Consider the following 56,642-nt stretch of genomic DNA (forward strand, 5'->3'; position numbering starts at 1 on the left):
CTGGCACCCGTGCTGGCTCCGCTGGTGGGCGGCGCGCTCACCACGTTCCTGTCCTGGCACTGGATCTTCCTGCTCAACCTACCGCTGGGACTTGCGGCCTTCCTCGCGGCCCTGCGGCTGGTCCCGGACACCGCGGGTGACCGCAACCGGCGTCTGGACTGGCTGGGCCTGACGCTCACGACGCTGGGCGTGGGGGCCGTGGTGGTGGGCCTGGAACTGGCCGGCGGCCGCGAGTCCGGCGGTCTGGCGGCCATCGGCATCACCGCCGGGCTGCTGTTCGTCGGTATAGCCGTCTGGTGGATGCGGCGGGCCCGCTCCCCCTTGTTCGACCTCGGGGTCTTTTCCGCCCGGACGTTCCGTGCCACGGCCACCGGCGGCTTCATCTACCGCCTGACCATCAGTGCCGTGCCCTTCCTGCTGCCGCTGATGTTCCAGAACGGCTTCGGCTGGGATCCGCTGCACGCCGGCGTCCTCGTGGCGGCGGTGTTTGTTGGCAACATCGGGATCAAACCGGCCACCACCCCGCTGATCCGGCGCTTCGGCTTCAAACCGGTGCTGGTCTTCGCGTCCCTCGCCTCGGCGGCCACTTTCGCGCTGTGCGCCCTGCTCGACGCCGGCACCCCGGAGCCGGTGATCTTCGCGTTGCTGGTGGCCAGCGGAGCCTTCCGGTCCATCGGGTTCTCGGCCTACGCCTCGGTGCAGTACGCCGACGTCGTGCCGGCCCAGCTTCCGTCCGCCAACGCCGTTTCAGCCACCCTCGTGCAACTTGCGGCGGCGGCCGGGATCGCTATCGGGGCGCTGCTGATCCGGGTTGCCGAGGCCGGGGGCCCGCTGCTGGGCGGGGCGGGTGCTGCCGTGGATCCGGCGGCACCCTACCGGGCCGCGTTCCTGGTGATTGCGGTGGTCATGCTGTTGAGCACTTTGGACAGCCTGACGCTGCCGCGCCATGCGGGAGCCGAGGTCAGCCGGCCTGGCCCAGCACCAGCGGCAGCACCGCGCCGGCGCCCGCGAGCCTGAGGGCCCGGCCGGCGACAGTCACGGTCCAGCGGCTGTCCACCAAGTCGTCAATCAGCATCACGCTCTGGCCCTGGATCCCGGCCAGGGCTGCTTCCAGCTCCGGTCCCACAACGAGGTGTTCCCAGACACCGGCCAGGCGGTAGGCGCTGTTGCCGCCCCGCCCGCCCGTCGGTCCGCCGTGCTCGAGCTGCAGCTGCCCCAGGTACGGGATCCGGCCGATCTCCGAGATGCCCCGGGCCAGCGAGTCCACCAGGGCCGGCTTCCCGCGGGACGGGATGCTGATGATGGCGGCGGGCCGGCCGGCCCCGCTCCAGCCAGGGGTGCGGGCGTCACCGGTGCCCCACTCGCGCAACACCTGGACACAGGCCTGCATCATGCCCGGGTCCACCGTGCGGTCAGGGGCGCCTGCGGCGAAGGCTTCGCGCAGCGCGCCGCCCCAGCCCAGGTCGGTGAGCCGTGCCAGCGCCCGGCCATGGGCGACGCTTTCTTCGGGTTTGATCTTGCCCTTCACGGGCACGCCCAGCCGGTCCATGCCGCTGGGCCACTGCAGCCGGGGTTCCAGAGGGACACCGGCGCGGCTCAGGGTCTGGCCCGCGGCTTCCGTGGCGGAGGCGGCAATGTCGGCCGGGAACCACTGTCCGGCGCAGTTGTCACAGCGGCCGCAGGCGTGGGCGGTCTCGTCGTCGAGGACCGAGGTGATGTATTCCATCCGGCAGCCGGCGGTGTCCTGATAGATCACCATGGAGTCCTGCTCGTCCACGCGGGCCTCCGCGATCCGGCTGTAGCGCTCGGCGTCGTAGGTCCACGGCTGGCCGGTGGCCCGCCAGCCGCCGCCCACACGCTCCACCGCGCCGTCGACCGCCAGTACCTTCAGCAGCAGCTCCAGCGGCGTCCGGCGCAGGTCCACCCGCGCTTCCAGCGCCACGGTGGACACGGCGGTCCCCGCTTCGGCGAGGGCGGTCAGCACGGCGCCGGCCTTTTGCTCCGAAGGCATCGAGGCGGTGGCGAAGTACTGCCAGATATCGCGGTCCTCGGCACCGGGCAGCAGCAGCACGTCGGCATTGGCGGCGCCACGGCCGGCTCGGCCGACCTGCTGGTAGTAGGCCACGGGCGAGGACGGCGCCCCGAGGTGCACGACGAAGCCGAGGTCCGGCTTGTCGAAGCCCATGCCGAGGGCGGACGTGGCGACCAGGGCCTTGACCTGGTTGTCCTTGAGGAGCTGCTCGGCGCGTTCCCGGTCGGCGGGGTCAGTGCGTCCGGTGTAGGCGAGCACCTCGTGCCCCGCTTCGGCCAGGAGCCGGGCCGTGTCTTCGGCGGCGGAGACCGTCAGGGTGTAGATGATTCCGCTGCCGGGGAGGTCTGCCAGGTGCGTGAGCAGCCAGCCGAGCCGTTCCCGGGAGTCCGGCAGGCTCAGCACGCCCAGCCGGAGCGATTCACGGCCCAGGGCCCCGCGGATGGTCAGCACCCCGTCGCCCAGCTGTTCCTCAATGTCGTGGACCACCCGGGAGTTGGCGGTGGCGGTGGTGGCCAGCACCGGAACGGACTCCGGCAGCTGGGTGATCAGGTCCGCGATGCGCCGGTAGTCGGGCCGGAAATCGTGGCCCCAGTCCGAGATGCAGTGCGCCTCGTCGATGACCAGGAGCCCGGTGCGGCGGATCAGTTCGGGCAGCTGGTTCTCGCGGAAGGAGGGGTTGGTGAGGCGCTCCGGGGAGACCAGCAGGACGTCGACCTCATCCGCAGCGAGTTGTTCGCGGACGGTGTCCCACTCCAGCTGGTTGGCGGAGTTGATGGCCACCGCACGGACCCCGGCCCGCGCCGCGGCGGCCACCTGGTCACGCATGAGTGCCAATAGCGGGGAAACAATCAGAGTGGGTCCGGCGCCGCGGCGGCGCAGCAGCAGGGACGAGACAAAGTACACGGCCGATTTTCCCCAGCCGGTGCGCTGCACCACGAGGGCCCGCCGGCCGCCGTCGACGAGTGCCTCGATGGCCTCAAACTGCCCGTCATGGAACTCCGCCGCCGGGTGCCCCACCAGGACGCGCAGCACTTCCTGGGCCTGCTCCCGGGTCCCGGAAACTCCGTCGGAACCGGCGGCATCGGCGGGAAGGGAAGCGGACAGGACTGCAGCGTTCTGGTTATTGGCCATTGCTTCAGTATCCCAGCCCCCTCCGACAGCCGCGAAGCCACGGAGCACCGCTATGTGGACAATCACAGCGGAGGCGCCGGTGATCTGCCGGCGGGACGACACCTCCGGCGCCCCTCCACGTCCGTGTTCGGCTGCAACGTAAGATAAGACGCGTGACTATGGACCAGACAAAAACTTTTGACCTCTCGGCCTCCTTCAAGGCCTACGACGTGCGCGGCATTGTCGGCGAATCGATCACCGCCGAGATCGTCGAGGCTGTGGGTGCGGCGTTCGTCGACGTCCTGCAGTTGGAGGGCAAAACGGTGCTCGTCGGCGGCGACATGCGCCCGTCGTCCCCCGAGTTCAGCAAGGCGTTCGCCAACGGCGCCGCCCGGCGCGGGGCCAACGTCCAGTTGCTCGACCTCATTTCCACCGACGAGCTCTACTACGCCTGCGGCGCACTGAACGCGGCCGGGGCCACTTTCACCGCGAGCCATAACCCCGCGGAGTACAACGGCATCAAGATGGCCAAAGCCGGTGCCGAACCGATCTCCTCCGAATCCGGGCTCAAGGAGATCCAGGCCCGCGCCGAGGAATACCTCAACGCCGGCTCCATCACGGCCGCCCCGGTCCGCGGCCTGATCGGCGTCCACGACGTCCTCAAGGGCTACTCCGAATACCTCCGCAGCCTGGTGGACCTCCGCGGCTCCCGCCCGCTCAAGGTCGTCGTCGACGCCGGCAACGGCATGGCCGGCCTCACCACGCCCGCGGTCCTCGGCGATGCCCTGCTGCCCAAGCTCCCGCTCGAGATCATCCCGCTGTACTTCGAGCTCGACGGGTCCTTCCCGAACCACCCCGCCAACCCGCTGGAGCCGGAGAACCTGCGAGACCTGCAGGCCGCCGTCGTCGAGCACGGGGCGGACATCGGACTGGCGTTCGACGGCGACGCCGACCGCTGCTTCGTCATCGATGAGATGGGCGAACCCGTCTCGCCGTCCGCGATCACCGGAATGGTGGCCCGCCGCGAGATCGCCCGCGCGCAGGGGCTCGGCGAGGCGAACCCGACCGTCATCCACAACCTGCTCACCTCGCGCGCGGTTCCCGAACTGGTCGAGCGCCACGGCGGCCGTGCCGTCCGCACCCGTGTGGGCCACTCCTTCATCAAGGCTGTGATGGCCGCCGAGGGCGCCATTTTCGGCGGCGAACACTCCGCCCACTTCTACTTCCGCGACTTCTGGAACGCAGACACCGGCATGCTGGCGGCCATGCATGTCCTGGCCGCCCTCGGCGAACAGGACGGGCCGCTGTCCGAGCTGGGCCGCGAATACGAGCCGTACATGTCCTCCGGCGAGATCAACTCGGAAATCGAGGACAAGGCCGGCGCCGTGGAGCGGGTCCGGCTCGATTTCCACACCGAGGACGTGGAGGTGGACTACCTCGACGGGAGTACCTTCATCGCCACGGACGGCAGCTACTGGTTCAACCTGCGCCCCTCCAACACGGAGCCGTTCCTCCGCCTGAACGTCGAGGCCACGGACAAAGCCACCATGGAGCGCGTCCGGGACCGCGTCTTGGCGCTGGTCCGGGGCTAGGACTATGTCGGAACGGCCGGCGGAAACCGCAACAGAGCGCGCTGCAGACGACCCTAGAGACTCCTGGCGCGGCAGCGTCCCGGAGGCGAGCGCCACGGATCTGGAAAACCTGCTCGGCACCGGCGTCGGAGCGGCCCAGGAGCAGCTCGAACGCAACGGCGGGTTTCTGCCGTTCGCCCTCGTGGTCGAGAACGACGGCGAGGTGCGGCTGGTGGCGGTCACCCCCGCCGACGCGGCCGAGGGAACCGACGCCGATTTTGATGCGGACTCGATGATCGGCGACCTCACGGAACTGCTGCGGCAGCACCGGGACGAGTTCCGGGCCGCCGCCATCGTGTGTGACATCACCCTGCTCGAAGAGGCCTCGGACGCCATCCACGTGGCTGCGGAGCACCGGGACGGATCGCTCTTCGCCGCGGTCCTGCCGTACGCCGCGAACCCGGAGACGCACGACCTGGAATTCGGCGAGCTCTCCGCCGATACCAACGAGCCCGGTGTCTGGGTGGACTAGACCGCCGGTAAACTGGCGTCATGAAGATCAACGCCTTCGCGGATGTGAGCCTGCGCGCCATGATGGTGCTCGCGGCGGCTCCCGACGGCGGACTCCTCACCACCCAGAGCATCGCCGACGCCGTCGCCACGCCGTACAACCACGTCGGCAAGGCGATGGTAAAGCTGCGTGAACTCGGAATGATCGACGTCGAGCGCGGCCGGCACGGCGGGTCCCGGCTCAGCAGCGCCGGCCGCGTCGCCACCGTAGGCCAGCTCCTGCGCCAACTGGACACCCGCACGGACCCGGCCGACTGCGTCGCAGCCACCGGGGCCTGTCCGCTGATCAACGAATGCCGGCTCCGCGGCGCCCTGTCCCGCGCCCGCGAGGCGTTCTACCGCGAACTGGATGACATCGTCGTCGCGTCCCTGCCGACCTCCCGGCAGATGGCGCCGGTGTTCCAGGCGATCGGCCTGCGCCCCGGCCTCTGAGCCGGCCCTGCCAGGCCGCCGCCATGCCCACCCCGCCACGCACGGAAAAACCCTCGATTTGAACATGTTTTCTACACCCTGTAGAACAGAGTTATAAATACTTGCATTTCAAATACGGGTATTTTTCATCGGGCCGGTTGAAGACCCCGGCCACTATCTCAGGAGTCCATATGCTCTCGGACAAGTCCTTCCCCGTCATCGAGGCCACCCTCCCGCTGGTCGGGTCCCGGATCGGTGAAATCACCCCCAAGTTCTACGCCCGGCTCTTCGCGGCGCATCCCGAACTGCTGGACGGGCTCTTCAGCCGCTCAAACCAGCGCAACGGCAACCAGCAGCAGGCCCTGGCCGGAAGCATCGCCGCTTTCGCCACCCACCTGGTGAACAACCCGGGAACCCTGCCGGAGACCGTACTCGCCCGCATCGCCCACCGCCACGCCTCCCTGGGCATCACCGAACCGCAGTACCAGGTGGTCTACGAGCACCTGTTCGCGGCCATCGCCGAGGACCTGGCCGAGGTCATCACGCCGGAAATCGCCGAGGCCTGGACCGAGGTCTACTGGCTGATGGCGGACGCGCTGATCAAGCTCGAAAAGGGCCTCTACGCCGCGCAGGCCAACGGCAAGATGTGGAGCCCGTGGAAGGTCGCCGCCAAGGCCCCCGCCGGCACCGGTTCCATGACCTTCACCCTGGAACCGGCCGACGACACCCCCATCACCCCCGCCCTCCCGGGCCAGTACGTCAGCGTCAAGGTCCAGCTCCCGGACGGCCTGCGCCAGGTCCGCCAGTACTCGCTGTCCGGCGAAGCCGGCACCAGCCGCAGCTTCACCACCAAGATGGACGACGGCGGCGAAGTCTCCCCCGTGCTGCACAACAGCGTCCAGATCGGCGACATCCTGGAAATCTCCAACCCCTATGGTGAAATCACCCTCAAGGAAGGCGACGGACCGGTTGTCCTGGCCTCCGCGGGCATCGGCTGCACACCGACCGCGTCCATCCTGCGCTCCCTCGCAGACTCCGGCTCGGACCGCCAGGTCCTGGTCCTGCACGCGGAAAGCGACCTGGACAGCTGGGCGCTGCGCAGCCAGATGACCGACGACGTCGAACGCCTCGACGGCGCCGACCTCCAGGTCTGGCTGGAGCGGCCGGTCGCCGGAACCAAGGAGGGCTTCATGTCACTGCGCGAGGTGGACCTCCCGGCCAACGCCTCGCTCTACCTGTGCGGTCCGCTGCCGTTCATGAAGAGCATCCGCAACGAGGCCATCAACGCCGGCATCCCGGCCACCAAGATCCACTACGAGGTCTTCGGCCCGGACATCTGGCTGGCCAGCTAGTCTCCCCGGCCACGCGGCGCACCACCGGGCTACGCAGCACGCACGACGGCGGCCCCGCACCTTTGCGCAAGGTGCGGGGCCGCCGTCGACGTTATTCATCACGCGCCGCGCCACCCCGTGACGGCACGGCGCCTCACCCCCACCGGCTTCGCTTCACCGCCAGACGGGGCCTCATCCGCCCCGGCTCCGATTCACCCCGCGGATGGCACCCAGACCAGCCCCTGTTCAGCCCGCGGACGGCGCTCCGGTGATCGCGTGGCCGAAGCGCAGCAGGTTTCCCGGGTCGTAACTGGACTTCGCGGCCCGCATCCGTTCGTAGACGGCGGGCGACCATGCCCGCGCCCGGTCAACTTCATCGCCGGGTGCGCCATGGAAGTTGACCAGCGTGTGTCCGGTGGAGTGGGGGGCCATCGCCGCCAGGACGCCGCGGATGGATGCGGCGACGGCCTCGGCAACCGTCGGCATCTTGAACCCGAGGACGAAAAGCAGGAACGCCGCGTCCCGCCCCGAGACCGCGTCCGGCACGGCCCCGCCCCGGGCCAGGGCCCCGCCGAGCGGCCGGATCTCAACGAGAAGCAGCGGACAGTCCGAGCCCTCGCCGGTGAGCTCCAGTAAGTCCGCAAGGGTGTCTTCTCTAAGGTCCTTCAGGAGCGCCCCGCCAGCCGTGAAGGGGAGCGGATCCGACGGGTCCATGTGGATCTGGTCCACGTCGAGGTAGCTCATGGGACCGGCGGTGTCCATCAGCGGCCTGGAGACCGCGCGCATCGGGGCCAGCAAGCGGTCGCCGTCCTCGCGGCTGCCAAGGAAGGAAAAGCGGAGATGCACCACGAACTTTCCCCTCAGCGGCTCGGGGACGAACTCCATCTCCGGTGGCCGCAGCAGGGAGATGGACGGCGAGGCGTTGTCCGGCAGCGTGGGCAGCCACTCGCGGAACGCCGCCAGGACCACGGCGGCATCCGCTCCGGGATAGATGATCCCGCCGCCGTAAAAGTCCCCCAGCGGGAAGAGGCTGAATTCGAGTTCCGTGACGATTGCGAGGTTTCCCTTGCCTCCGCGCATCAGCGCGAACAGTTCGGCTTCGGCCTCGGCGTCGATCCGGCGTAACGCGCCGTCCGCGGTGACGACCTCCATGCTGCGGACGTGGTCCGCCGCAAAACCGTAGGCGCGGCCCAGCAGGGGCAGCCCGCCGCCGAGGGTGTAGCCGACGACGCCAACGTCGGTACTGGAGCCGTGCAGCCCGACCAGCAGGTGCGGCACGCTGGCTTCCAGGACGTTGCGCCACTTCACGCCCGCCCCCACCCGCGCGGTGCGTTCGACCGGATCAATCCGCAGCTCCTGCAGGCGCCGGGTGTTGATGAGCAGGCCGCCGTCAACCACCGAGTCGGCGCCGTGCCCGGTGGACTGGACCGCCACCGGGACCCGGCGTTCCGCCGCCCATTTCACCCCGGCCGCGACATCCTGGGCGTTCTCGGCGCCCAGGACGACGTCGGGCCGGTGCACGGTCGCGGCGTTGAAGGCGAGCGTCTCGGCCGCGAATTCGGGGCTGTCCGGCAGGGCCACCGGGCCGCTGACAGCCGTGGACAGGGCCTGGATGTCGTCGCTGACAAGCATGATGAACTCCTGGGCACTCGCGTGCTGCGAGCGGGTCGGGGGCACGGCAGCGCACGCGTGGAATGCCCCCAGCATCTTTCCCAGTCGGCGGACGGCCCGGCTGATGATGGGTCCGAGCCTAGGATCTCCGTCGAACTGCGGTCTAGGGCCCTAAGTCCCTCACGCTCCCCGGGGCCGCACTGGGCACCGCAGCACGCACGACGGCGGCCCCGCACCTTTCACAGGGTGCGGGGCCGCCGTCGTGCCCAGCTGGGGGCTGCCGGCTGCTAGTGCGCCGCCATGCGTTCCTTCAGGCTTTCGAGCTCTGAGCGCAGCTCCTCGGGCAGGGAGTCGCCGAACTTGGCGTACCACTCCTCGATAGAGGCCAGCTCGGTGTCCCATTCCGCGCGGTCCACGCGGACGGCATCTTCCACGTGGGCGTGGGTCAGGTCCAGGCCGGTGAGGTCCAGCGAGTGCCCGGCCGGCACGAAGCCGATGGGGGTCTCCACGGCGTCCGCCTTGCCTTCGATGCGCTCGATGGCCCACTTGAGGACCCGTGCGTTGTCGCCGAAGCCGGGCCACGCGAAGTCACCGTCGGCCGTGCGCCGGAACCAGTTCACCAGGAAAATGTGCGGCAGGCGCTCCGGATTGGCCTTGCCGGAGACGCTGATCCAGTGCTTCAGGTAGTCGCCGGCGTCGTAGCCGATGAACGGCAGCATGGCCATCGGGTCGCGTCGGAGAACGCCGACCTGGCCGGCGGCAGCGGCCGTCGTCTCGGAGGAGAGAGTGGAGCCCATGAAGATGCCGTTGGTCCAGCTGCGGGCCTGGGTCACGAGCGGAACCGTGGTCTTGCGGCGGCCGCCGAAGAGGATCGCGGAGAGCTCCACACCCTCGGGGCTGAAGTATTCCTCGGCCAGCATGTCGACCTGCGAAATAGGGGTACAGAAGCGTGAGTTCGGGTGGGCGGCGGGCTTGTCCGAATCAGGCGTCCAGTCGTTACCCTGCCAGTCGGTAAGGTGCGCCGGGACTTCGTCGGTCATGCCCTCCCACCACACGCCGCCGTCGTCCGTGAGGGCCACGTTGGTGAAGATGCTGTGGCCCTTGGCGATGGCGCGCATGGCGTTGGGGTTGGTACCCCAGCCGGTGCCCGGGGCGACGCCGAACAGGCCGGCCTCCGGGTTGGTGGCGCGCAGTTCGCCTTCCTTGCCAATCCGCATCCAGGTGATGTCGTCACCGAGGGTTTCGACTTCCCAGCCCTCGATGGCCGGATCCAGCAGGGCGAGGTTGGTCTTGCCGCAGGCCGACGGGAACGCCGCCGAAATGTAGTAGTTCTTCTTCTCCGGTGAGGTCAGCTTGAGGATGAGCATGTGCTCCGCAAGCCAGCCTTCGTCCCGGGCCATCACCGAGGCGATGCGCAGGGCATAGCACTTCTTGCCCAGCAGGGCGTTGCCGCCATAGCCGGAGCCGAAGGACCAGATGGAGCGCTCTTCGGGGAAGTGCACAATCCACTTGTCCGGGTTGCAGGGCCACACGACGTCGGCCTGGCCGGGGGCCAGGGGTGCGCCCAGCGAGTGCAGCGCCGGGACGAAGAACGCGTTCGTGGCGGTGATCTTGTCCAGGACCTCGGTGCCGATGGTGGCCATGATGCGCATGGAGGCGACAACGTAGGCGCTGTCCGTGATCTCCACGCCAAACTTGGGGTCCTCGGCGTCCAGGTGGCCCATGACGAACGGGATGACGTACAGCGTGCGGCCGCGCATGGAGCCGCTGAAGAGCCCGCGGAGCTTCTCCTTCATCTCCGCCGGAGCCATCCAGTTGTTGGTGAAGCCTGCATCGCGTTCGTTCTCGGAGCAGATGAACGTCTGCTCTTCCACGCGTGCCACGTCGGCGGGGTCGGAGAAGGCCGCGAAGGACTTGGGGAACAGCTTCTCGTTCAGGCGGGTCAGCGTGCCCGCGGCGACGAGCTCGTCCGTGAGCCGGGTGTTCTCTTCCTCAGTGCCGTCTACCCAGTGGATCCGGTCCGGCTGGGTCAGTTCAGCTACCTCTTCGACCCATGCCAGCAGGCCAGCATGTGTGGTGGGTGCTTTTTCAAGCAACGGCAGTCGCGCCAAATCTCCCATTACGGTTCCCTTCCTCGGGTTCAGTCGTGTTCCCTAAATGTAGGGCTAGATCACCCCCCAAAACCGGCCTCAAATGCGGGACGCCCGGTGGCCCGGAAATCAAAAACCCCGGAAATACACGGAATCCGCTGCGCCGACGGACCCTATTTTGTGACTAAGGTCACGTAGACCGGTCTAGTCGGCCAGATTACACCTGTTTCGATTTGTAACTACGGCCCCACCTCGCGTAAAGTAATTCGAGGTTCGGGGAGCGAGAAACTCCAAGAACCGAGAATGCGCCCATAGCTCAGCTGGATAGAGCGTCTGTCTACGGAACAGAAGGTCAGGGGTTCGAATCCCTTTGGGCGCACAGAGAAAAAGATCCGCACCGGTCCGCTGGTGCGGATCTTTTGTTTAAGCGCCCGACGGCGGCAGCCCACCGTTACGGGGTCAGCCCGTTACGGGGTTGCCCGTTACGGCTCGACGGCCTGGCCGATCCGGTGCCTGAGGGCCCGGGCGTAGGCTTTTGCCATGACGGCACAGCTTGAACGCGAATTCGATGTCATTGTGATCGGCGCGGGCGCCGTGGGCGAGAATGTGGCGGACCGCGTGGTGCGGGGCGGACTGACCGCGGTTCTGATCGAGGCGGAATTGGTCGGCGGTGAGTGCTCCTATTGGGCCTGCATGCCCTCCAAGGCGCTGCTGCGCCCGGGAACTGCGCTCCACGGCGCACAGTCCGTGCCCGGCGCCGCGGAGGCCGTCACCCGGACCCTGGACGCAGCCGCGGTGCTCAAACGCCGCGACCATTTCACGTCCAACTGGCAGGACGACAGCCAGGTCAAGTGGGTCGAGGACACCGGGATCGAACTGATCAGGGGCCACGGGTGGATCACCGACACCCGAAAGGTCGAAGTCGCGGGACTGGACGGCAGCAGCTACGCGCTCACGGCACGGCACGCCGTCGTGGTGGCCACCGGGTCCTCCCCGACCGCGCCGCCGATCGAAGGGCTGGGCGACGTGGACTACTGGACCACGAGGGAAGCGACGTCCGCGCGCGAAATCCCTGACCGGCTGGCGGTTCTGGGCGGCGGGGTGGCCGGCACCGAACTGGCCCAGGCGTTCGCCCGGCTCGGCGCTTCGGTCACCCTGGTGGCGCGGGGCGCCCTGCTGGGTGCCTTCCCGGAGGAGGCAGCCACACTGGTCGCCGCCGGGCTGCGCGCGGACGGCGTCGGTCTCCGGCTCCGCACCGGAACCAAGCGCGTCCGGGAGAACGACGACGGCTCCCTCACGGTCGAACTGGCGGACGGCGGCACCGTAACGGCGGACAAGCTCCTGGTTACCACCGGCCGGCATCCCGCCCTTGAAGGAATCGGGCTGGAAAACGTCGGCCTCGCCGCCGCGGACGGGAAGGAAATCCGGCTCAGCACCGACTCCACGGGCCTGGTCGTAGGCGGCACCGGGAACGACGCCGAGCCGTGGCTGTACGCCGCCGGCGACGCCGCCGGGAAGGTCATGCTGACCCATCAGGGCAAGTACGAGGCGCGGACCACCGGTGACGCTATTGCCGCGCGTGCCAAGGGCGGGCTGACCGGCGACCCCGCCCCCTGGAGCCGGTACGCCCGGACCGCCAACGACCACGCGATTCCCAATGTCGTGTTCACCGATCCGGAACTGGCCAATGTCGGCCGGACGGTGCAGCAGGCGGAACGCGACGGCCTCCGGGCGTCCTCGGTGGAACTGCCCATCCAGGTGGCCGGATCCTCGCTGCACGCGGAACGGTACGAAGGCTGGGCCCAGCTGGTCGTCGACGAGGACCGCAGGGTGCTGCTCGGCGCCACTTTCGCCGGACCGGATGTGGCCGAGCTGCTGCATGCCGCTACCATCGCCATCGTCGGAGAAGTGACCCTGGACCGGCTCTGGCACGCCGTGCCGTCCTACCCCACAATCAGCGAGGTCTGGCTCCGGCTGCTTGAGGAGTACGGGCTCTGACCGTCTCCTTGCTCACAATCAGCTCACATTCGGACCCTCCTATTTGAACTGACCAGTCAGTTCAGTTAGTTTTGTCGTAGACATTAGTTCTGCGAAAGGCTTTCCTTGCTCCGCGTCCAACAACTCTCCGTGAACGGCAGGCGGGACCATTTGCTGCCGGCCACCTCCCTTCAGGTCCGGCGCGGCGAACTTCTGCTGGTCTCCGGCAAACGCCCGGACCAGCGCACCGCCCTGGCCCTGGCCTTGAGCGGGCGCCTCAAGCCCTCTGCCGGACACTTTGACTGGGACGGCACAGAGTGGGACGGGTGCACGAGGACCAGGACCCTGCGGCAGGCGAGCGCCGTCGTGGACTCCCCCGGGGTGAACGAACCCGAACAGCACCTCAGCGTCCGCGACCTCGTCACCGAGGACCTGGCCCTGGTCCCCCGCCGCTACCGGGGCCCGCTGCTCAGCAAGCCCTGGCTCAAGGGCAACCGCTTTGAGGACATCGCCGGGCTGTGGACCGAACAGCTGCCGGCCTCCCGCCGGATCGGGCTGCTCACTGCGCTTGCCCTGGCGAACCCCCACACAGATCTGCTGGTGCTGGACTCCCCCGACCGCCACGGCGATCCGGCCGACTGGCTGCCGAGGCTTCAGGAGTTGGCGTACGACGCCGGGCGTCCGCTCGCCGTCGTCGCCGTCGTCGTGAGCGTACCGGCGGGCTGGACCGGCCCGACCGCCGCGATCGGGAACGCAAGTGCACCTGCCCCCGGAGCGCCCCGCGCCGAACTACGGGAAGCCTCCATCGCTCTCGACTCCGCACTCGAAACTGAGGACGCAAAGTGACTGTTCTGCGGTTGGCCCGTTCCGAACTCAAGCGCATGACCGGCGGCCTGCTGCCCAAGCTGACCATTCTGGCGCTGGCCCTGGTGCCCCTGCTCTATGGGGCCGTCTACCTCTACGCCAACTGGGATCCCTACGGAAACCTGAACCAGATCGACGCGGCACTCGTCGTGGAGGACACCGGCGCCACCTCCGCCGACGGCACGCGGCTCGACGCCGGCCGGAAAGTCGCCGACAGTCTCGTGGACGGTCATGTCTTCAACTGGCAAACGGTCACCGGGACGGCGGAAGCGGACCAGGGCGTCAGCACGGGCAAATACGCCTTCGCCCTGAAGATCCCCCAGGACTTCTCGGCGAACCTCGTCTCCCCCGGCAGCTTCGACGCCGCCAACAAGGCCATGCTCAACGTCACCACCAACGACGCGAACAACTACCTGCTGAGCACCATCGTGGATAAGCTCACCACCGCCGTGCACACCACGGTGGCCACCGAAGTCGGCGAGGAAACCGCCAACCAGCTCCTCACCGGGTTTGGGACCATCCACACCCAGATGATCCAGGCTTCCGACGGCGCCGGGCAACTCGCCGACGGCGTCACCAGCCTGCACGACGGGACCATCACCCTCCAGCAGGGCACGGTCGACCTAAAGAACGGCGCCGCCGAACTCTACAAAGGCCAGCTCAAACTCCGGGACGGCGCCAACACGCTCAGTACCGGGGCAGCCGGGCTCAGCGGCGGACTGACACAGCTCAAGGACAAAACCTCCACCCTGCCCGCCGATACCCGGACGCTCGCGGACGGCGCCGCGCAGGTGGCGGCCGGCAACGCCGCGCTCAACTCCCAGGTCAAGGCGCTTGCCGGCCAGCAGGCCGCCGCCGAACAGGCATCCGCCCAGGCATCCGCCCAGGCAGAACATAGCCGGGTGGCCGCGTCCAACAGCCGGCTCGTCGCCGCCGGGACCATCACCGCGGCCCAGGCGGAGGCCATCCTGGCAGACTTCGACGCCCACCCTGCCGCGCCGGCATCCGCCGGTCGGGGTGCGTCCCTGATGGCCGCGGCGGCGCAGATCCAGCAGCTGGCGGACGGGTCCGCCGCCGTCAGCGCCGGGGCGGCCCGGCTGGCGGGGGCCACGCCCACGCTCAGCGGCGCCATCACCCAGGCGTCCACCGGCGCGGACCGGCTGGCCGGCGGCGCCGCCACCCTCGCCGCCGGGCAGCAGCGCGCCCTGGACGGCGCCGCACAATTGGCAGCGGGCGCGCAAGAACTCGACGACGGCGCGGCCCGGCTCGAAGGCGGCGCGGCCACAGCTGCCAGCGGCGCCGGAACGCTCGCAGCGGAACTTAACAAGGGCGCCGGCCAGGTTCCTAATCCCGACGACAGCCAGAAGGACAGCCTCGCCAAGGTGATGGCGGATCCGGTCGCCGTCAGCAACGTCTCGCAGGCCAGAGCGGGCTCCTACGGCGCGGGCCTGGCACCTTTCTTCCTTACCCTGGCCCTGTGGATCGGCGTCTTCATGCTGATCCAGGCGATGCGGCCAGTGACCCAGCGGGCGCTGGCGTCGAACGCTCCGGCGTGGAAAATCGCCGTCGGCGGCTGGCTGCCGTTCCTGGCAGTCTCTGCGGTGCAGGCAAGCCTGCTGACCCTGGTGGTCGACGTCGGGCTGGGCCTCAATCCCGCCCATCCCTGGCTGATGTGGTTCCTGATGCTGGCCGCCGCGATGGCGTTCAGCGCGATCATCCAGGGCATCGTGGCGTTGCTGGGATCCCCCGGCAAGCTGGTGGTGCTGATCCTGCTGGTCCTGCAGCTGGTCTCCTCGGGCGGCACCTTCCCCTGGCAGACAACGCCCCAGCCGCTCCACGTGGTGCACCAACTCCTGCCGATGGGATACGTGGTCAACGGCATGCGGCACCTGATTTACGGCGCGGACCTCGCCGTCATCCTGCCCACGATGCTGGGGCTGCTTGGCTACACTTTGCTGGGAACGGCCATGTCCACCCTGGCCGTCCGGAAGCACAAGTACTGGACCCTGAAGACCCTGAAACCGGAGATCACCGTATGACCAGCCGCACGGACAGCACGGCCGCTTCCGCTGACGCGGGGATACCGGCAGGAACGGCCAAGAAGCTCCGGCCGGCCCGGACCAACGCGACCAAGCAGAAGCTGTTTGAGGCCTCGATGGAGCTGATTGGCGAACGCGGCGTCGCGGGCGTGACGGTCGATGAGATCGCCGCGGCCGCCGGGGTGTCCAAGGGGACGGTGTATTACAACTTCGGCAGCAAATCGGACCTGATCGCCCAGCTGCTGCGCCACGGGGTGGACATCCTGCTGGCTCGGCTGCTGAGCGTCAGGGACGACTCAGCGGATCCCCTCACGGCGATGGACGAGATGATCGGCCAGGCCATCGATTTCATGGACGAGTACCCCTCCTTTGCCCGGCTGTGGGTCAGCGAAAACTGGCGGACCCCCAGCGAGTGGCAGGACACCTTCACGGAGCTCCGCGGCCGCCTGCTCACCGTGGTCAGTGCCGCGATCGATGCGGTGGCTGCCGTTTACCCGGTGGATCCGGCTGTGTCCCGGGGCAGCCTGGAGACCGCGATCTTCGGCGCCTGCTTTGTCGTGGGGCTGGACCGGCAGACCTACAACCCGGAGCGGACCCGCGAGCAAAGTGTGACGGCGATTATGGCGTCCATGCGCGGCTTCGTCGTGAAGTAGCTCCCGCTCGGGGATGATTATTCACATGGGCCACATGGGTAACAGCGGCAGAATTGCCATCGGTGCGTTTATCGCCGCCCTCGCGCTGTTGGCGCTGACCGGTATCACCCTGCACGGAACAGTGTTCCTATGGTTCCTGGCGGCGTCCGCCGCTGCCTACGTGGCCTGCGTCGCCGAGGTGGTGATCCGCCGGCGGAACCGGACCCTGGCCGCCAGCGGGATCGGGAGCATCCTGTTCATTGCCTTCAGCATCGCCTTCCTGCGGCAGTGGGGTTTGGCTTTCAACGCGGATCCGGATGCGATGTCGACCCCGGTGGATACCGACCATCCGGACCTGTTCTTCTATCTCGCCGCTGCGTCCGGCATTGCCACCCTGCTGCTGCTGGTTGCCGGAACCGTTCTGCCGGGCAGGGGCCGGCGTTCGCGGACAGCCGGCAACGCTGTGCGGCGGCGTCCTGCGGCCGCGAGGGTCCAGGCGCCCCGGGCGGCAGCCACCCGCCGCGCACCGTCCCGGACCAACGCCGCACGCCCGGCGCCGAGGTCCGCAACCGGCAGGCCGACTGCGGCTCAGCCGGCCAAATCTCAGTCGGCCAAATCTCAGTCGGCCCGCGTTCCCGCCCCGCGGGCCGCATCTTCGGGGCTCAAGCGGCCGGCTTCGGGCGCCACGGGGTCCGCTGCCAAGTCACCTGCCAAGTCCCCGGCACGCCCCGCTGCGCGGTCATCCACGCGCCGCTGAACATGCGGGCGCAGTCCCCGCGGCGGCGCTGACGGCGGCAAGTTCCGTGGCTGGCTGTCGGGCCAGCGAAAATTCCAGGGCCGCAGCACCGCCGTCGCCACCCCGGCGAGCAGCAGGAGTCCACCCGTCACCTCGGCGGGAGTGGGCACCTCGGCCAGGACGAGCCACGCCGTAGTCATCCCGACCACCGGCACCAGCAGGGTAAAGGGCACCACGGCCGAGGAGGGGTACAGCCCCAGCAGGCGGTTCCAGATGCCGTAGCCGACTAGCGACCCGAACACGGCCGTGTAGAGGGCACTCAGCAGCGTGATGGGCTGGACTTCCACCAGGGCCTGCGCCACCGCAGGCGGCCCGTCGAGCAGCAGCGAGAGTCCCAGCAGCGGCAGCGGCACGACGGCCCCGGACCACACCACCAGTCCCAGTCCGGAGGCTGCCTTCGCTTTTCGGGCGACGATGTTGCCTGCCGCCCAGGACAGCGCCGCGGCGAGCACAATCAGAAGCGGCAGCACCGGGGCGACGAGACTGCGGCCGACCGCCACAACAGCGAGTCCGGCCACGCCCAGCACAACGCCCGCAAGTTGCCGTCGGCTCGGCCGCTCGCCGAGAAAACCTGCCGCCAGCAGCACCGTCAGCAGCACCTGAGCCTGCAGCACCAGGGACGCCAGGCCCGCGGGCATGCCCAGTGCCATGGCCAGATACAGCAGGCCGAACTGTCCGGCGCTCATCAGCAGCCCGACGCCGACGATCGCCTTCCAGCTCACGTCCGGTTTCCGGATGAAGAAGATGCACGGCACGACCACCAGGATGAACCGCATGGCCACAAACAACAGCGGCGGCATCTCCGCCCCGTCCGGGTGCAGGCCCAGGTCGATCGCGACGAAGTTGACGCCCCAGAGCACGGCGACGAGCAGGGCCAGGGCGGAATGGCGTGGGTTCACCCTGCCACTATGCCCGGTTCCGGCGTCGTCCGCGTCCGGACCGGGCGGCCCGGTAGCCGGTAGGTGGAGGATCAGAGGTTGCGGGGATTGTCGGTGCGGGGCTCGTCGCGTCGGACCGGCTCCGGCGGGACCTGGTTGTCGGGCGCCTGGCTGCCGTCCGGGTTGGTGGTGCGGTCCGCGGCGGAGGGGTTCCGGTCGCCGCGGTCGCGGCGCTGCTCCTCATTGCCGGCGTCTACTTCGGACCGCCGGTCCCGGCCCTCGGCGTCGCGTTCGGTGCTGACTACGTCGGGGTCCACTTCGTCCGCCTTCCGCAGCTGTTCCTGCGCACCGGACCGGACCTGCTGTGCTTCCTGCTGGCGGTCGCGGGCTTCCTCCCGGAGCCGCTCGGCCTCGACTTCTGCCTGCTTCGCGTCGGCCTCGGCCCGGGCGGCCTGCGCCTCGCGTTCCCTTGCCCCGATCTCATCGGTCCGGGCCTTTTCACGCATTTCGACAGCCCGGTTGCGGTCCGCTTGAACCTTGCGCTTGCGGCTGAGCATGGTTGCCACCACGATGATCGCGAGCACAACCACGACGCCGACAATAATCCCTATGAGCTGTCCCGAATCCACGATGATTCCGCCTTTTCTCTCGATCGCCATAAGTCCACGAGTAAACAGCATCAGTAAACCGCAGAAATGCCTGTATGACCATCATTCGGGAATCAGGCAGCCCGCCTGGCGCCGGCGTTATTTGGCCCGGGGGACCTTGAAGTGCGTAAGCCTGGCGTCCTGGCCGTCCAGCTCGGCCCAGGACTTCTCCGTCTCCATGACCGTCAGGGCGCTCGTGGGGTACCGCGTGGCTGCGTCCATATAGGCATCGTGGTTGGAATCGCGGGAGGCAAGGCGCATGGCAAGATCCTGCACGCCGGGCATGTGCGAGATCACCATGAGGGTGGTCACGGTGTCCGGAACGTGGTTGATGACCGTCAGCATCCGCGACGCCGAGGCGGCGTAAAGCCCGTCCTCGAGCTTCGGCGTCGGGGCCTTGTCGCCCAGTTCGCTGCAGACCCAGGTGCAGGTCTGCCGGGTGCGCAGGGCGCTGGAGCAGAGGATGAAATCGGGGACCACGCCGTGTTTCAGCAGCCATCTTCCGGCCTGCGGGGCATCGCGGTGGCCGCGCGCTTCAAGCGGCCGGTCGTGATCGACGACGCCGCCGGGCCAGTCCGCCTTGGCATGGCGCATGATCACCAGTCGTTTGATGTGATGCGCGCTCATGGACCAATCCTAATGCGGCGGCTGATCCCCGGGCGCGCATCCCACCAACGGTGGCTCAGTCGTCCAGGACGAAGGTCACTTCCAGCACAACGTGCCAGGCAACGACGGCGCCGTCGCTGATTTCAACCTTCTGTTCCTTCACCCAGGCACCCGTGACATTGCGCAGGGTCTTGTTGGCCCGCTCAATGCCCTCCTTGATGGCGGCATCGAACGAGGTCTTGGAGTTCGAACTCAGGGTAGTAATCCGCGCAACAGACATATCTTCCTCTCAGTAGTCGGCTCAACGGGACCGAGACTACGCCGAAGGCAGGAAACACAACAGGGTCCAAAAGCCGCCCAAGAGCCGCGGAGGCCAACGCCCGTCAGCCGGCCCGCCGAAAGCCTCCACCCCAGAACGGGAGGAAGGTGCGTTCTCAGGAGGAAGTAAGCGCGCAGCGTGGCGTTTTGCGCAGTGCCGCATCGCCGACTGAGGAACGAAGGAGGAAGAGAGCTGGCCGGATTCCTTGTCCGAGCTTGCGAGGTCAAGGGAGCCAGCGAACGCTAAGGCACGGCAAAATGCCGCGCTGTGCGCGTGAGACGCGCCGCGGAGAAAGCGAAAGCGCCCGTCCCCCAGGAGGGACGGGCGCTTTGCGCGGGCTGGAAGCTAGATCGAGTATTCCGGAGCGGCCCAGACAACAACTTCGGGGTGCTCGTAGAACCGGTAGCCCTGGCCGCGGACCGTGCGCACGGTGTTGGCGAGGCGGCCGAGCTTGGAGCGCAGGCGCCGGATGTGGACGTCGATGGTGCGCTCGTTGGGCACCTCTTCGGCATTCCGCCACAGGCCCTCGAGCAGCTCGTCGCGGCCCACGGTGCGGGTGCCGTTTTCCACGAGGTAGTTGAGGAGTTCGAACTCCTTGAACGTGAGGTTCAGGGATTCACCGTCGAGCGCCACTTCGCGGCGGGCAAGGTCAATCAAAACGCCGGACGGACGCGAGTCCTGCGGCTGCTGCTGGCGGGACGTCTCGGCGCGCTGGCGGGCGCCCACCGTGGGGTCACCGAACGTGGACCGGACGACGTCGAGTGCGGAGCCGGGGGCGCTGGCCGGGGCAACAGCGACGGCCGCGTAGCTTTCGGCGCCGGAGACCAGGGACTGTGCGTAGGCCCGGATCTCCTGGGCCAGCTTGGCAATGGAGGTCCCGGCGGCCGCCGCGGTTTCCTCGTCGATACCCATGTAGAGCACGAAACCGCGGGCCACATTGTCGGCCGGGACGGGACGCACAGGGGCGGCGGCGCTGCCCGGCGCAATCACGGGAGTTGGGGCCGTGGCCGGGGCCGCCGGAACGGCCCGGAGCTGTCCGTAGGAGTTGGGGTTGTAGCCCTGCGGGGCATAGCCCGGGGCGGGGAAGGTGTTGCCGGAGCCGGAAGGGGCGAAGGACGCGCGGCCGCCGAAGCCCTGGCGGATACCGGAGGCCTGGCCGGCCTTGCTGGCGTTACGGACGGAGATGTGGACGTATCCGGATGCAACTGACATGGAATGCTTACCTCAATGTGAATGGCCGTCATCGCGGCTCGAATGCTACTTTTCCCCGCAATGAAAACTGGGGAGGGCGCCCGACGCTGGGCTGGGGGCGAATGCCTAGAAACCTTTGGAGTGTAAAAGTTAGGCGTGCATTCGACAACAGCGATTCTCGGTATCAGCGGGTGCGCTGATCCAAAAAACTGCGGCTGCAGGAGCTGTTATGTTCTTGTTCACAATTGAAGTGTGCAACGTAACAATGAAAACTTGCAAGTAACAAAGCATCCACAAGTCCACGATGTGAGATGAAACGGGGAATTGTAGCGTAGATCACAATTCTGGCCAGATGCGGGAAGAACGTTCGTTTCGAACAAAAGTGGTCGGAAGTGATATCTGGCCGAAGATGCTTCGTAAGGGATCGCCATAAAGCTGGGATCATTCACTGTATCCGGAAACCGTAAAACCGTTCGCCTACTTAGCAACGGATGTCCACCGTCCCACAGAGTGGTCACTCCGCAGCCTCGGAAAATTCCCCTGCAGAGCGGCTCCGGACGTGTCCAGCTCGCTAGGCTGGGATTCACAGGTGCCGCACAGGATCCCCAAAGCCGCGCCTAACCGGCAGATCGGAGAGTTGTCCCATGGCCACTTCGCACTCCATGACGAACAATCTTCCCCAGCTCACCCATCCGGACGGGTCCCCCATCCGCGCCCTGGTCGTGGACGATGAACCGAGTCTTTCCGAGCTGATGAGCATGGGCCTGCGAATGGCGGGCTGGTCGGTTGCCGTCGCCGCCGACGGCCCCGAAGCAGTGAAGCTGGCCAAGGATTTTCGTCCCGATGTGTTAGTGCTCGATGTGATGCTTCCGGGGTTCGACGGCGTGGAGCTGCTCGGCAGGATCCGCGCCTTCGCGCCGGAGGTCCCGGCGTTGTTTCTGACAGCCAAAGACGCCGTCCAGGACCGGATCACGGGACTGGCAGCCGGCGGGGACGACTACGTGACCAAGCCGTTCAGCATGGAGGAAGTGCTGCTGCGGCTGCACCGGCTCGTCCAGCGCTCCGGGGTGGCCGCGATGGATACCGCCGAACTCGTCGTCGGGGATCTCATCCTGAACATCGACACCAGGGAAGTCCGGCGCGCCGGTGAAGAACTCCATCTCACGGCCACCCAGTTCGAGCTGCTGCGCTACCTGATGGAGAACCCGAAACGCGTTGTCAGCAAGGCCCAAATCCTGGACCGGGTCTGGGACTACGACTTTGGCGGGCAGGCAAACATCGTGGAGCTCTACATCTCCTACCTCCGCAAGAAGGTCGATGCCAACCACCCGCCCATGATCCACACCGTGCGCGGCGCGGGCTATGTCCTGAAGCCGGCGGACTGATCCGTGCCCGAACGCTTCGGCCAGATTCGCCCCTCCGGGTTCATCTGGCGCAACCCCTCCACCTGGCACCTGCGCACCCGGCTGGTCCTGGTCGCCATGGCCCTGCTCGTGGCGATCTGCGGTGCCGTCGGCGTCGTCAGTTATGCCTCGATGGACCTCTTCCTGACCAGGCAGCTCGACAAGCAGTTGCAGCAGGCAGAGGACCGTGCCCGCGATTTTGGCCGCGCCGGCGGCCGCACAGATCCTCTTGAAGCGCGGGGCCAGGGAATCGGCACCCTGAATGCCCGGATCGATGAAGATTCAGTCCGCAGCGCGGGTTTCCTGGGCGAGGACGCCACCCGGAAGTCCCTTACCGAGGAAGACGACGAGGTTCTCCTTGGACTCAGCCCCCGCAGCGATCCGGTGGACCGGACCCTTTCCGCCGGAGCCTACCGGCTGGTTGCAGCCGAGTCACCAAACGGCGACGTAATTGTCACCGGGCTGCCGCTCGCAGAAAAACAAAACACGCTGGCCTCCCTGGTCTGGACCATGGTGCTTGTTTCTGCAGGCGGCCTCGTCGTGATCGGTCTGGCCGGCACTGCGCTGATCCGCCGGACCATGAAGCCGCTGGACCAGCTGTCCGAGGTTGCGACCCAGGTGTCCCGGCTGCCGCTTGATGCCGGCGAGGTGGGACTGGCCATGCGGGTTCCGGCGTCCGCGGCGCATCCCGGAACCGAGGTGGGCAGCGTCGGCCATGCCTTGAACCTGATGCTGGACAACGTCTCCAACGCGCTGGAGGCCCGGCAGAACAGCGAGATGAAAGTCCGCCAGTTCGTGGCGGACGCCTCGCATGAGCTGCGCACGCCCTTGACCGCCATCCGCGGCTACACCGAGCTGATGCGGATGACCGAACACTTCACGCCCGACGGCGAGAAGTCCCTCGCCCGGGTGCAAAGCCAGTCCGAACGGATGACCACCCTGGTGGAGGACCTGCTCCTGCTCGCGCGGCTGGATGAGGGCCAGCCGCTCAAGCTCAGCGAGGTGGACCTGACCCAGCTGGCCATCGAAACAGTGAGTGATGAGAAGGTCATGGCCCCTGACCGGGTCTGGCAGCTGGAGCTCCCGGAGGAGCCGGTGGTGGTCCGGGGCGACGCGACCCAGCTGCACCAGGTGTTGGCCAACCTGCTCTCCAACGCGCGGAAGCACACCGGTCCCGGCACAACGGTCGTGACCGGCGTGAAGCTCACCCCGGACGGTAGTGCCGTGGTGACAGTGACGGACAACGGGCCCGGAATCGCCCCGGAATTTGTGGACCGGGTCTTTGCGCGTTTTACGCGCGCTGACGCTTCCCGGAAGAATCCGGTGCCCGTTGCGGCGGCGGCACACGGGCGGCGGCCCTTTCCGCACCCTCCGCTTCACCCCCCGCGTCTGCCTTCTGCTTCCGGGGCCGCCGCCGCTCTCACCAGCGCGGCCGCCGAGGGAACCAGCGGGCTGGGCCTGTCCATCGTGCAGTCAATCATTGCGGCCCATGGCGGAACTGTCAGCGTCGCGTCGCGGCCCGGACGGACGGAATTCACTGTGCGGCTGCCGGCAACTCCCCCGACGCCTGCGGCTAGCCGGACAGCGGCAGGGGCGCAAGACGCCACGCCGCCGTCGTGATCTCCGTTATTGAAATGTGACTTAGCCGCCCAGGTCCTGTACGGTTTTTAGGGTGCGGCCATCACTAGGGCCGCATATCCGGGCGCACGCCAAGCTCTGCCGCCTACCGGATTCCGCTGGACCAGGCAGAGGCGGGGGACCCAGAGTTCCCGGGCATTTGCATCTTCCGCCCTTGGGGTGAAGCCGACACGTGAAATTCCGTGCGGCCGGGTGACCTCACCCGAACCCGACAGCTAACTCCGCAGGCGTTGAGAGGCGATTATGACCGACTTCAACGCACAACCGCGCCCTGACGGCGCCGAGAACACCACCCGCTCCAAACCGGCGAGCCACCGCGCGGAACCAGCCAAGCCCGCGTCGGCCCTGTCCCGGATTGCCGGCAATGTCGGCTCCACCGGCCGCCGGGCGGCGGTTGTGGTTGCGGCCTGCGCGGTCCTCGTGGGGGCCGGCGCCGCAGGCCAGGCGTCCGAGACCGGCGCCCGCAACACCAGCGCGGGCAGTTCCACGCAACCAGCCACGACGGCGGATCCGTTGACGCACCTCGATTTTGAACGCGTCCGGGTTGCCAACCAGGCCGTAATCCCGACCGGAACCGCCGCCGCCCCGGCAGCGCCGGTTCAGCAAGCTGAAGTACCCGCCCCGGCAGCTGCACCGGCCCCTGCACCGGCTCCGGCCGCCGCTCCGGCTCCGGAGCCCGCACCCGCACCAGCTCCTGCTCCTGTCGCCGTCAATGACCCTGCCGGAGCCCAGGCTTACGCGGCCAGCCAGCTGGGTTCCTACGGCTGGGCCGCCAGCCAGATGCCCTGCCTGATGAAGCTCTGGACCAAGGAGTCGGACTGGGAGACCACTGCCACCAACCCGAGCAGCGGCGCCTACGGCGTGGTCCAGTCCCTGCCCGCCGAGAAGATGGCCAGCGCCGGGGCGGACTACCGGACCAACTACCGCACGCAGATCAACTGGGGCCTGCAGTACGTGCAGGATCGCTACGGCTCCCCATGCGGGGCCCTGAACTTCCACTACGCCAACAACTGGTACTAAGCAGCGCTGCGGATCAGCCGCCCGGGCGGTTGGGGATGTACTGCACTGCCCACTTGTTGCCGTCGGGATCGGCGAAATAAACGAAGTGCCCCCAGTCCTGGACGTCGATGCCGCTGACCTCCACACCGTTGTCCTTGAGCTGTTGGTGGGCTGCCGCGATGTCGCTGACCACCAGCTGCAGGCTGGGGGCGGTGCCCGGCGGCGCATCATTGAGGCCCTCGCCGATGGCGATCGAGCAGGCTGAGCCGGGCGGGGTCAGCTGGACGAAGCGGATGCCGTCCATCGGCCGCTCGTCATAGTCGGCGTTGAAGCCCACCTTGTTGACGTAGAAATCCTTGGCGCGGTCCACATCGGACACCGGGACAAAGACGAGTTCGAGTTTCCAGTCCATGACGCTCAGGCTAGTCCCGCAGGGTCTCGCCGGGAAAGGGAAATCTCAAGCCCGTGGAACCCGCCGCGGGCAGGTTCGCGTCGGGCGGCTGGCTTAGCCGGCCACGCCGTAGAGGCGGTCGCCGGCATCGCCCAGGCCCGGGACGATGTAGGACTTTTCGTTGAGCTTCTCATCGATCGAGGCGAGCACGATCGTCACGTTGGCGTCGGAGAGCTCTTCCTCCAGCTTTGCCAGGCCTTCCGGGGCCGCGAGCAGGCAGATGCAGGTGACGTCGGAGGCGCCGCGCTTGAAGAGGAACTTGATGGCCTCGCGCAGCGTGCCGCCGGTGGCAAGCATGGGGTCCAGGACGAAGATCTGCCGGTCGGTGAGGTCCTCGGGGAGCCGCTCGGCATACGTGATGATATCCAGGGTCTCTTCGTCGCGGGCCATCCCCAGGAAGCCGACCTCGGCCGTGGGGACCAGCTTGGTCATGCCCTCGAGCATGCCGAGCCCGGCGCGCAGGATGGGGACGACCAGCGGCGTGGGCTTGGTGAACGCGGTGCCGATGGTCGTGCTGACCGGGGTCTCGATGGTCACCGGTTCGGTGCGGACTTCGCGGGTTGCCTCATACGCCAGGAGCGTCACAAGTTCCTCGGTGAGCTGGCGGAAAACCGGGGAGGGGGTGTTCTTGTCCCGTAGAACGGTGAGCTTATGGGCGACCAGCGGGTGGTCCACAACGAGAGTGCGCATGGGTCAAAACTATCACCCGGCGGACGGGGGCCCGCCCGTGGGGCCGCGGGCGCCGACGTCGTTCGCTTCCTCTGGAGAACCGCTGCCGGCGGCGCCGTCGCGCAGGTGGACAGAGTTGTCAAAAGTCGGGGCGGGTCCGGCGTCCTCGCGGTGCCGCAGGGCGTGGAAGAACCGGTGGGCCATGATCACGATCCCGACCCAGGCCAGCCCCAGCACCCATCCGATGATCACATCGGTCATCCAGTGGTGGCCCAAATAGACCCTGCTCATGCCCATTGCGAAGATGAAGGCCGCCCCCGCCGCGATCAGGCCGACACGGGCCAGGGTGTGTTCAATCTGCAGACAGGCGAGGTACACCACAAGTCCGATTACCACCGTGGTGTTGAGCGTGTGGCCGCTAGGGAACGACGGCGAACTTTCGTAGGGCGGGACGGCGTCGGCGTGGTCCGGACGGGTCCGGCCGATCAGCGTCTTGCCCACGGACGTCGCGGTCACGGAGACCGCCGCGGCACCGCCGATCAGGATCAGCGGCCGCCAGGTCCGGCTGGTCCAGATCAGCCACGCGGTCAGGAGACTGCCCAGGATGGGCATCCCAATCCCGCCCCCGATGTTGGTGAAACCCGTGACGAACGCGTCCAGGCCGGGGCTGCGGAGCTGTTCCATAAACCCCAGGGTGGGCTTGTCCAGGCTGGCCAGGCCGGCCTCGTCCACGACGTCGTTATAGACCTCGGCACTTACCAGCGCCAGCATCAGCACCACCGCGCCGCCCACGAGCATCGTGGCCCACAGCGCCGCATACGGCACCACCCACTTGCCCCAACGGTGCGTTATCCAGCCCACTGTCCCGTTGTTCACGGTTGCTCCCGAATGTTGGTGCTGGCAGCCGGGCTGCACAGCTTGCTTAGCATCGAAACTATCATTGAGCCATGACTTGCCCCGAGCCCCGCCATGCCGAATGGATGGGCCTTGCCCTCACCGAGGCGCGTGCCGCGCTGGCCACGGCCGACGTGCCGATCGGCGCCGTCGTCATCGGTCCGGACGGCACCGTGCTCGGCAGCGGACGCAACGAACGCGAGGCGCTCGGGGATCCGACGGCACACGCTGAGATGGTGGCCATCCGCGCGGCGGCCGCCCGGCTGCAGGAACGCAGCGCGCAGGGCGGAATGGCCGGTGCCGGTTGGCGTCTGGAGGACTGCACCCTGGTGGTGACGCTCGAGCCCTGCGCCATGTGCGCCGGGGCCGTGGTGCTGGCCCGGATCCCGCGGGTTGTGTTCGGGGCCTGGGACGAGAAGGCAGGCGCCGCCGGTTCCGTGTTCGACATCCTCCGCGAGCGCCGGCTCAACCACTGGGTGGAAGTGTATGGCGGGATCCGCGAGCACGAGTGTGCGGAGCTGCTTCGGGACTTTTTCGCCGGTCACCGCGGCAACTGAACTCTGAATCCTGGCCGCCATCGCGAGTCCCCGGAGGCTCCGAGCCGTGCTACCGGCCGGCCGCGGAGGCCGCGGCGGAGGCCGCCAGGGCGTCGATCCGCTTTTGCCGGGTGGCCGGTGAGTCGAGGCTGAAGGCGCGGAAGTCTCCCAGGTCCTCGCGGATCCACTCCTCGACTTCGGCGATCCGCCGGGTCACAGCAGGCGTGGGGGCGTGGAACACCCAAGGCACGATCCGTTCCCTGCCGGGATCGTACTGCCACAGCCCGATGATCCGGCCCCGGTCGAAGATGGGATGGTCCGGGAGGTCCGCCTGCAGCGCCAGCGAGCCAATGGCCTTGGTGTGCTGGTCCTCCTCGGCCAGCAGGTCCGCGGCGTTCCGCCGCAGCAGCGCGAGTGAGTCCGTGCCGGCCAGCAGTTGGATCTGTTCGCCGGCCGGTTCCTGGAACGTGGCGAGCTGGTCGACGTCGTCGGGCAGCATCCACAGCATGTCCCCGGCGGCGGTGGCAACCTCCACCGCGCCGGCCGCAGCCAGCGCCGCCTTGCTCTGGACCACGGTGAAGGCCGTAAACCACTGCGACTGTTTGAAGGTCGCTCCTCCGGTCCAGGCCAGGTAGCGGCGGACCAGCTCGGCGCGGGTTTCCTCGTCGTCGAGCGGGCTCGGCCGGAGGTTCCAGAGCTCGTAGGCGTAGCGCTGCAGGTCGAGGCGGCCGTTGGCCGGGACCCGGCGGATCCGGCCCTGCGCCTGCAGGATGCCCAGGGCCGCGGGGAGGGTGGTGCTGGCGCCCTTCCTCTTGCCTTCCTCGCCGAGGTTCCGCACGGAGTCGCCAAGTTCCTCCTTGAGCTGCCTCGGGTCCAGCGGGACGCCTGCCTCGGCGAGCGTGTGCAGCACCTGCTCCTCCAGCAGGGTGAGTTCGCCGCGGTCGACGCCGAGCCTGCCGAGCACCTTGAAGGTGGCCTCGGCGGCGTCCCGCCCGAGCTGCAGCGCCCAGGCGAAGTCGTCCCGGCCCAGGACGTAGGTGCAGCCGCGGGCTGTCGGGAGTTCGAGGATCCGGTGCGCCAGGACGTCGGCGTCCACTTGTTCGCGGCGGATGCCGGCGCGGGCGAAGAGCGTGAGGTAGGGGTTGGCGCCGCCAATGGAGCGCGCCCAACCCGCCCGGGCCAAGACCTGCTCCGAGGTGCAGCCGGCCAGTGAACCGTCCAGGCCCTGTTTGTGCCAGGCCCAGGCGCGGAGCCGCTCCGGAGTGAGGGTCCGGGCCGCTGGAGTTTTCGCGGTCCGGGTCTGCGTGGTCAGTGGCAGGGGCGTCATGGGGTCATTGTCCACCAGCCGGCTCGGCAGGGGAATCTTCCACGGGAGGCTTTTCCTGCGGGGCAGCCGGCGGGGGCCCCGCCGGGCGTTCCGGGTTCAGGGCCTCCAGCACGGTTCGGGCGGTGGTATTCCAGCCGGGAAGCCGGCCGCGGGCGTCCATCGCAGCGGCCCGCCAGCGGGTGCGGACCCCGGGGTCGCCCAGCCAGCGCCGCAGCACCTGGGCGAGCGGAGCCGGGTCCTCGTCGAGGGTGACGGCTGTCCCCGGCAGGGTGACGGCTGTCCCCGGCAGGGCGGCTGCGTGGGGCGTCGGCGCGGGGGGCGTGGCCGCTGGCGGCGTTCCTGCGGAAAGCGCCGGCACGGCGGCGCCGGCAGCGAGCGCTTCGACGGCGCCGGTGCCGGCCCGGACGATCACGGGCACTCCCCGCGCAATCGACTCCGTGACCACGAGCCCGAAAGTCTCGGCCTGCGAGATGAGCAGGCTGAGGTCCGCCGCAGCCCATTCCGCCTCAAGCGCCCCGCCTCGCAGCTCCCCCGGGATCCGGAGCCGATCGTGCAGCCCCAACTGCTTCGCCGTGTCGCGGACCAGTGCGGCGTAGCGCGGGTCCGCGGTGTCCGAGCCGATCAGGGAAGCGGTCCAGGGCAGATCCAGCAGGGCTGACAGTGCTCCGAGCAGCAGCAGCTGGTCCTTGTTGGGCAGCAGGGCGGCCACGGCGAGGAAATGCGGCGGCTCGGACCCGAAGGCCAGCGCAGCGGCGTCGGTACCGGGCGGGGCGACCCGCAGACCGTCCGTCCCATGCCGGGCCCGGATCCGCGCCGCGGCAGAGCCGCTGGTGCAGATCACCCCGGCTGCCGCCCGCAGGGCCCGGCGTTCCAGACTGGTTTCCTCCTGTCCGGTGTCGTCCAGCGGCATGTGGAGCAGGATCCAGGCGGGACGCCCGATGGCCGCGGCGGCCGCGAGTTGCTCCGGAGCCCCGCAGCCGAGCAGCCCGTCAATGAGGGTGACGGTGCGGCGGGGGCGGGCGCCGCGGACGTCGTCGGAATCCCCGTTGGCATTGTTGGCATTTTCATCGTCGCCGTCGTTGGAGCCGTCGGCAGTGAAGTCGGCCCCGTCACTACATAAAAGGGCTCCCAGCCGCTGCCGGTCCTCCGCGCTGCCAACCGGCCAGCCGCCGTCGAGCGGGCAGGTCTTCACCTCCACGCCCAGGACGGCGAGCTCCCGGGCGAGCGCGGCGTTGTAGACGTTGCCGCCCGAGTTGTGACGCACGTTGCCGGGCACCACGAATCGGACGCGGAGACCGTCCGGCCGCACCCTGTTCCTGGCTGTCACCAGAGTCCTAGCTGGCCTCAAAGTCGAGCGAGTAGCTGGCCCAGGCGTCGGGGGTTTCGCGCAGGGTGACGTCCAGCCCGGCCAGTTCGCGTCCGTCTGCGCCGGGACGGATTCGGGCCGCCACGGCGTCGGCGACATACTGGGCCAGCGCCTCGGTGGTGCTAAGCCGGCCCGCAAAGTCCGGGTGCTCGTCGAGGTTCTTGAAGTTCAGGCCCTCGAGGATCGAATCCAGCACCTCGCCAGCCTCGCCGATGTCCAGGACAATCGAGTCCTCGTTCAGGGTTCGTCGGCGGAAGGTCACTTCCGTGACGAAGGTGGCGCCGTGCATCCCCTGGGCGGGGCCGAAGGCGGGGCGCGGAAGGCTGTGGGCGATCATGAAGTTGCGGCGGACGGTCAGGCTGAACACTGGTTTACCTCGTGGCTTCTGTAGGGGCTGGTTCGGTCGCGGGGTTTTTCCGGACAGGGGCTTCACCGGCCGGGTATTCGATGACGTGGCAGAGCGCCTCAAGGGTCCCGTCGGAGAGCTGCTGGACGACGTCGGGCACATCCTCGAACGCGGAAGAGCCGGTGAGGAACACGTCGTAGCCGGGATCTCTCAACAGCGAGACGGCGAGCCGCAGCCGGTCGGCGTTCGTGCGGCGGTGCCGGCGCGAGCGGGCCACCACGCCGACCTGGCTGGCCCGGATCGACAGCCGGCGGGCGTGGAAGTCTTCGCCGAGCGGCAGGGTCACCTTCCGGTCGGCATACCAGGACATCTCGATCACCTCACCGTCGTCCCCCGCAAGTTGCAGGGCACGCTCCAGACCGGCCTCCGAGGCGGAGCAATGGATCACGATATCGCAGTCGGGCAGCGCGTCCTCGGGATGGCTGAACTCGACGCCGAGGGCTTCGGCAAAGGCCTGCTTGGCCGGGTCGACGTCGACCAGCTGCAGTCGTCCGAGCGGAAAGGTGCTGAGGAGCTTGGCGACCATGCCGCCGACCAGGCCGGCGCCGATCACGGTGACGCGGTCGCCGAGGCGGGGCCCGGCCTCCCAGATGCCGTTGATCGCGGTCTCGACGGTGCCGGTCAGCACGGCGCGGCGGGCCGGAACCCCGTCGGGAACCACGGTGAGGGACTCCACCGGGACGACGTAGCGGTCCTGGTGCGGGTACAGGCAAAACACCGTCTTGCCCAGCCACTCCGCCGGGCCGTCCTCGACGGTACCGACGGAGAGGTAGCCGAACTTCACCGGCGAAGGGAAGGTGCCCTCCTGGTTCGGGGCGGCCATTTCCTGAGCCATGCATTCCGGGACACGGGCGTTGTGCACCACCAGTTCGGTGCCTTTGCTGATGCCGGAGTAGAGGCTGCGGACCAGCGCCTCGCCCGGGCCCGGGGCAGGCAGGTCCCCGCGCCGGAGTTCCCCCTTCTCGGGGCCGACGGTCCAATAGGCGGTCGCTGTGCTGTGCTGTGCTGGTTGCTTGTCCGAGGTAGTCATCTTGCTGTCGAATCTAGTCCGTTTTGGGGTTGGGCGCATTGCTCCGGTAGCCTATTCAGGTTGGTGACGTGTCCGAGCGGCCGAAGGTGCAACACTCGAAATGTTGTTTGGTGAAAGCCAACGTGGGTTCAAATCCCACCGTCACCGCCACGTGGCAAAACCCCCGCTTCCCTTTGAAACGAAGGGAAGCGGGGGTTTTGCTTTGTTAGACAGTGTGGTTGCCGGCGCATGTACACCGACTGGCGGCCGCCAGTTTCAGTGCGCCGCGGGCGTTAGTGCTCGGTGCCTGCCGCAGCAGCCTTCTTGGCGGTCTTCTCGGCGTCCTTCTCGGCGCGCAGAGCCTCAGTCTCGTGCAGTTCCTCGGCTTTTTCCTGGTGGATGACCTCTGCCAGGAGCTTCTCCATCTCCTTGGCCACGCCGGCGGCTGACGCCGGGTTCTGGCCGGTCACCAGCCGGTCGTCAACCACGACCTTCTCCTCAAAGACATCAGCGGAGACGTGGGTCGCGCCCTGTTCCTCAAGCCGGTCCGCCAAAAAGAACGGGATGACCTTGTCCTTCCCTGCGGCAACCTCCTCGTCGTTGGTGAAGGCGGCCACCTTCCGGCCCTCGACCAGCCGAAAGCCGTTGGCCAACTCGACGTTCAGCAGTCCGGCCGGCCCGTGGCAGACAGCGCCCACCACGCCGCCGGCGTTATAGACGCTGGCCACCAGCTTCTGCAAGCCTTCGCTGTCCGGGAAGTCCCACATGGTGCCGTGGCCTCCCACGAGGAAGACGGCGTCGTACTGGTCGGGATCAACGACGTCGACGCGGGCAGTGTTGTAGAGGCCGGCGCGCGTGGTCTCGTCCTCCGTGAAGGCGACCTGGATGGGATCTTCTGAGTCCACTTCGTCGCGCGGGGGCTGGCCGCCCTGGATGGACGCGAAGTCGACGAAATGCCCGGAATCCTTGAAGACCTTCCAGGGATGTGCCGCCTCGGCCACGTTGTAGCCGGTCTTCTCTCCGGTATCGCCGATCTCGGAAACGCTGGTCAGTACCATGAGGATTTTCTTCATGAAGTGCTCCTATCGTCTGAACTCCACCCTACGCCCAGCCAATTCGGGCCCTGAGAGTGCGCGAAATCGCGCATCAGGGCGCGGGATGCGAATCCCGCCATCACAGCGAAACAGCAAGGCCCCAGGTTCCCTTTTGCATATCAAGGGAGACGGGGCCTTTGCTTTGTCCGAACGGGGTCTGGGTGCAGTGCTCCGTGGGGACCGGGAATTCCTGCCAGCTGGCTCCATCGTTTTGAGACCATGGAGCCAGCCGTTGCGGAATCCGGCTCGATCGGAACACCGAAATGGTCTCTCCCCAGAAAGATGCCCGGGCCAGATCCCAACGCAAGAGTAAACGGCGAATCCCAGACGGGCAATAGGCGCCATTTGACTTGAAAATTTTGTTTTCCTGTGGTTGGTCGGACCCGGATCTGCCAGTCTGTGCCCGCTCCAGGAATCCTCTAGTCGGCCGGGCTCACCACGTCCTCAAGGACGGACCGGTCGAAGAAACGGATCTCTCCGGTGTCCGGAAAGAACACCGGAACGACTGAAGTGCTCGGGTCCTTCGAAGTTTCGTAGATTTCGGGCGCACCCCCGTGCCGGCGGGCAATCGTACCAACCAGGTCCGTGCCGCGGACTCTGACGGTCCGGTATTTGTAGCTCATTCGGGCTCCTTTAGTGACGTGGGACACAGCCTACTCCTGGTCGCGCAGCCTGCCCCGGGCACGCGGCAGTCGAGGGCCCTGCCAGCGCCGGGCGCGCGGCAGGTGCGTCACGGAAGGAAGGGCGGCCCGCACTGGTGCACAATGCGTTCATGACCAATGACGCTCCCCGCCCGGTCTACTTCCTTTCGGACAGTACGGGCATCACCGCAGAAACGCTCGGCAACACCTTGCTGACGCAGTTCCCCGCGAACGATTTTGACCGCATCACCGTCCCTTTCATCACCACCGTCGACCAGGCCCGCGCCGTCGTGAAGGTGATCGACAATCTGGCAGCCACCGGCCTGCAGCCGATCGTCTTTTCCACGGCCGTCAGCAGCGACATCCGCCAGACCCTGGGCACCTGCAAGGGGATCATCGTGGATCTCATCGGCACCCACGTCGGGCTGCTGGAAAGCGCCCTGGGCACACAGGCCAGCGGGGAACCCGGCAGGGCCCACGGCCTGGGCAACGCCGCCCGCTACCAGTCGCGGATGGCCGCCGTCGAATATGCCATGGAGCACGACGACGGCCAGAGCCTGCGTGCGCTCGAAAAGGCCCAGGTCATCCTGGTGGCCCCGTCCCGCTGCGGCAAAACGCCCACCACCATGTACCTGGCGCTGCAGCACGGCATCTTCGCCGCCAACTTCCCGCTCGTGGACGAGGACTTCGAACGGGAAGGACTCCCCAAGCCGCTGCGGCCGTTCGTGTCGAAGTGTTTCGGCCTGACCACCAATCCGCTGCGCCTAAGCCAGGTCCGCACCGAACGCCGCCGCGGCTCGCCCTACGCCTCGCTGCGGCAGTGCGGCTTCGAGCTCCGCAGCGCCGAACGGCTATACGTCTCGCACGGGATCCCGTACCTGAACTCGGCCAGCGTCTCAGTGGAGGAAATGGCCGCGACCATCCTCCAGAAGATGAACCTCAAGCACTAGGGCAACCCGTTCACAAATGTTGTGTGAAACACATCAGGTGGAAACACCGGCCTAGACCTGTCAGTCTGGATTCAACTTGCGCCCATCAACCGGCGAGCGCCCCATGCGGGGCGGCCATACCGCATGCCATCATCTGCAAAGGAGCAGCAACCATGACGACAGACATCCTGTGGTTCTCAGAACTCGGCCTCAAGGATCTGGACCGGGTGGGCGGTAAGAACGCCTCCCTTGGCGAGATGGTGCAGAACCTGACTTCCGCCGGCGTCCAGGTCCCGGACGGCTTCGCCACCACCGCAGACGCCTACCGCAGCTTCCTGGCGGACTCCGGCCTGGACCAGAAAATTGCCGACCGGCTGGTCGGACTGGACACCGATGACGTGACGGCGCTGGCCGCAGCAGGCCAGGAGATCCGCAAGCTGATGCGCGAGACTCCCTTCCTGCCGGACTTCGAGGCGCAGATCCGCGCCTCGTACCAGAAGCTGGTGGAGAAGCACGGCGGCTCCGAGGACCTGTCCTGGGCCGTCCGCTCCAGCGCGACGGCGGAAGATCTTCCCGACGCCTCCTTCGCCGGCCAGCAGGAAACCTTCCTGAACGTCCGCGGCATCGAGAACATCCTCGTGGCCATCAAGGACGTCTTCGCGTCCCTCTACAACGACCGCGCCATCGCCTACCGGGTGCACCACAAGTTCGAGCACGCCGAGGTCGCACTCTCGGCGGGCGTCCAGCGCATGGTCCGTTCCGACGTCGGCGCTTCCGGCGTGATGTTCACAATGGACACCGAATCCGGGTTCCAGGACGCCGTCTTCGTCACCTCCTCCTACGGCCTCGGCGAGGCCGTGGTCCAGGGCGCGGTCAACCCGGACGAGTTCTACGTCTACAAGCCCGCCCTGCAGGCCGGCCGCCCCGCCATCCTCAAGCGCGGACTGGGCGAGAAGGCGCTGCAGATGACCTACACCAGCAACCGCGAAATCGGCCACACCATTGACTTCGTCCCGGTGGAGGCCTCGCTGCGGAACCGCTTCAGCCTCACCGACGACGACGTCGAGCAGCTCGCCCGCCACGCCGTCGCCATCGAGAACCACTACGGACGCCCGATGGACATCGAATGGGGCAAGGACGGGATCGACGGCGGCCTGTACATTCTGCAGGCGCGTCCCGAAACCGTGCAGTCGCGCCGGACCTCCGGCAGCCTGAGCCGCTTCCGCCTGAACGGCACCAGCAAGGTACTCGTCGAGGGCCGCGCGATCGGCCAGCGCATCGGAGCCGGCAGCGTCCGCATCCTCACCTCGATCGACCAGATGGCCGCCTTCAAGACCGGCGACGTCCTGGTCGCGGACATGACCGACCCGGACTGGGAACCGATCATGAAGCGCGCCTCCGCGATCGTGACCAACCGCGGCGGACGTACCTGCCACGCGGCCATCATCGCCCGCGAACTGGGGATTCCCGCCGTCGTCGGTACCGGGTCCGCCACGGATGTCCTCTCCGACGGGCTCGACGTGACCGTTTCGTGCGCCGACGGCGAGACCGGCGTCATCTACGAGGGAATCATCGACTTCAGCGTCGAGGAAACCGAAATCACCCAGCTGCCCGAGGCCCCGGTCAAGGTCATGATGAACGTCGGCACGCCCGAGCAGGCGTTCACCTTCGCGCAGCTGCCCAACCACGGCGTGGGCCTGGCCCGGCTGGAATTCATCATCAACCGCCAGATCGGCATCCACCCCAAGGCGCTGCTGAACCTGAAGGACCAGCCGGACGAGGTCAAGGCTGAAATCCGCGAGCGGATCGCCGCCTACGACAACCCGCGTGAGTACTACATCAAGCGCCTGGCGGAAGGTGTGGCGACCATCGCCGCGGCGTTCGCGCCCGAGCCGGTGATTGTCCGGATGTCCGACTTCAAATCCAACGAATACGCGAACCTCCTTGGCGGACCCGCCTACGAGCCGCACGAAGAGAACCCGATGATCGGCTTCCGCGGCGCCTCCCGGTACCTGGAGCCGTCCTTCCGGGACTGCTTCGACCTGGAATGCGAGGCACTGTCCTTCGTCCGCAACGAGATGGGCCTGACCAACGTCAAGCTGATGATCCCGTTTGTGCGCACCCTGGACGAGGCCAGCGGCGTCATCGGACTGCTCGCGGAGAACGGCCTGCGCCGCGGCGAGAACGGCCTTGAGGTCATCATGATGTGCGAACTGCCGTCCAACGCGCTGCTGGCCGACGAGTTCCTGGACTACTTCGACGGATTCTCCATCGGCTCCAACGACATGACCCAGCTGACCCTGGGCCTGGACCGGGATTCCGCCATCGTCGCCGGCAGCTTCGACGAGCGGAACCCTGCCGTCAAGAAGCTCCTGAGCATGGCGATCAAGGCCTGCAAGGCGCGCGGCAAATACGTGGGCATCTGCGGCCAGGGGCCCAGCGACCACCCGGACTTCGCCGAATGGCTGGTCGAGGAAGGCGTGGATTCCGTCTCGCTGAACCCCGACACCGTGGTGGACACCTGGCTCCGGCTCGCCGGCGCCACAGCGGCCGCCCCGGCCGCCGCCGTCTAACCCGGTGACCTGACACGGTGCGCTGACGCCAGCCCTGGCCCCACACCGAAAAATGGAAACACCCCGGTCTTCGGACCGGGGTGTTTTTTCGTGCCGGACCGCCGCTTCACGCGAGCGGTCCGTTTTCGCAACGCGGTAGAACTCGCCGGTAGAATCAGGAGAGTCCCGCAGCCCAAAAGTCCGCGGGAGCAACCATGGCCGCCGCGGTGAAGGGAGTGCTCGATGCGCACAGCCGCCAGAGCACCATTCCACGCCCTGCGCTCGGCCATGGTGGCACTCACCGTCCTGTCCCTGGCGGCCGGAGCCCACACCCTTGCCGGCGGGCAGCTGCCGGCCACCGGCATCCTGCTGGCCCTGCTGGCGTTAACCGGGCTGGCCTCCACCACCGCGACCCGGCTGAAGCTGACCCTCCCCGCGATGGCGGGCCTGCTCGGTGCCGGACAACTGGTGCTGCACCAGGCCTTCGCCGCCTTTAGCGGCCCGGCACCGGCCGTCTCCGGACCGGTGGCCGGCGCCGTGCCGCACCACCTCGGAACGGTTCACTTCCCGGTCGGCGGTGGCAGCCAGCTCGCGGCGTCGGGGCTGGATTCCGGGCCCGCCCTGCTGATGCTGGCCGGCCATACGCTGGCCACGCTCCTCTGCGCCGTACTCCTCGCGAAGGGTGAGGATGCGCTGTGGTCGCTGGCGGCCTGGCTCCGCCCGCTGCTCCGGCTGCCCGCCGCCATGTCGCCCGACGCCGTCGCGGTTCCGGCCGTGGCGGGCTGGCCGGCGGAGTCCGCGCCGCTGCCCTGGCGGAACCTCCGGCGCGATTGCCGGCGCGGGCCGCCCGCCGCCGTCGTATTTTCCTGACCCTTTCCCGGCCGCGGCCGCGTCTGTTCCCTGGCATCAGGCCCGGCGCCGCCGCGCCACCCCATTTTTTGGTGCGCCTGCCGCAGTGCTGCGCGCCCGCCTGAAAGGCAGCCCCTGTGAAGATTTCCTCCCACCCTGTCCTGCGCCGCACCCTCACCGCCACGGCAGTAGCCGGCGGAACCGCGGCCCTGATGCTTGCCGGCCTGTCCGGCGCGTCGGCGCATGTCGGCGTCACCCCGGATAAGACCACCGCGGACTCCTACGCCCTGCTGACCTTCGCAATCCCGCACGGCTGCGAGGAGTCCGGCACCACCAAAGTGACCATCACCCTGCCCGCCGAACTCAACGATGCCCAGCCCACGGTCAACCCGAACTGGACGGCCGCCAAGGTCACCGAGCAGCTGGCCGAACCGAAGAAACTCGCCGACGGCACCAGCATCACCAAGCGGACCAGCCAGATCGTCTACACCGCCAAGGCGCCCCTGGAGCCGGCCCTCCGCGATGCCCTGGTGCTCTCGGTGAAACTCCCCGATGCTGCCGGCAAGACCCTGTACTTCCCGACGCTGCAGAACTGTGAGACCGGCCAGACCGACTGGTCGCAGCTGCCCGCCGAGGGCCAGGATCCGCACTCACTCAAGGCACCGGCACCCTCCGTTGCAGTCACGGCCGCCGCGGCCGACGGACACACCGCCCACGCCGCGAGCGCCCCGGAAACCACCGTCGGGACGGTCCAGGCCGCTGCGGTGAGTGACGACGGCGCCCAGGCCCGCAGCTGGGCCGGGCTCGTTGCCGGTGTCGGCGGCTTGGCCCTTGGCGGCCTTGCGCTGGCCCGCGGCCGGGGCAACAGCCCCTCACCGGTCCGCGCTTCTGCGCCCGGTTCCGCAGCCGGTTCCGCACCCAAGGAGTAGCTGACCTCGATTGATGCCCGGAAATCACAATCCGGGCATCAATCCGCCGCCGCCGTCGTGGCGTCGTTGACTCGGGGCAGGAAGGGGATGAAGGTGGTGCCATGACGGCTCAGCGAATCACGAACAGACTGGTATTCACGACGGCGGCAGCCGTGGCAGCGCTTTTCCTCGCCGGCTGCGGCGGCGGCACGCCGCAGGCCCAGACATCCAGCACCGCGGCGTCCCCGCTCGCCACCACTTCGAGCCAGCCGGCCACCTCCGCGGCCCCCGCCGCCACCAGCGCCCCCAGCGCCTCGGCCACCGCGCCGGCGCAGCCCGCGCCCGCCGGTCCCGGACTGTGCAAGGCCTCCGGCCTGGCGGCCACGATCGATTCCACCGGCGGCGGCGCCGCAGGCAGCGTCTACATGAAGCTGATCCTGACGAACTCCGGCGCCGAGCCGTGCCTGCTGAGGGGCTTTGCCGGCGTCTCCCTCACAGCCGATGCGAACGGCGAACCGATCGGCGCCCCCGCCGCACGTGACGAGGCCACACCCGCCGCCGACGTACTGCTCGCCCCCGGCCAGGCCGGAACCGCCACGCTCCGCTACACGCAGGCCCGCAACTACACGGACTGCACCGTCGTTCCGGCGGCCGGCTTCCGGATCTACCCGCCGGAGGATACCGCTTCGCTGTTCATCGCCCAGCCCAGGGACGCCTGCAGCAATCCGGGAACCAAACTGCTCACCATCGGCGTCTTCCAGGCCTCCTAACGCCCTGCGCTTCCGCCCCCTGCCCCGGGGGCGTTGCGCCCCGGCCCCGCGGACGCCGGGTGGCTGTCCGCCGATCCCTGACCCGCAGCCGAGCCGCCATTTCGTGTCGGCGGGTTAAGGCATGATGGAGGAATGAAGGGGCAGGAGCTCGCCGGCGGGACACTCGCGGCCGACGCCATGGACCGGTTCAGCCGGCCGACCCGGGACTGGTTCCTGGGTGCATTCGCTGCGCCCACTCCCGCCCAGGACGGCGCCTGGAACGCGATTTCCTCCGGCGCGCACGCCCTGGTGGTAGCCCCCACGGGCTCCGGCAAAACCCTGGCGGCCTTCCTCTGGGCGCTGGACAGGCTGCTCGTCTCGGCCCCCGCCGCGCCCGAGGGGCTGCCCGGCCTGGAGACGGTGAAAGGCGCCCGGCGGAAGACGCCCAAGCGCAAGACCCGGGTGCTCTACATCTCCCCGCTCAAGGCGCTGGGCGTCGACGTCGAACGCAACCTTCGCGCCCCCTTGATCGGAATCACCCAGACCGCCAAACGGCTCGGCCTGCCCGCGCCGTTGATCACCGTGGGCGTCCGCTCCGGCGACACCCCGGCGTCGGACCGCCGCTCGCTGCTGAGCAGCCCGCCTGACATCCTGATCACCACGCCCGAATCGCTGTTCCTCATGCTTACGTCCAAGGCCCGGGAGACCCTCAGCGAGGTGGACACCATCATCGTCGACGAGGTCCACGCCGTCGCGGGCACCAAACGCGGCGCGCACCTGGCCGTGTCGCTGGAACGCCTCGACGCCCTGCTCCCGAAACCCGCCCAGCGGATCGGGCTTTCGGCCACCGTTGAGCCCAAGGAGCTGGTGGCACAGTTCCTCGCCGGCTCCGCACCGGTGGAAATCGTCGCCCCGCCGTCGAAGAAGACCTGGGACCTGACGGTTTCCGTCCCGGTGGAGGACATGTCCGATCTGCAGGGCGCCGCCGGGGCGTTCGACTCCGGCCCCGCGTCCGGGTTGCAGCCGCAGGCCTCGATCTGGCCGCACGTGGAGGAGAAAATCGTGGATCTGGTGCTGGCCAACCAGTCCACGATTGTGTTCGCCAACTCCCGCCGGCTCGCCGAACGCCTCACCGCCCGGCTCAATGAGATCTACGCCGAGCGGCAGCTGATGGCCGAGGGCGGCGGCTGGAACGAGTTCGGCGCAGCTGCCCCCGACTTCGAGGCCGCGCCGGCGGGAGCACCGACCGGCGGCGCCCCCGCGCCGCCGCGCCTCAACTCCGCGGCAAGCTCCGCGCTGCCAACCTCCACCGCCACACCGGCCCACATGATGGCCCGGGTCGGCAGCACCGCGGGCGCCGATCCGGTCCTGGCCCGGGCCCACCATGGCTCAGTTTCCAAAGACCAGCGGGCACTGATCGAGGACGACCTGAAATCCGGCCGGCTGCGCTGCGTCGTGGCCACGTCCTCGCTGGAACTGGGCATCGACATGGGCGCCGTGGACCTCGTGGTGCAGGTCGAATCCCCGCCGTCCGTGGCCAGCGGGCTGCAACGGGTGGGCCGCGCCGGACACCAGGTGGGCGAGATCTCGCAGGGCGTGCTGTTCCCCAAGCACCGCGCAGATCTGGTGCACACCGCCATCACGGTGGAACGGATGCTCGCCGGGAAGATCGAACGCCTCTACGTGCCCGCGAATCCCCTGGACATCCTCGCCCAGCAGACCGTTGCGGCCACGGCGCTGGGCGCCATCGACGTGGAGGAATGGTTCTCCACCGTCCGGCGGTCAGCGCCGTTCGCCTCACTCCCCCGCTCCGCCTTCGAGGCCACCCTGGACCTGCTCGCCGGCCGCTACCCCTCCGACGAATTCGCCGAACTGCGGCCCCGGATCATCTGGGACCGCAACGCCGGCACCATCGAGGGACGCCCCGGCGCGCAGCGGCTGGCCGTCACTTCCGGCGGCACGATCCCGGACCGCGGGCTCTTCGGCGTCTACATCATCGGCACCGAGGTCGAAGGCACCGGTTCCTCCGGCACTGCCGGCTCCGCCAGCGCCGGCGGACGGGCCGCCAGCCCGGCCGCCGCCGCCGCGAAGGGCGGCCGGCGGGTCGGTGAACTCGACGAGGAAATGGTCTACGAATCCCGGGTCGGTGACGTGTTCGCCCTGGGGGCCACCAGCTGGAAGATCGAGGACATCACCCACGACCGGGTCCTGGTCTCCCCCGCCTTCGGCCAGCCGGGCAAACTCCCGTTCTGGAAGGGCGACTCGCTGGGCCGGCCCGTGGATCTGGGCCGCGCCCTCGGTGCGTTTGTCCGCGAACTGTCCGCGTCCGACGTCGGGCCGGCGATGGAACGCTGCAAGGCCAGCGGCCTGGACGATTTCGCGGCCAACAACCTGATCCAGTACCTCGCCGAGCAGAAGCTGGCGACCGAGGTGGTCCCCAGCGACACCACCCTGGTGGTGGAGCGTTTCCATGACGAACTCGGCGACTGGCGGGTGGTGCTGCACAGCCCGTTCGGCATGCCGGTGCACGCGCCGTGGGCCCTCGCCATCGGGCAGCGGCTGCACCAGCGCTACGGCATGGACGGCTCCGCGATGGCCGCCGACGACGGGATCGTTCTGCGTGTGCCGATGATGGAGGACGAGCCGCCCGGGGCAGAACTGTTCCTGTTCGACCCGGAGGAGCTCGAACAGATCGTGACCGCGGAGGTCGGCGGCAGCGCCCTGTTCGCCTCCCGCTTCCGGGAGTGCGCCGCCCGGGCCCTGCTGCTGCCCCGGCAGAATCCGGGCAAGCGGCAGCCCCTGTGGCAGCAGCGCCAGCGCTCCGCGCAGCTGCTCGACGTCGCCCGGAAGTACCCCACGTTCCCGATCGTCCTCGAGACCGTCCGCGAATGCCTGCAGGATGTGTACGACCTTCCGGCGCTGAAGGACATTGCGGCGTCCATCGAACGGCGGGAGCTCCGGATCCTGCAGACCACCACCCAGCAGCCCTCGCCCTACGCCAAGTCCCTGCTCTTCGGGTACGTCGCGCAGTTCCTGTACGAGGGCGATTCCCCGCTCGCCGAACGCCGGGCCGCAGCGCTGGCGCTGGATTCGACCCTCCTCAACGAGCTCCTCGGCCGCGTCGAGCTGCGCGAGCTGCTCGATGCCAAGGTCATTGACGCCACCGAGCGGGAGCTGCAGCGGCTCGCGCCGGACCGGAAGGTGCGCGGGCTCGAGGGGGTCGCGGACCTGCTCCGCCTTCTCGGTCCGCTGACTCCGGAGGAAGCCGCCGCCCGGCTCGAAACGGCAGCCGACACTGCACCCCCAGCCGGGCTGGGTCCGGTTGCCGAGCCGGGTCCCGCAGCGGAGGCTGCACCGGCGGACGCTGCACCGGCCGACGGGCAGGTGGTCGAGCGCGCGGCCCCCGTCGCCGCTGCCGCACCCCTCGCCGATGCCGCCGCGCATCTGGCGGCGCTGCAGCGCGCCAACCGCGCCATCAGGGTCAACATCGGCGGAGCCGAGCGCTACGCCGCGGTGGAGGACGCCGCCCGGCTGCGTGATGCGCTGGGCGTGCCGCTGCCGATGGGTGTGCCGCTGGCCTTCATCGAGCCGGTCGCCGATCCGCTCGGCGACCTCGTCTCGCGCTACGCCCGCACGCACGGCCCGTTCACGTCCGCCGAGGCGGCCACCCGGCTGGGCCTCGGCGTCGCCGTCGTCGCCACTGCGCTGAAGCGGCTCGCGGCGGACGGCCGGGTGGTGGAAGGCGAGTTCCGTCCGCATGCCTTGCCCCCGGCCGCACCCGCTCCGGCGCCGGAAGCCGACGACGGCGACGGCGACGGCGACGGCGACACGGCGTCCAGCCCGTCGTCGGGCACCGCCGGCACCGCCGTGCCCCTGCCCCCCTCGCTGGCCGGCGTCAGCGAATGGTGCGATGCCGAAGTCCTGCGGAAGCTCCGCCGGCGTTCGCTCGCCGCGCTGCGCGCCGAGGTCGAGCCCGTGGATGCCGCCGCCTACGGACGTTTCCTGCCGGCCTGGCAAAACGTTCGGATCCCCGGCAAGCGCGGCCAGTCGGCGCTGCGCGGGCTGGACGGGATCGTCACCGCCGTCGACCAGCTGTCCGGGGTGCCCATTCCGGCGTCCGCCTGGGAACCCCTGATCCTCGCCAGCCGGGTGTCCGACTACCAGCCCGCGATGCTCGATGAGCTCATGGCGGCCGGCGAAGTGCTCTGGTCCGGTGCCGGCGCGCTCCCCGGCAACGACGGCTGGATCAGCCTGCACCTGGCAGATTCGGCCGAACTGACCCTGAACCCGGCCATCGACTTCGAGCCTGGCGACTCCCAGCAGCGGCTGCTGGACCACCTGCGGAACAACGGCGGCGGCTACTTCTTCCGGCAACTGACCGAGGTCGCCGGCGGCATGGACACGGTGCTCAGCGACCAGGACGTTGTCACCGCGCTCTGGGACCTTGCCTGGGCGGGCCGGATCACCGGCGACACCTTCGCCCCGGTCCGGGCCATGATTGCCGGCGGCCACACCGCGCACCGGCAGGTCGCCCGCGCACCGCGCGCCCGCGCCCCCAGGATGAGCCGGCTGGGGCGCGCCCACGGCACCGGTCTGCTCGGATCCCCCGGGCTGACCGGCGGGCGGTACGGAGCCGTCACCGGCATGGCGCCCACCCCCCCACTCGCTGCAGGGCGCTGGTCCGCCCTCCCCGACCCCGAACTCGATGCCACCATCCACGCCCGGGCCACCGCGGAGCTCCTTCTTGACCGGTACGGCGTGGTCACCCGTGGTTCGGTCATGGCGGAGAACATCCTGGGCGGTTTCGGCCTGATGTACAAGGTCCTGGCCCGGCTGGAGGAAGCCGGCCGGTGCCGGCGCGGGTACTTCATCGAGCACCTCGGCGCGGCGCAGTTTGCTGTTCCGGCGACGGTGGACCGGCTGCGCTCCTATGCCGAAGACACCCAGATCCACAAACCCGAACCGGTGGCCCTGGCCCTCGCCGCGACGGACCCCGCCAACCCCTATGGCGCCGCCCTGCCCTGGCCCGCACTGAACGTCGAAGCAGGCACCGGCCACCGTCCGGGCCGGAAGGCCGGTGCCCTGGTGGTGCTGGTCGACGGCGCCCTGGTCCTGTACGTGGAACGCGGCGGCAAGACCCTGCTGGCGTTCAGCGAGGACCCGGAGGTCCTGGCCGCGGCCGGCGCGGCCCTGGTCAGCGTCGTCACCCGCGGCGCGGTGGACAAACTGATCATGGAAAAGGTCAACGGCCACGGCATCCTGGACACCCCCATCGCCGCCGCCCTTGCCCATGCCGGCGCCTACTCCACGCCCAAGGGACTGAGGATCCGTGCCTGAGGGCGACTCGGTCTTCCGCGCGGCCGCCCAGCTTCATGCAGCGCTGGCGGGCCGGCAGCTGATCTCCTCCGACTTCCGGGTGCCGCGGTTCGCCACTCTGAAACTGGACGGCTGGAAGGTGACCGAGGTGGTCCCGCGGGGCAAACACCTGCTTATGCGGCTGGAGGGTCCGGCCCGGCTCGGTGACGGCGGCACGGCCGAACCGGACCGGCTGACGATCCATTCCCACCTCAAAATGGAAGGCTCCTGGCAGGTTTACCCTCCGGGTGGCCGCTGGCGGAAGCCGGGATTCACTGCCCGCTGTGTGCTGCGCACCGCTGCGGCAGACGCCGTCGGGTTCGCGCTCGGCATCCTCGAAGTGGTCCGCACCTCCGAGGAAGACTCCGTCGTCGGCCATCTGGGACCGGACCTGCTCGGTCCCGACTGGGATCTGGCCGAGGCCGAACGGCGGATCCGTGCCGCGCCGGAGGTGCCGATCGGCGTCGCCCTGCTGGACCAGCGGAACCTCGCGGGGATCGGCAACATCTACCGCTGCGAGGCCTGCTTCCTCTCCGGAGTGCACCCGGCGGCCCCCGTTTCGGCGGTGCCGGACGTGGCGGCCATGATCACCGATGCCAAGTTGCTGCTGGAGGCCAACCTGGGGGCGGGGCGCCGGACCACCGTCCTGAATCCGAGAGGCGTGACCGTGGGCCGCACCTCTGGGCTGCCCGGCTACTGGGTCTACCGCCGCGAACACCAGCCGTGCCTGAAGTGCGGAACCCCGGTGCGGCGCGGAGTCCTCGCCCGCGCCACCGGAACCGAGGAGCGCGACATCTACTACTGCCCGAAGTGCCAGCCAATGCCAGTCACTGGCACCGGCCCGGCAAAGTGACGTTCACGACGCGGGAACGGGCCTGCGACGCGCAAAATATCTGAGGCACACCGAATTCGGGCGTCGAGCTGGGATCTGCGCGTCGCGGGGGAATTACCGCATCGTCAACGTCCGGGGCCGGATGCGGCGGCAGCCCGGCTCTACGGGCGCGCTACGGGCCCGGTGCTCGTGGCGCTGGCTCAAGCTCGGGCTCCGTCTCAAGCTCGGGCTCCGTCTCAAGCTCGGGCTCCGTCTCAAGCTGGTTAGGGTGCGACGACGGCCGGATCGGCTGCCGCCACCGCCAGCGCGGGCTTCGTCGATTCGGGAACGGTGAACCGCGGCAGCAGGAGCTGCACCAGCGGGCCGATCGCCAGGGCGTAGAGCACGGTCCCGATACCGACGGAGCCGCCGAGCAGCCAGCCCGCAGCCAGGACCACGATTTCAATGCCGGTCCGGGACGTCCGGACGGACCAGCCCGTGCGGCGGGCGAGTCCGGTCATCAGCCCGTCGCGGGCACCGGGTCCCAGCCGGGCCCCGATGTAGCAGGCGGAGGCGATTCCGTTGAGCAGGATGGCCCCCGCGAGCATGCCGGCCTGCCCGCCGAGGTGGGAGAACTCGGGGATCAGGGCCAGCCCGACGTCGGCGAAGACGCCCACCAGCACGGCATTGCACAGCGTCCCGAAACCGGGCCACTGCCGCAGCGGGATCCACAGGAGCAGCACGAGGAAGCTGACGATCACCACGACGGTGCCGATGCTCAGCCCGGTCTTGACCGCGAGCCCCTGATGGAACACGTCCCAGGGGTCCAGGCCGAGACCGGCCCGGATGAACATGGCCAGGGATACGCCGTACATGGCGAGTCCGATAAGGAGCTGAAGCAGCCTGCGGGTCATCATGGTCCCCATCCTCTCGGACAACTGGCCTTGCATTCCATAGCCAGTTTGAAATACTGGCCATATGTCCGGATCCCTGAACCCCAGTGCGCTGGCGCGCCTGCTCGGCGAGTGGAACCTCGGTGCCGCCCCCGCCTACCGGGAGCTCGCCGACGTCGTCCGCCTTCTGGTCCTCGACGGCCGGGTGCCGCTGGAGATTGCGATGCCCAGCGAACGGGCGCTGGGCGCGACCCTGGGCATCAGCCGGACGACCGTCACTGCCGCCTACTCGATACTGCGCGACCAGGGCTTCCTCAGCAGCGGCCAGGGCAGCCGCAGCCGGACGCGGATCCCGCGGACCAGTCCGCCCGGGGGCCTGAGCGGCAACGCCGTGGCCCATCTGTCCGGGGCTCCGGGCCTGGCCGCTCCGGACGGAATCCTCGACCTTGCCTATGCCTCGCTGCCGGCCAGCGGGGAGGTGGTGCACCGGGCGTTCGCCTCCGCCCTGACCGAACTGCCGGCGCTGCTGCCCGGCTTCGGCTACGACGCGCTCGGCGTGAACGCCCTGAGGGAGGCCATCGCGGGCCACTATTCCGCGGCCGGGGTGCCGACCACGGCGCAGCAGGTGCTGGTGACCTCCGGTGCGCAGCACGCACTGAACATCGTGTTGCGCACCCTGGCCGGCCGGTCGGACAAGGTCCTGGTGGAGCACCCAAGCTACCCCCATGCGATCGACGCGATCCGGGCTGCGGGCTGCCGGCTGGTACCGGTCGCAATGCCCGCCGCCCCCGCCTACGCCCGCTCGGACACCCGCTCGGGGTCCCGGTCCGGGGCGCGTCCCGGCTGGGACCTCGAGGCGATCGAGGCCTCGCTGCAGCAGCAGCGGCCCGCGATGGCCTACGTTGTTCCGGACTTCCACAACCCCACCGGGCGGTTGATGTCTGATTCCCAGCGGCGCCGGCTGGTCCGGGCTGCCGCGGCAGTTGGCACGGTCCTCGTCGTCGACGAGACGCTGCGGGAGTTGAACCTCGACGGCGTTGCCTCCACGCCGATGGCCGCCTTCAGCCCCGCTGTGGTCTCCATCGGTTCCCTCAGCAAGTCTCATTGGGCCGGACTGCGGACCGGCTGGATCCGTGCCGACGAATCCCTCATCCAGCGTTTCGCCGCCGCCCGCACCACCATGGATCTCGGCGGTCCGGTGGTTGAACAGCTCGCCGCGGCCCACCTGGTCAATGCACTCTCCGAGCCGCTCCCGGCACGGCTCGCCTCCCTGCGGGACAACCGGGACGCCCTGCTGGACCTCATCGCCCGGCGACTGCCCGGCTGGCAGAGCGAACGGCCCGACGGCGGCTTGTCCGTGTGGTGCCGCCTTCCAGCCCCGATCAGCACCGCACTCGCCGTGGTGGCCCCGGACTTCGGCGTCCGGCTCGCAGCCGGGCCCCGGTTCGGGACAGGCGGCGCCTTCGAGCACCATCTCCGGGTGCCGTTCACACTGCCCCCGGAACAGCTCGAAACCGCGGTGGCGGCGCTGCGGTCTGCCCAGGACAGGCTGGAGGCCTCCCCGCAGTTGCGGCGTAGCCTTGGAGCCCCGCCCGCAGCGGCCATCGCCTGAACCGGCGCCAGCAGGTCAGTGCAGCCCCGAGCTCTCGGGCCGACCCCGGGCACGTGCGCGGCCCTGCGACGCGGGCAATTCTTTATGAGGCGCAAAACTACTGGCGCGCCCGGATTCCGGTGTCGTCAGGACTCCCGAGTGTCGCACTGGATTTCCGGTGTCGCCGGGCAGTTTGCGACTCGTCGCCAGGCCCGCGGGGAAGACCCCGGTGGCAAGCGGCTGATCGACAACGCTGCCGGGGTGCGTGGCCCAGCCTAGGCGTAGACCTTCTCGAGGAAGCCGCCCCAGGCCTTCGCCATGGCGCCGGAATCACCGCTGCCGCTGAAGTCGTGGACCGTCATGCCGACTGTGGCGCCGAAGGCATTGCGGCCGAAGAACCGGTACAGCGCTCTGGCAGTGCGCAGGCCAAGGAAGTTTGCATTGGCGAAGTCCACTTCGCCCGAGAGCTTCCCGACGCCGTCGAGCTCAAGCTCCACGGTGCTGCCCCGCGCTATCCCCTCGACGCCCAGGGCCTTCTTGAGCCGGACAAAGCCGTCCGGTGCCGCCGAGGCGGAAGGTGCCTGGATGTCGGTGAAGTCCACCGGCCTGCCGTCAAAGTGCTTCAGGTACTGGCCGAGGGTGTGCAGGTAGAACTCGGTGTGCTTGCTGGCGCCGTCATACTGCTGGTCCCAGTCCTCGGCGATGATGCCGCTGTGGACATAGTGCAGCCGGGCACGGCCGCCGTCGACCGGTTCCAGCACGTGTTCCAGCTGGTTGAACCAGCCGTCCGGACCCTCCATGCGGGACACCAGGTGGCGGGGGTAGTCGTCCACCGTCCGCACGGCCGGCCATTCGTCTGTGGGGAACATCCATGCCGGGGTGCCTGCGGTGACGGCCTCCCAGACCCGCTCGGGGGTGCCGGGCAGTTCCGTGTCGACGATGATTTCGAAGTTCCGTTTGTCAGTCATTGTCCTGCTCCTTAGCTGATGGGTTCTTGGGTGATGCCTTGGATCGTGTCTTGAGCGACGGGTGAAGCGCGACGACCAGGCGGTGCCTGCGGCCGCCGCCCGCGGTGGCACCGGGCTCCGGGGCGGCCGCGGTGGCGCCCGGATCCGCGGCACCCGGTCCGCCGTCGTGGTATTTGCCCACAAGCCGGGTCACCGCGACGCCGAGTTCCTCGGCGAAGGCGGCACGGTCCGAGGCGGTACGGAAGGTAACCTCGCCGTCGATCGCGAAAGTGGCGAGTTTCTGCTTGGCCGCCGCCGCGCCGGCGATCAGCTGGCCCATTTCCTGGACCATGCGGCTGGCGAGCGCCAGCAGCCAGAAGGCCGAAAAGCGGTCCGAAAACCTGTGCGGATCCGGAGCCACAGAGGCCAGTGCCGCCGGGGAAATCAGGTAGGAGGCGGCGCTAGCGCGCAGGATCCGCTCCGTGACGTTGCCCTTGCGGCGCTCCTCCACGAGTTCCACCAGGCCGTGCCGCTCCAGCGCCCTGAGGTGGTAGTTCACCTTCTGCCGGGGCAGTCCCACTTTCGCGGCAAGCTGCGTGGCCGATCCGGACTGGCGGAGTTCCATCAGGATACGGGTCCGGATGGGGTCCAGGGATGCCTCCGCCGCGGCCGGGTCTTCGATCACTTCGATGTCCAACATGCTTCCAGTGTCTCTACCGACAGTTTTATTTGTCAAGAACGTTTTTACCGTCGGTGATCTGCTGCGCCGGGTCGCCGGAAGACGTCGGGATCGCGGAAGCTTACCGCGAACTGGCGGGTGTCCGGCGATCTCGCCGCCGTAGCGAACTGGCAGGCTTCCGGCGACCCCGCGGCCGTACACAAGTGCTGGCGCCCGCCCCGGGTCCGGCCAGTAGAATGGACCGGTGATGCAATCCCCCCTGCCCGTGCGCGACGGCGTCAACGCGACCCGCCTCCGCCTCCCGGACGAGGGCCCGTGGAACACCGCCATGGACTACATGATGCACCGCTGGGGCCATATCGACCCCCAGGGCATCGAGGACCGCTTCGACGCCGGGGAGATCGTGGGCGAGGCCGGTATCGCGCTGGACCGCGCCACCCCGCTGCGGAACCACACCTTCATCTGGTACTACCGCACGCTGCCGCCGGAAACCCGGATCCCGGTGGAGCTGGACATCCTGCACCAGGACGAACACCTTCTTGTGGTGGACAAGCCGCACTTCCTGCCCACCACTCCCGGCGGCACCTACATCCAGGAGTCGGCGCTGGTGCGGCTCCGGAACCAGCTGGATTTGCCGGACCTCATTCCGATGCACCGGCTGGACCGTATGACCGCCGGGATCCTGCTGCTCTCCACAAATCCCGAGACCCGGGGCAAGTACCAGGTGCTGTTCGAGAAGCGCCAGGTCCAGAAGGAGTACGAGTGTGTAGCAGCCGCCGAGCCGGCTCCCGGGCACCCGGCCGTTGATTTCCCGGCGGTGGTCCGGAACCGGATGACCAAGTCCCGCAGCTACCTGCTTGCCGAGGTGATCGACGGCGAGCCCAACGCCGAGACCCGGATCGAGCGGCTGCGGACCCTTGACGGCCCCCAGTCACCGCGCGGCGCCGACGTTTCCTCCCCGGAAACGCCCGTCGCAGAGACCCCCTCCGGTTCCACCGGGCGCCGCGCCCTCTACCGGCTGGAACCGCACTCGGGCAAGACCCACCAGCTCCGGGTGCACATGGCCACGCTGGGGCTGGGGATCGTCAACGACGCCTTCTACCCCGACCTGCTGGACAAGGCGCCGGACGATTACGCGAAGCCGCTCCAGCTCCTCGCCCGCGGGATCCGCTTCGTGGACCCCATCACCGGCAGGCCCGTGGAGTACCGCAGCGGGCTGAAGCTCAGCGAGGCCAGCTAGCACAGCGAGCCCGGCCCCGGGTTCCGCCGGCCCCGACCCGCCAGGCACACCCACAGTGACGGGCGCAGGCTGGCGCCCGACCCGTCGACGGAACCCTTCCGGGCACGCCCCGTCGAGGGGACCGTTCCGGGCACGCCCCGTCGAGGGGACCGTTCCGGGCACGCCCCGTCGACTCGGGAAGGGCGCCGGGCCGGAAGTGCGGTACCTTGTGCCCATGGACTTCGGCAGTGCGGACAGCTGGGGGGACACGATCTATTTCTGGATCATCCCGATAGTCATGGGCGATGCCATTTTCCCGCCCATCCCCTCTGAAATGGTCGTCATCACCGGCGGCGCCCTGTCCGCCGAGGGGCGCGCCAACGCGTTCCTGGTGGTGTTTGCCGCCGCGGCGGCTTCCTGGCTCGGCGACATTCTGGTCTTCCAGCTCTTCAAGCGCCGCCTGAGCCATGTCCTGGACCGCTGGCGGTGGGGCCGGGCGTTCCATCGGGCCGTGCACACCGCGATCGGGAAGGCCGGCCGGTCAACCGCCTACGGGGCGATCATCGGGATCCGCTTCATCCCCGGGGGACGGCTGGCGACAACAGCCGCGGCGGGCATCGCCAACGTGTCCACACGTGGTTTCAGCCTCTGCGCGGCCCTGGGCGGCCTGCTCTGGGCTGTCTGGTCCGTCGGTCTCGGCTTTGCCACTGGCGCCGCCACCGGGCTGCCGTTCTGGGCGAGCTCACTGATCGGCGTCGGCGTCGGCGTCGTGATCGGCGCCGTCGTGGGCGTGATAGTCACGCGCAAACGCGGCAACCGCTCCCCGGTGGTGGACGGCCCCGAAGAGGAACTGGACTTCTGAGGCAGCGCCTACACGGGCGCCCAGCGGCCGCGGTTGCGGCGGAGCACCAGCAGGTTTCCGGTCACCGCAACGCGTTCGACGGCGTCGCGCATCATCGCTGCCGACTCCAGCGCCTGGCGGTTCTCGCCGCTGTAGGACGTGGGCTCGACGAGGAAGCGCAGGTTCAGCTGCGGCACCCCGCCTGCCAGGTCGAGCTGGTTCGCCTCAACATGGTGCCGCGTCTCCAGCGCCTCGACGGCGGCAGCCATCACGGCCTCCGGCGGGTTGCCCGGCTTAAGCCCGGTGATCTTCAGTCTGGTCTGGAACGACGGCATGCACCAACCCTATCGGGACCATCGTTGGACCCGCGGCAGCCCCGCTGAAGGCCCCGCGGCGCGGATCAGCCGGTGTTGCGCAGGCCTGCCGCCACGCCGTTGACCGTGATGAGCATGGCCCGCTGGAGGCGGTCGTCGATCTCGGCGTTGGGCATGCTCTCCCCGGCCCCGGCCCCGGCCTCGGAACGGATGCGGCGCAGCAGTTCCACCTGGAGGTAGCTGATCGGGTCCAGGTACTGGTCCCGGATCTCCAGGGAACGCTTCAAGGTCGGCTGCGCGTCGAGCAGCAGCTCCTCGCCGGTCAGGTTCTGGATCTCGGCGACGGTCAGCTCGAATTCGGCCCTGATCGCACCGAACAGGTGGTGCAGCTCCTCGGGAACCAGCGTGGAGACGTAGTATCCGGCGATGTCCATGTCCGTCTTCGCGAGCGTCATTTCCACGTTGGAGAGAACCGACCGGAAGAAGTGCCAGCCGTCGATCATCTCCACCAGCTCCGCCGAATGGCCGGCCTCTCGGGCAGCCTTCAGCCCGGATCCCACCCCGAACCAGCCCGGAACAATCTGCCGCGACTGCGTCCAGCCGAACACCCACGGGATGGCCCGCAGGCCTTCGAGTCCGGCGCCGGAATCGGGGCGCTTGGACGGCCGGGAGCCGATGTTGAGGGAGCCCAGCTGTTCCACCGGGGTGGACGCCATAAAGTACGCCGGCAGGTCCGGGTTATCGATCAGGGTCCGGTACCGGGCGAAGGCGGCGTCGGAAATGGCCTCCATGACGTGGCCGTAGCGTTCGCGCTGGTCCTCCGAGGTGCGCGGCGTGCGGTGCAGCGCGGACCCCTGCATCACCGCCGCGAGCGAGAGCTCCAGGTTCTCGCGGGCGAGCTCGGGCAGCGAGTACTTGTCCGAAATGACCTCGCCCTGTTCGGTGAACTTGATTTCGCCTTCCATCACCCCGTTCGGCTGCGCCATGATGGCGTCGTAGGTCGGCCCGCCGCCGCGGCCGACCGAGCCGCCGCGGCCGTGGAACAGGCGCACCCGGACACCGTGCTTCGCTGCGATGTCGCGGAGTTTGCGCTGGGTTTTGTGGATCTCCCACTGGCTGGTCATCACGCCGGATTCCTTGTTGGAGTCCGAGTAGCCGAGCATGATTTCCTGCACGTCACCGCGCAGCCGGACCAGCTCCCGGTAGGAGGGATCGGAGAGCAACTGGTCCACGATTTCGGCCGAGACCCGCAGTTCCTCCACGGTTTCCAGGAGCGGCGCGAAGCCGATCCTGGCATACGGGGCTTCGCCGAAGAGGCTGACCAGCCCCGCCTCGCGGGCCAGCACTGCCGCGGCCAGGACGTCGTCCGCGCCGCGGGTCATCGAGATGATGTACGTCTCGATGACGTCCGGACCGTACGTGCGCAGGGCCCGCCGGATCTCGCGGAAGACGTCGTAGGTGCCGTCGGCGACGCCGTCGAGCTTGACCGGGTGGCCGGACAGCGGTCGCCGCGAGGCGAGCTCCGAACCGAGCACCTCGAGCCGCTCGGAACGGCTCAGTTCCGCGTACCGGACACCGGGTCCGCCGAGCCGGTCCATCAGCTGCCCGACGGCGTCGTGGTGGTGGTCTGCGTGTTCGCGGATGTCCAGGGTGGCAAGGTGCAGGCCGAAGGAGGCGATGGTGCGCCGGACCCTGGCCAGGGCGCCGTCGGCGGCGAGCGCGGCGTGGTGGTGCCGGAGCGAGCGGTCCAGCAGGCCGAGTTCGGCGAGAAGCTCCGCGGTGGCAGTGTAGTCCCGGCCCGGCTCGTGCGCCGACCCGGCCGCAACGCGCCGGACGGTGTTCAGCAGCTTGGCCTTGATGCAGGTCAGCTTGAGCCGGTAGGGCTCCTGGGCGTTGAGTTCAAGGACCCGGCGGTCCAGTCCCGGGAGGTTCTCGAGGTCAACGTCGATCGAGTCCAGCAGCTCCTGGTCCGCCCCTGCGAGCGCCGTCGAATTGGACAGGATGGAGATCAGCCCGTCGATCAGGCCGATGCTGATCCGGACGGCATGCTGGTTCTGGATCTGCAGGATTTCACGGGTAACCGCGGCGGTCACGTTGGGGTTGCCGTCCCGGTCGCCGCCGATCCAGGAGCCGAAGCGGATGGGTGCCCTCTCCGCGGGGAGGGTGACGCCGTGCTCGCCGAGCAGCTCGGAGAGGTCCGAGAGCATCTCCGGCAGCGCGTCGCCCAGGATGCCGGTGAGGTAGTAGACCGCATTGCGGGCCTCGTCCACCGGGGTGGGGCGGACCTGGCGGAGTTCGTCCGTCTGCCACATCTGGTCGATCACTTCGGCAAGCTGGCGGTCCTGGCGGCGGCGCGCGGACGTGCCCTCCGCAGTGCTCTCGGCCAGGATATCGGAGAGCCGGCGGACCTTGTCCAGCACGGAGCGGCGGGAGGCCTCGGTGGGGTGCGCGGTGAAGACGGGCCGGACGTCGAGTTCGTTCACGACTTCCTGCAGAACCGAGGGACCGGCCTGGGCCGCAATGTCGGTGACGGCTTTGGCCAACCAGCCGTCCTTTTCCTCCCGGTTCCGCAGCCCGCGGACCCGGTGCACCTGCTCGGCGGCGTTGGCCAGGTGGAAGTAGAACGCGAAGGCACGGACCAGGTCGGTAGCCTGCTCGAGCGGCAGGGAGCCGAGCAGTTCGCGGACCTGGGCCACGACGTCGTACGAGCTCCACGGCCCGGTGGCGTGCGCGCCGCCGCGGGCGGCTTCCTTGGATTCCTTGGTCAGCAGACGCACCTGCTCGACCAGGTCCAGGAGCTCGGGACCGTGCTGGCGGACCAGGGATTCGCCGAGGAGGGTGGACACGCGGCGGACGTCGGCGCGCAGTTCGGAGGCGAGGTCGGTGCCGGAATTCATTGCAGTGTCAGCCATGGAAACTATCTCTCGAAGGGACTTGGCTCGTACACTGCGCTGGATACTGTGAGCCGGGTTACGTTCTTCCTACAGGATGCTACCCGGAGGCCGGGCGGCAGCGGAATCCGTCTCAGATAGTGTCGGGGCCCTTGACTTGGGGCTCCGCAGGTGCGTCCGCGGTCGGTTTCGCAGGTGCCGCCGCGGGTGCAGTTGCGGGTGCCTCCGCGGCTGCCCTGGCAGGCAAGTTGATCCGGCCGCTGTAGGGGTCGCTGTGGTCCGGGCCGCTGCCGGACTCGCTGGCTTCGTGCCGCTGCTGCTTGAGCTCCTCCCGGGCCGCGGCCGCCTCCTGTCGGGCGGGAGCGCCGGTCGCGGGATCCATCATGCCCAGCACGCTGCCGAGGGTGCCGGTGGCACCTTTCGGGTTCCCGCCCCGCCGCAGCGCTGACATCCCCGCCAACGTGAAGCCGACGATCACCGCGACGCAGACGAGAACGGTCCCGAGGATTTCAAGAGCCATGCGACCAGCGTACGCGCGCCGGCACCCGCCCAGCCGGCACCCGCCCAGCCAGGCACCCACCCGTGAAGGCCTACCCGTGAAGGCCTACCGGGCGACTTTGAAATTGAACGCGCCGGTGCCCATTGCGCCCCAGAGCCGCACCCAGAGAGGCAGGATCATTTCGGCGCCGCGGGCGGTGGTGATGTCGCCCAGATCGATGATGTCCCGGTGTCCGAATTCCTTGAGCAGGGCGGCCACGGTCTCCTTGGCGCCCGCGTCGTTTCCGGAGACGAAGACTGAATGGTCGCCCCCGGCCACGGCCGCCGGATCCACCATCACACTGGCGGTCATGGTGTTGAGGGTCTTGACCACTCGGGCATCGGGAAAGGCGCGCTGGATCTGCTCGCCGAGGCTGTCGGTGTTCACCGGGCTCAACGACGGCGGAAACCCGCGGGAGAAGTCCAGCGGGTTCGCGATGTCGATAAGCACCTTGCCTGCCAGGTTTTCCGCTCCCGCTGCGGTCAGCGCCCCGAGGGAACCTGCACCGTTGGTGGCATTGATGACGAGCTCCGCCCCGGCAGCGGCGTCCGCGAAAGTGGCAACCCCGACGCTGCTGTGCGCCGCATGCCAGGCCGCGAAGGCTGGTCCGCCCGTCACACCAGGCTCGGTCCGGGCCAGCGTCGCCTGTGGATCGCGCGTGCCGACCACCACGTCGTGCCCCAGCTCAGCCAGGGCTCCGGCGATCGTGGGGCCAACGCTTCCGGTTCCCATCACTGCAATCCTCATGGTGTCCTCATTCCTTGTTGCAACCGGCGGCCTGCTGCAACCCGAGGCCTGCTACCACCGCCACAGGTAGACAGGTCGGTCTACTGATAAGAGGACGATATCAGACAGACCTGTCTACTACAACCATAGACAGACTTGTCTGTGTACGATGGAACCATGACGCCGCCAGCAGCCAAAGCACCGCCGGCCGCCCGCACTCCCGCCGGCCAGGCCAGGGACAAGATCCTCGCCACGGCCTTCCGTTTGTTCTATGCGCAGGGGTTCCGGGCGGCAGGCATCGACACGATCATCGCCGAATCCGGGGTCGCCAAGGCCACGTTCTACAAGTACTTTCCGGCCAAGGACGAGCTGATCCTGGCCTATCTGGAGAAGGTCGACGGCATCTGGACCGGGCAGCTGCACGCCGCTGCGGAAGCCGCCGGTCCCGACCCCGCGGCCCGGCTCGTCGGGTTGTTCGACGCCCTGGCCAACGCCTGCCGCCGCGACGGCTACCGCGGCTGCGCCTTCATCAACGCCGCCGCCGAGTCTGCCTCCGGAACCCGCGTCCACGCCCGGACCGTGGCGCACAAGGAGCACATCCGGGCCTGGATCCGGGACCTCGCGGCCCAGGCCGGGGCCGGCGACCCGGACCGGCTCGCCCGCAGCCTCACCCTGGTGCTCGACGGCGGCCTGGCCAGCGGCGTGCTCGACGCCGACCCGGCGGCGGCCCTCGCCGCCCGCG

At 68.7% G+C, this 56,642-nt stretch carries 48 protein-coding genes, 2 tRNA genes and 1 riboswitch (2 of these 51 cut by a window edge); of the genes, 26 read left to right on the top strand and 24 right to left on the bottom strand.

Features of this window, described 5'->3' with window-relative positions:
* Positions 1-1,017 carry the 3' portion of an MFS transporter gene (locus AC50X9_RS11995; RefSeq protein ID WP_494893874.1) on the top strand. 465 nt of this gene lie to the left of the window's left edge, so only the last 1,017 of its 1,482 coding nucleotides appear in the window; the start codon falls outside the window, past its left edge; its stop codon occupies positions 1,015-1,017.
* On the opposite strand, the gene AC50X9_RS12000 is transcribed toward AC50X9_RS11995, so the two are convergent.
* A complete protein-coding gene (locus AC50X9_RS12000; RefSeq protein ID WP_494893876.1) occupies positions 962-3,163 on the bottom strand; it encodes a RecQ family ATP-dependent DNA helicase in 2,202 nt (733 codons plus the stop codon). The genes AC50X9_RS11995 and AC50X9_RS12000 overlap by 56 nt on opposite strands.
* Before the next feature lie 152 nt (positions 3,164-3,315).
* Here AC50X9_RS12000 and AC50X9_RS12005 point away from each other — a divergent pair, with 152 nt between their 5' ends.
* The 4 genes from AC50X9_RS12005 (at position 3,316) to AC50X9_RS12020 (ending at position 7,046) form a co-directional block, all read left to right on the top strand.
* Complete coding sequence (locus AC50X9_RS12005) at positions 3,316-4,734, top strand: phosphomannomutase/phosphoglucomutase (protein WP_494893878.1); 1,419 nt, start codon at positions 3,316-3,318, stop codon at positions 4,732-4,734.
* A 4-nt stretch (positions 4,735-4,738) separates the two neighbouring features.
* Positions 4,739-5,245 carry a hypothetical protein gene (locus AC50X9_RS12010; protein WP_494893880.1) on the top strand — a complete coding sequence of 169 codons (507 nt, stop codon included), beginning with the start codon at positions 4,739-4,741 and terminating at the stop codon, positions 5,243-5,245.
* A 20-nt stretch (positions 5,246-5,265) separates the two neighbouring features.
* Entirely contained in the window at positions 5,266-5,715 is a 450-nt protein-coding gene (locus AC50X9_RS12015; RefSeq protein ID WP_494893882.1) for an RrF2 family transcriptional regulator, read from the top strand.
* A 170-nt stretch (positions 5,716-5,885) separates the two neighbouring features.
* Positions 5,886-7,046: a globin domain-containing protein gene (locus AC50X9_RS12020; RefSeq protein WP_494893884.1), complete on the top strand. Its 1,161-nt coding sequence runs from the start codon at positions 5,886-5,888 to the stop codon at positions 7,044-7,046.
* Between the two features lie 225 nt (positions 7,047-7,271).
* Here the strand turns inward: AC50X9_RS12020 and AC50X9_RS12025 are convergent, their stop codons facing one another.
* Together AC50X9_RS12025 and AC50X9_RS12030 are read right to left on the bottom strand one after the other, a co-directional pair.
* Positions 7,272-8,657 carry an FAD-binding oxidoreductase gene (locus AC50X9_RS12025; protein WP_494893886.1) on the bottom strand — a complete coding sequence of 462 codons (1,386 nt, stop codon included), beginning with the start codon at positions 8,655-8,657 and terminating at the stop codon, positions 7,272-7,274.
* Between the two features lie 266 nt (positions 8,658-8,923).
* Entirely contained in the window at positions 8,924-10,756 is a 1,833-nt protein-coding gene (locus tag AC50X9_RS12030) for a phosphoenolpyruvate carboxykinase (GTP) (protein ID WP_494893888.1), read from the bottom strand.
* Positions 10,757-11,031: 275 nt separating this feature from the next.
* On the opposite strand from AC50X9_RS12030, the gene AC50X9_RS12035 reads away from it, so the two are divergent.
* The 5 genes from AC50X9_RS12035 to AC50X9_RS12055 all read left to right on the top strand — a co-directional run bounded on the left by AC50X9_RS12035 (position 11,032) and on the right by AC50X9_RS12055 (position 16,259).
* Positions 11,032-11,105 (top strand) — tRNA-Arg (locus AC50X9_RS12035).
* A gap of 161 nt (positions 11,106-11,266) precedes the next feature.
* Positions 11,267-12,724 carry a dihydrolipoyl dehydrogenase family protein gene (locus tag AC50X9_RS12040; RefSeq protein WP_494893890.1) on the top strand — a complete coding sequence of 486 codons (1,458 nt, stop codon included), beginning with the start codon at positions 11,267-11,269 and terminating at the stop codon, positions 12,722-12,724.
* 105 nt (positions 12,725-12,829) lie between these two features.
* Positions 12,830-13,549, top strand: a complete 720-nt coding sequence (locus AC50X9_RS12045; protein WP_494893892.1) for an ABC transporter ATP-binding protein — start codon at positions 12,830-12,832, stop codon at positions 13,547-13,549.
* Positions 13,546-15,606 carry a YhgE/Pip family protein gene (locus tag AC50X9_RS12050; RefSeq protein ID WP_494893894.1) on the top strand — a complete coding sequence of 687 codons (2,061 nt, stop codon included), beginning with the start codon at positions 13,546-13,548 and terminating at the stop codon, positions 15,604-15,606. Before AC50X9_RS12045 ends, AC50X9_RS12050 begins: the two co-directional genes overlap by 4 nt.
* The gene (locus AC50X9_RS12055; RefSeq protein WP_494893896.1) at positions 15,603-16,259 is read left to right on the top strand and encodes a TetR/AcrR family transcriptional regulator; all 657 of its coding nucleotides are present in this window, start codon (positions 15,603-15,605) and stop codon (positions 16,257-16,259) included. Before AC50X9_RS12050 ends, AC50X9_RS12055 begins: the two co-directional genes overlap by 4 nt.
* A 597-nt stretch (positions 16,260-16,856) precedes the next feature.
* Here AC50X9_RS12055 and AC50X9_RS12060 read toward each other — a convergent pair.
* The 5 genes from AC50X9_RS12060 to AC50X9_RS12080 all read right to left on the bottom strand — a co-directional run bounded on the left by AC50X9_RS12060 (position 16,857) and on the right by AC50X9_RS12080 (position 20,696).
* Positions 16,857-17,933 (bottom strand): EamA family transporter, encoded by a 1,077-nt coding sequence (locus AC50X9_RS12060; RefSeq protein ID WP_494893898.1) that lies wholly within the window; start codon positions 17,931-17,933, stop codon positions 16,857-16,859.
* 71 nt (positions 17,934-18,004) lie between these two features.
* Positions 18,005-18,571, bottom strand: a complete 567-nt coding sequence (locus tag AC50X9_RS12065) for a hypothetical protein (RefSeq protein WP_494893900.1) — start codon at positions 18,569-18,571, stop codon at positions 18,005-18,007.
* 87 nt (positions 18,572-18,658) lie between these two features.
* Positions 18,659-19,186: a SixA phosphatase family protein gene (locus AC50X9_RS12070; protein WP_494893902.1), complete on the bottom strand. Its 528-nt coding sequence runs from the start codon at positions 19,184-19,186 to the stop codon at positions 18,659-18,661.
* A gap of 55 nt (positions 19,187-19,241) precedes the next feature.
* Positions 19,242-19,445 (bottom strand): dodecin family protein, encoded by a 204-nt coding sequence (locus tag AC50X9_RS12075; protein ID WP_494893904.1) that lies wholly within the window; start codon positions 19,443-19,445, stop codon positions 19,242-19,244.
* 384 nt (positions 19,446-19,829) lie between these two features.
* A complete protein-coding gene (locus AC50X9_RS12080; RefSeq protein ID WP_494893906.1) occupies positions 19,830-20,696 on the bottom strand; it encodes a winged helix-turn-helix domain-containing protein in 867 nt (288 codons plus the stop codon).
* Between the two features lie 623 nt (positions 20,697-21,319).
* Between AC50X9_RS12080 and AC50X9_RS12085 the strand changes: the two genes are divergently transcribed.
* From AC50X9_RS12085 to AC50X9_RS12095, 3 genes are all read left to right on the top strand, one after another.
* Complete coding sequence (locus tag AC50X9_RS12085; RefSeq protein ID WP_494893908.1) at positions 21,320-22,060, top strand: response regulator transcription factor; 741 nt, start codon at positions 21,320-21,322, stop codon at positions 22,058-22,060.
* Positions 22,061-22,063: 3 nt separating this feature from the next.
* Complete coding sequence (locus AC50X9_RS12090; RefSeq protein WP_494893910.1) at positions 22,064-23,698, top strand: sensor histidine kinase; 1,635 nt, start codon at positions 22,064-22,066, stop codon at positions 23,696-23,698.
* 104 nt (positions 23,699-23,802) lie between these two features.
* Positions 23,803-23,961: riboswitch (cyclic di-AMP (ydaO/yuaA leader) on the top strand.
* The gene (locus AC50X9_RS12095; RefSeq protein WP_494893912.1) at positions 23,960-24,736 is read left to right on the top strand and encodes an aggregation-promoting factor C-terminal-like domain-containing protein; all 777 of its coding nucleotides are present in this window, start codon (positions 23,960-23,962) and stop codon (positions 24,734-24,736) included. (Overlaps the previous riboswitch by 2 nt.)
* A gap of 13 nt (positions 24,737-24,749) precedes the next feature.
* Here the strand turns inward: AC50X9_RS12095 and AC50X9_RS12100 are convergent, their stop codons facing one another.
* The 3 genes from AC50X9_RS12100 to AC50X9_RS12110 form a co-directional block, all read right to left on the bottom strand.
* On the bottom strand, positions 24,750-25,127 hold the full coding sequence (locus AC50X9_RS12100; protein ID WP_494893914.1) for a glyoxalase superfamily protein: 378 nt from the start codon (positions 25,125-25,127) through the stop codon (positions 24,750-24,752).
* Positions 25,128-25,220: 93 nt separating this feature from the next.
* A complete protein-coding gene (upp, locus tag AC50X9_RS12105) occupies positions 25,221-25,856 on the bottom strand; it encodes a uracil phosphoribosyltransferase (RefSeq protein ID WP_494893916.1) in 636 nt (211 codons plus the stop codon).
* Positions 25,857-25,868: 12 nt separating this feature from the next.
* Complete coding sequence (locus tag AC50X9_RS12110; RefSeq protein ID WP_494893918.1) at positions 25,869-26,711, bottom strand: phosphatase PAP2 family protein; 843 nt, start codon at positions 26,709-26,711, stop codon at positions 25,869-25,871.
* A gap of 71 nt (positions 26,712-26,782) precedes the next feature.
* Between AC50X9_RS12110 and AC50X9_RS12115 the strand changes: the two genes are divergently transcribed.
* Entirely contained in the window at positions 26,783-27,286 is a 504-nt protein-coding gene (locus AC50X9_RS12115; RefSeq protein WP_494893920.1) for a nucleoside deaminase, read from the top strand.
* 49 nt (positions 27,287-27,335) lie between these two features.
* Here the strand turns inward: AC50X9_RS12115 and AC50X9_RS12120 are convergent, their stop codons facing one another.
* The 4 genes from AC50X9_RS12120 to AC50X9_RS12135 are packed head-to-tail and all read right to left on the bottom strand — an operon-like array spanning position 27,336 to position 31,394.
* Positions 27,336-28,592, bottom strand: a complete 1,257-nt coding sequence (locus AC50X9_RS12120; protein WP_494893921.1) for a DNA glycosylase AlkZ-like family protein — start codon at positions 28,590-28,592, stop codon at positions 27,336-27,338.
* Between the two features lie 4 nt (positions 28,593-28,596).
* Entirely contained in the window at positions 28,597-29,919 is a 1,323-nt protein-coding gene (locus AC50X9_RS12125; RefSeq protein ID WP_494893923.1) for a glycosyltransferase, read from the bottom strand.
* A gap of 7 nt (positions 29,920-29,926) precedes the next feature.
* On the bottom strand, positions 29,927-30,325 hold the full coding sequence (locus AC50X9_RS12130) for a 6-pyruvoyl trahydropterin synthase family protein (RefSeq protein ID WP_494893925.1): 399 nt from the start codon (positions 30,323-30,325) through the stop codon (positions 29,927-29,929).
* A 4-nt stretch (positions 30,326-30,329) separates the two neighbouring features.
* On the bottom strand, positions 30,330-31,394 hold the full coding sequence (locus AC50X9_RS12135) for a zinc-dependent alcohol dehydrogenase (RefSeq protein ID WP_494893927.1): 1,065 nt from the start codon (positions 31,392-31,394) through the stop codon (positions 30,330-30,332).
* Positions 31,395-31,456: 62 nt separating this feature from the next.
* Here AC50X9_RS12135 and AC50X9_RS12140 point away from each other — a divergent pair.
* Positions 31,457-31,544, top strand: a tRNA-Ser gene (locus AC50X9_RS12140).
* A 122-nt stretch (positions 31,545-31,666) separates the two neighbouring features.
* Here the strand turns inward: AC50X9_RS12140 and AC50X9_RS12145 are convergent.
* Both AC50X9_RS12145 and AC50X9_RS12150 read right to left on the bottom strand, forming a co-directional pair.
* Complete coding sequence (locus AC50X9_RS12145) at positions 31,667-32,446, bottom strand: type 1 glutamine amidotransferase domain-containing protein (RefSeq protein ID WP_494893929.1); 780 nt, start codon at positions 32,444-32,446, stop codon at positions 31,667-31,669.
* 440 nt (positions 32,447-32,886) lie between these two features.
* The gene (locus tag AC50X9_RS12150) at positions 32,887-33,090 is read right to left on the bottom strand and encodes a hypothetical protein (protein ID WP_494893931.1); all 204 of its coding nucleotides are present in this window, start codon (positions 33,088-33,090) and stop codon (positions 32,887-32,889) included.
* A 149-nt stretch (positions 33,091-33,239) separates the two neighbouring features.
* On the opposite strand from AC50X9_RS12150, the gene AC50X9_RS12155 reads away from it, so the two are divergent.
* From AC50X9_RS12155 to AC50X9_RS12185, 7 genes are all read left to right on the top strand, one after another.
* Entirely contained in the window at positions 33,240-34,058 is an 819-nt protein-coding gene (locus AC50X9_RS12155) for a pyruvate, water dikinase regulatory protein (protein ID WP_494893933.1), read from the top strand.
* A 152-nt stretch (positions 34,059-34,210) separates the two neighbouring features.
* Positions 34,211-36,610, top strand: a complete 2,400-nt coding sequence (ppsA, locus tag AC50X9_RS12160) for a phosphoenolpyruvate synthase (RefSeq protein WP_494893935.1) — start codon at positions 34,211-34,213, stop codon at positions 36,608-36,610.
* Between the two features lie 222 nt (positions 36,611-36,832).
* The gene (locus AC50X9_RS12165) at positions 36,833-37,459 is read left to right on the top strand and encodes a hypothetical protein (RefSeq protein WP_494893937.1); all 627 of its coding nucleotides are present in this window, start codon (positions 36,833-36,835) and stop codon (positions 37,457-37,459) included.
* A gap of 191 nt (positions 37,460-37,650) precedes the next feature.
* Entirely contained in the window at positions 37,651-38,367 is a 717-nt protein-coding gene (locus AC50X9_RS12170) for a YcnI family copper-binding membrane protein (RefSeq protein ID WP_494893999.1), read from the top strand.
* Positions 38,368-38,468: 101 nt separating this feature from the next.
* A complete protein-coding gene (locus AC50X9_RS12175) occupies positions 38,469-39,116 on the top strand; it encodes a DUF4232 domain-containing protein (RefSeq protein ID WP_494893939.1) in 648 nt (215 codons plus the stop codon).
* Between the two features lie 132 nt (positions 39,117-39,248).
* Complete coding sequence (locus AC50X9_RS12180; protein WP_494893941.1) at positions 39,249-44,432, top strand: Lhr family helicase; 5,184 nt, start codon at positions 39,249-39,251, stop codon at positions 44,430-44,432.
* The gene (locus AC50X9_RS12185) at positions 44,425-45,303 is read left to right on the top strand and encodes an Fpg/Nei family DNA glycosylase (RefSeq protein ID WP_494893943.1); all 879 of its coding nucleotides are present in this window, start codon (positions 44,425-44,427) and stop codon (positions 45,301-45,303) included. Before AC50X9_RS12180 ends, AC50X9_RS12185 begins: the two co-directional genes overlap by 8 nt.
* A gap of 242 nt (positions 45,304-45,545) precedes the next feature.
* On the opposite strand, the gene yczE is transcribed toward AC50X9_RS12185, so the two are convergent.
* Positions 45,546-46,178, bottom strand: a complete 633-nt coding sequence (gene yczE / locus AC50X9_RS12190; RefSeq protein WP_494893945.1) for a membrane protein YczE — start codon at positions 46,176-46,178, stop codon at positions 45,546-45,548.
* Between the two features lie 61 nt (positions 46,179-46,239).
* Between yczE and yczR the strand changes: the two genes are divergently transcribed.
* The gene (gene yczR, locus AC50X9_RS12195) at positions 46,240-47,766 is read left to right on the top strand and encodes a MocR-like transcription factor YczR (protein ID WP_494893947.1); all 1,527 of its coding nucleotides are present in this window, start codon (positions 46,240-46,242) and stop codon (positions 47,764-47,766) included.
* 254 nt (positions 47,767-48,020) lie between these two features.
* On the opposite strand, the gene AC50X9_RS12200 is transcribed toward yczR, so the two are convergent.
* Both AC50X9_RS12200 and AC50X9_RS12205 read right to left on the bottom strand, forming a co-directional pair.
* On the bottom strand, positions 48,021-48,713 hold the full coding sequence (locus AC50X9_RS12200) for an SRPBCC family protein (RefSeq protein WP_494893949.1): 693 nt from the start codon (positions 48,711-48,713) through the stop codon (positions 48,021-48,023).
* Positions 48,706-49,392 (bottom strand): helix-turn-helix domain-containing protein, encoded by a 687-nt coding sequence (locus AC50X9_RS12205; RefSeq protein WP_494893951.1) that lies wholly within the window; start codon positions 49,390-49,392, stop codon positions 48,706-48,708. The genes AC50X9_RS12200 and AC50X9_RS12205 overlap by 8 nt, the downstream gene beginning before the upstream one ends.
* 226 nt (positions 49,393-49,618) lie before the next feature.
* Here AC50X9_RS12205 and AC50X9_RS12210 point away from each other — a divergent pair, with 226 nt between their 5' ends.
* Positions 49,619-50,611 (top strand): RluA family pseudouridine synthase, encoded by a 993-nt coding sequence (locus AC50X9_RS12210; protein ID WP_494894001.1) that lies wholly within the window; start codon positions 49,619-49,621, stop codon positions 50,609-50,611.
* A gap of 214 nt (positions 50,612-50,825) precedes the next feature.
* The gene (locus AC50X9_RS12215) at positions 50,826-51,452 is read left to right on the top strand and encodes a DedA family protein (protein ID WP_494893953.1); all 627 of its coding nucleotides are present in this window, start codon (positions 50,826-50,828) and stop codon (positions 51,450-51,452) included.
* 8 nt (positions 51,453-51,460) lie between these two features.
* Here the strand turns inward: AC50X9_RS12215 and AC50X9_RS12220 are convergent, their stop codons facing one another.
* The 4 genes from AC50X9_RS12220 to AC50X9_RS12235 form a co-directional block, all read right to left on the bottom strand.
* The gene (locus tag AC50X9_RS12220) at positions 51,461-51,766 is read right to left on the bottom strand and encodes a hypothetical protein (RefSeq protein ID WP_160667988.1); all 306 of its coding nucleotides are present in this window, start codon (positions 51,764-51,766) and stop codon (positions 51,461-51,463) included.
* A gap of 65 nt (positions 51,767-51,831) precedes the next feature.
* A complete protein-coding gene (gene ppc / locus AC50X9_RS12225) occupies positions 51,832-54,657 on the bottom strand; it encodes a phosphoenolpyruvate carboxylase (protein WP_494893955.1) in 2,826 nt (941 codons plus the stop codon).
* Between the two features lie 112 nt (positions 54,658-54,769).
* Complete coding sequence (locus AC50X9_RS12230; RefSeq protein WP_494893957.1) at positions 54,770-55,156, bottom strand: hypothetical protein; 387 nt, start codon at positions 55,154-55,156, stop codon at positions 54,770-54,772.
* An 84-nt stretch (positions 55,157-55,240) separates the two neighbouring features.
* On the bottom strand, positions 55,241-55,921 hold the full coding sequence (locus AC50X9_RS12235) for an NADPH-dependent F420 reductase (RefSeq protein WP_494893959.1): 681 nt from the start codon (positions 55,919-55,921) through the stop codon (positions 55,241-55,243).
* Positions 55,922-56,077: 156 nt separating this feature from the next.
* Between AC50X9_RS12235 and AC50X9_RS12240 the strand changes: the two genes are divergently transcribed.
* A protein-coding gene (locus AC50X9_RS12240; RefSeq protein ID WP_494893961.1) for a TetR/AcrR family transcriptional regulator crosses the window boundary here: on the top strand, positions 56,078-56,642 show its 5' portion. The gene runs 47 nt beyond the window's last position; the window shows 565 of its 612 coding nt (coding positions 1-565); its start codon is at positions 56,078-56,080; the stop codon falls past the right edge of the window.

This window comes from Pseudarthrobacter sp. HLT1-3 (genome assembly GCF_059383535.1).

Excerpts from the sequence above, each read along its gene's own strand:
- AC50X9_RS12215 (WP_494893953.1), top strand. The coding sequence starts at position 50,826 with ATGGACTTCGGCAGTGCGGACAGCTGGGGGGACACGATCTATTTCTGG.
- AC50X9_RS12120 (WP_494893921.1), bottom strand. The coding sequence starts at position 28,592 with ATGACGCCCCTGCCACTGACCACGCAGACCCGGACCGCGAAAACTCCA.
- AC50X9_RS12000 (WP_494893876.1), bottom strand. The coding sequence starts at position 3,163 with ATGGCCAATAACCAGAACGCTGCAGTCCTGTCCGCTTCCCTTCCCGCC.
- AC50X9_RS12135 (WP_494893927.1), bottom strand. The coding sequence starts at position 31,394 with ATGACTACCTCGGACAAGCAACCAGCACAGCACAGCACAGCGACCGCC.
- AC50X9_RS12220 (WP_160667988.1), bottom strand. The coding sequence starts at position 51,766 with ATGCCGTCGTTCCAGACCAGACTGAAGATCACCGGGCTTAAGCCGGGC.
- AC50X9_RS12025 (WP_494893886.1), bottom strand. The coding sequence starts at position 8,657 with ATGCTTGTCAGCGACGACATCCAGGCCCTGTCCACGGCTGTCAGCGGC.
- ppsA (WP_494893935.1), top strand. The coding sequence starts at position 34,211 with ATGACGACAGACATCCTGTGGTTCTCAGAACTCGGCCTCAAGGATCTG.
- upp (WP_494893916.1), bottom strand. The coding sequence starts at position 25,856 with ATGCGCACTCTCGTTGTGGACCACCCGCTGGTCGCCCATAAGCTCACC.
- AC50X9_RS12230 (WP_494893957.1), bottom strand. The coding sequence starts at position 55,156 with ATGGCTCTTGAAATCCTCGGGACCGTTCTCGTCTGCGTCGCGGTGATC.
- AC50X9_RS12210 (WP_494894001.1), top strand. The coding sequence starts at position 49,619 with ATGCAATCCCCCCTGCCCGTGCGCGACGGCGTCAACGCGACCCGCCTC.
- AC50X9_RS12070 (WP_494893902.1), bottom strand. The coding sequence starts at position 19,186 with ATGAGCGCGCATCACATCAAACGACTGGTGATCATGCGCCATGCCAAG.
- AC50X9_RS12165 (WP_494893937.1), top strand. The coding sequence starts at position 36,833 with ATGCGCACAGCCGCCAGAGCACCATTCCACGCCCTGCGCTCGGCCATG.
- AC50X9_RS12145 (WP_494893929.1), bottom strand. The coding sequence starts at position 32,446 with ATGAAGAAAATCCTCATGGTACTGACCAGCGTTTCCGAGATCGGCGAT.
- AC50X9_RS12010 (WP_494893880.1), top strand. The coding sequence starts at position 4,739 with ATGTCGGAACGGCCGGCGGAAACCGCAACAGAGCGCGCTGCAGACGAC.
- AC50X9_RS12115 (WP_494893920.1), top strand. The coding sequence starts at position 26,783 with ATGACTTGCCCCGAGCCCCGCCATGCCGAATGGATGGGCCTTGCCCTC.
- AC50X9_RS12095 (WP_494893912.1), top strand. The coding sequence starts at position 23,960 with ATGACCGACTTCAACGCACAACCGCGCCCTGACGGCGCCGAGAACACC.
- AC50X9_RS12235 (WP_494893959.1), bottom strand. The coding sequence starts at position 55,921 with ATGAGGATTGCAGTGATGGGAACCGGAAGCGTTGGCCCCACGATCGCC.
- AC50X9_RS12080 (WP_494893906.1), bottom strand. The coding sequence starts at position 20,696 with ATGTCAGTTGCATCCGGATACGTCCACATCTCCGTCCGTAACGCCAGC.
- AC50X9_RS12015 (WP_494893882.1), top strand. The coding sequence starts at position 5,266 with ATGAAGATCAACGCCTTCGCGGATGTGAGCCTGCGCGCCATGATGGTG.
- AC50X9_RS12085 (WP_494893908.1), top strand. The coding sequence starts at position 21,320 with ATGGCCACTTCGCACTCCATGACGAACAATCTTCCCCAGCTCACCCAT.
- yczR (WP_494893947.1), top strand. The coding sequence starts at position 46,240 with ATGTCCGGATCCCTGAACCCCAGTGCGCTGGCGCGCCTGCTCGGCGAG.
- AC50X9_RS12065 (WP_494893900.1), bottom strand. The coding sequence starts at position 18,571 with ATGGCGATCGAGAGAAAAGGCGGAATCATCGTGGATTCGGGACAGCTC.
- AC50X9_RS12170 (WP_494893999.1), top strand. The coding sequence starts at position 37,651 with ATGCTTGCCGGCCTGTCCGGCGCGTCGGCGCATGTCGGCGTCACCCCG.
- AC50X9_RS12040 (WP_494893890.1), top strand. The coding sequence starts at position 11,267 with ATGACGGCACAGCTTGAACGCGAATTCGATGTCATTGTGATCGGCGCG.
- AC50X9_RS12155 (WP_494893933.1), top strand. The coding sequence starts at position 33,240 with ATGACCAATGACGCTCCCCGCCCGGTCTACTTCCTTTCGGACAGTACG.
- AC50X9_RS12100 (WP_494893914.1), bottom strand. The coding sequence starts at position 25,127 with ATGGACTGGAAACTCGAACTCGTCTTTGTCCCGGTGTCCGATGTGGAC.
- AC50X9_RS12020 (WP_494893884.1), top strand. The coding sequence starts at position 5,886 with ATGCTCTCGGACAAGTCCTTCCCCGTCATCGAGGCCACCCTCCCGCTG.
- AC50X9_RS12200 (WP_494893949.1), bottom strand. The coding sequence starts at position 48,713 with ATGACTGACAAACGGAACTTCGAAATCATCGTCGACACGGAACTGCCC.
- AC50X9_RS12030 (WP_494893888.1), bottom strand. The coding sequence starts at position 10,756 with ATGGGAGATTTGGCGCGACTGCCGTTGCTTGAAAAAGCACCCACCACA.
- AC50X9_RS12075 (WP_494893904.1), bottom strand. The coding sequence starts at position 19,445 with ATGTCTGTTGCGCGGATTACTACCCTGAGTTCGAACTCCAAGACCTCG.
- AC50X9_RS12205 (WP_494893951.1), bottom strand. The coding sequence starts at position 49,392 with ATGTTGGACATCGAAGTGATCGAAGACCCGGCCGCGGCGGAGGCATCC.
- AC50X9_RS12180 (WP_494893941.1), top strand. The coding sequence starts at position 39,249 with ATGAAGGGGCAGGAGCTCGCCGGCGGGACACTCGCGGCCGACGCCATG.
- yczE (WP_494893945.1), bottom strand. The coding sequence starts at position 46,178 with ATGATGACCCGCAGGCTGCTTCAGCTCCTTATCGGACTCGCCATGTAC.
- AC50X9_RS12055 (WP_494893896.1), top strand. The coding sequence starts at position 15,603 with ATGACCAGCCGCACGGACAGCACGGCCGCTTCCGCTGACGCGGGGATA.
- ppc (WP_494893955.1), bottom strand. The coding sequence starts at position 54,657 with ATGGCTGACACTGCAATGAATTCCGGCACCGACCTCGCCTCCGAACTG.
- AC50X9_RS12150 (WP_494893931.1), bottom strand. The coding sequence starts at position 33,090 with ATGAGCTACAAATACCGGACCGTCAGAGTCCGCGGCACGGACCTGGTT.
- AC50X9_RS12175 (WP_494893939.1), top strand. The coding sequence starts at position 38,469 with ATGACGGCTCAGCGAATCACGAACAGACTGGTATTCACGACGGCGGCA.